The organism is Enterovibrio norvegicus (assembly GCF_002876705.1).
Taxonomy (GTDB): domain Bacteria; phylum Pseudomonadota; class Gammaproteobacteria; order Enterobacterales; family Vibrionaceae; genus Enterovibrio; species Enterovibrio norvegicus_B.
This window is the reverse complement of record NZ_MDAG01000027.1, coordinates 57672-114454: the sequence shown is the minus strand read 5'-3', so window position 1 is coordinate 114454 and position 56783 is coordinate 57672. Positions and strand designations below refer to the sequence as shown.

61 protein-coding genes and 1 other RNA gene (2 of these 62 cut by a window edge) are annotated in these 56783 nt (G+C 48.9%); 37 read left to right on the top strand and 25 right to left on the bottom strand.

Annotated elements, in window-relative coordinates; all coding sequences use genetic code 11:
- Together BCT27_RS15435 and tldD are read left to right on the top strand one after the other, a co-directional pair.
- A protein-coding gene (locus BCT27_RS15435; protein WP_102318065.1) for a carbon-nitrogen hydrolase family protein crosses the window boundary here: on the top strand, nt 1-51 show its 3' end. The gene continues 768 nt to the left of window position 1, outside the view; 51 of the gene's 819 nt are visible here — the last part of the coding sequence; its start codon lies off the left edge, out of view; its stop codon occupies nt 49-51.
- Nucleotides 52-140: 89 nt separating this feature from the next.
- On the top strand, nt 141-1586 hold the full coding sequence (gene tldD, locus BCT27_RS15430; protein ID WP_102318066.1) for a metalloprotease TldD: 1446 nt from the start codon (nt 141-143) through the stop codon (nt 1584-1586).
- A gap of 198 nt (nt 1587-1784) precedes the next feature.
- On the opposite strand, the gene yjgA is transcribed toward tldD, so the two are convergent.
- Nucleotides 1785-2312 (bottom strand): ribosome biogenesis factor YjgA, encoded by a 528-nt coding sequence (gene yjgA / locus BCT27_RS15425; protein WP_017008136.1) that lies wholly within the window; start codon nt 2310-2312, stop codon nt 1785-1787.
- Between the two features lie 133 nt (nt 2313-2445).
- On the opposite strand from yjgA, the gene pmbA reads away from it, so the two are divergent.
- Nucleotides 2446-3786 carry a metalloprotease PmbA gene (gene pmbA, locus BCT27_RS15420; RefSeq protein ID WP_017008137.1) on the top strand — a complete coding sequence of 447 codons (1341 nt, stop codon included), beginning with the start codon at nt 2446-2448 and terminating at the stop codon, nt 3784-3786.
- Nucleotides 3787-3953: 167 nt separating this feature from the next.
- Here pmbA and mgtE read toward each other — a convergent pair whose 3' ends face one another.
- From mgtE to BCT27_RS15360, 12 genes are all read right to left on the bottom strand, one after another.
- The gene (gene mgtE / locus BCT27_RS15415) at nt 3954-5321 is read right to left on the bottom strand and encodes a magnesium transporter (RefSeq protein ID WP_102318551.1); all 1368 of its coding nucleotides are present in this window, start codon (nt 5319-5321) and stop codon (nt 3954-3956) included.
- 126 nt (nt 5322-5447) lie between these two features.
- On the bottom strand, nt 5448-5723 hold the full coding sequence (locus BCT27_RS15410; protein ID WP_017008139.1) for an HPr family phosphocarrier protein: 276 nt from the start codon (nt 5721-5723) through the stop codon (nt 5448-5450).
- Nucleotides 5720-6571 (bottom strand): RNase adapter RapZ, encoded by an 852-nt coding sequence (gene rapZ, locus BCT27_RS15405; RefSeq protein WP_102396164.1) that lies wholly within the window; start codon nt 6569-6571, stop codon nt 5720-5722. Before rapZ ends, BCT27_RS15410 begins: the two co-directional genes overlap by 4 nt.
- Nucleotides 6572-6592: 21 nt before the next feature.
- On the bottom strand, nt 6593-7039 hold the full coding sequence (gene ptsN / locus BCT27_RS15400) for a PTS IIA-like nitrogen regulatory protein PtsN (protein WP_017008141.1): 447 nt from the start codon (nt 7037-7039) through the stop codon (nt 6593-6595).
- 2 nt (nt 7040-7041) lie between these two features.
- Complete coding sequence (gene hpf, locus BCT27_RS15395) at nt 7042-7329, bottom strand: ribosome hibernation promoting factor (RefSeq protein WP_017008142.1); 288 nt, start codon at nt 7327-7329, stop codon at nt 7042-7044.
- Nucleotides 7330-7356: 27 nt separating this feature from the next.
- A complete protein-coding gene (locus BCT27_RS15390) occupies nt 7357-8850 on the bottom strand; it encodes an RNA polymerase factor sigma-54 (protein WP_102396163.1) in 1494 nt (497 codons plus the stop codon).
- 75 nt (nt 8851-8925) lie between these two features.
- Nucleotides 8926-9651 (bottom strand): LPS export ABC transporter ATP-binding protein, encoded by a 726-nt coding sequence (gene lptB / locus BCT27_RS15385; RefSeq protein ID WP_017008144.1) that lies wholly within the window; start codon nt 9649-9651, stop codon nt 8926-8928.
- Nucleotides 9652-9657: 6 nt separating this feature from the next.
- Nucleotides 9658-10164 carry a lipopolysaccharide transport periplasmic protein LptA gene (gene lptA / locus BCT27_RS15380; RefSeq protein WP_017008145.1) on the bottom strand — a complete coding sequence of 169 codons (507 nt, stop codon included), beginning with the start codon at nt 10162-10164 and terminating at the stop codon, nt 9658-9660.
- Nucleotides 10145-10711 (bottom strand): LPS export ABC transporter periplasmic protein LptC, encoded by a 567-nt coding sequence (gene lptC / locus BCT27_RS15375; protein WP_102318549.1) that lies wholly within the window; start codon nt 10709-10711, stop codon nt 10145-10147. Before lptC ends, lptA begins: the two co-directional genes overlap by 20 nt.
- The gene (gene kdsC, locus BCT27_RS15370; RefSeq protein ID WP_102396162.1) at nt 10708-11295 is read right to left on the bottom strand and encodes a 3-deoxy-manno-octulosonate-8-phosphatase KdsC; all 588 of its coding nucleotides are present in this window, start codon (nt 11293-11295) and stop codon (nt 10708-10710) included. The genes lptC and kdsC overlap by 4 nt, the downstream gene beginning before the upstream one ends.
- Entirely contained in the window at nt 11295-12263 is a 969-nt protein-coding gene (locus tag BCT27_RS15365; protein WP_102396161.1) for a KpsF/GutQ family sugar-phosphate isomerase, read from the bottom strand. The genes kdsC and BCT27_RS15365 overlap by 1 nt, the downstream gene beginning before the upstream one ends.
- 12 nt (nt 12264-12275) lie before the next feature.
- Nucleotides 12276-13238 (bottom strand): calcium/sodium antiporter, encoded by a 963-nt coding sequence (locus tag BCT27_RS15360; protein WP_102318546.1) that lies wholly within the window; start codon nt 13236-13238, stop codon nt 12276-12278.
- Nucleotides 13239-13624: 386 nt separating this feature from the next.
- Here BCT27_RS15360 and mlaF point away from each other — a divergent pair, with 386 nt between their 5' ends.
- The 7 genes from mlaF to murA are packed head-to-tail and all read left to right on the top strand — an operon-like array spanning nt 13625 to nt 18186.
- Nucleotides 13625-14422, top strand: a complete 798-nt coding sequence (gene mlaF, locus BCT27_RS15355) for a phospholipid ABC transporter ATP-binding protein MlaF (protein WP_102318545.1) — start codon at nt 13625-13627, stop codon at nt 14420-14422.
- An 8-nt stretch (nt 14423-14430) separates the two neighbouring features.
- Nucleotides 14431-15201, top strand: coding sequence for a lipid asymmetry maintenance ABC transporter permease subunit MlaE (gene mlaE / locus BCT27_RS15350; protein WP_102259412.1), 771 nt, complete (start codon nt 14431-14433; stop codon nt 15199-15201).
- Nucleotides 15202-15205: 4 nt separating this feature from the next.
- On the top strand, nt 15206-15682 hold the full coding sequence (gene mlaD / locus BCT27_RS15345) for an outer membrane lipid asymmetry maintenance protein MlaD (RefSeq protein WP_017008152.1): 477 nt from the start codon (nt 15206-15208) through the stop codon (nt 15680-15682).
- A gap of 6 nt (nt 15683-15688) precedes the next feature.
- Nucleotides 15689-16333: a phospholipid-binding protein MlaC gene (gene mlaC, locus BCT27_RS15340; RefSeq protein WP_074927029.1), complete on the top strand. Its 645-nt coding sequence runs from the start codon at nt 15689-15691 to the stop codon at nt 16331-16333.
- Nucleotides 16330-16653, top strand: a complete 324-nt coding sequence (locus BCT27_RS15335) for an STAS domain-containing protein (protein WP_102318543.1) — start codon at nt 16330-16332, stop codon at nt 16651-16653. The genes mlaC and BCT27_RS15335 overlap by 4 nt, the downstream gene beginning before the upstream one ends.
- The gene (ibaG, locus tag BCT27_RS15330; protein ID WP_017008155.1) at nt 16650-16913 is read left to right on the top strand and encodes a BolA family iron metabolism protein IbaG; all 264 of its coding nucleotides are present in this window, start codon (nt 16650-16652) and stop codon (nt 16911-16913) included. Before BCT27_RS15335 ends, ibaG begins: the two co-directional genes overlap by 4 nt.
- 16 nt (nt 16914-16929) lie before the next feature.
- The gene (gene murA / locus BCT27_RS15325; RefSeq protein WP_102318542.1) at nt 16930-18186 is read left to right on the top strand and encodes a UDP-N-acetylglucosamine 1-carboxyvinyltransferase; all 1257 of its coding nucleotides are present in this window, start codon (nt 16930-16932) and stop codon (nt 18184-18186) included.
- Nucleotides 18187-18322: 136 nt separating this feature from the next.
- Here murA and degS read toward each other — a convergent pair whose 3' ends face one another.
- From degS to zapG, 3 genes are all read right to left on the bottom strand, one after another.
- The gene (gene degS, locus BCT27_RS15320) at nt 18323-19387 is read right to left on the bottom strand and encodes an outer membrane-stress sensor serine endopeptidase DegS (protein WP_074927027.1); all 1065 of its coding nucleotides are present in this window, start codon (nt 19385-19387) and stop codon (nt 18323-18325) included.
- Between the two features lie 119 nt (nt 19388-19506).
- A complete protein-coding gene (locus BCT27_RS15315; protein WP_102318541.1) occupies nt 19507-20874 on the bottom strand; it encodes a Do family serine endopeptidase in 1368 nt (455 codons plus the stop codon).
- An 85-nt stretch (nt 20875-20959) separates the two neighbouring features.
- Nucleotides 20960-21379 carry a Z-ring associated protein ZapG gene (gene zapG, locus BCT27_RS15310; RefSeq protein WP_102318540.1) on the bottom strand — a complete coding sequence of 140 codons (420 nt, stop codon included), beginning with the start codon at nt 21377-21379 and terminating at the stop codon, nt 20960-20962.
- A gap of 195 nt (nt 21380-21574) precedes the next feature.
- Here zapG and zapE point away from each other — a divergent pair, with 195 nt between their 5' ends.
- The 8 genes from zapE to sspB all read left to right on the top strand — a co-directional run bounded on the left by zapE (nt 21575) and on the right by sspB (nt 27950).
- Nucleotides 21575-22678: a cell division protein ZapE gene (zapE, locus tag BCT27_RS15305; protein ID WP_017008160.1), complete on the top strand. Its 1104-nt coding sequence runs from the start codon at nt 21575-21577 to the stop codon at nt 22676-22678.
- A gap of 234 nt (nt 22679-22912) precedes the next feature.
- Nucleotides 22913-23341: a 50S ribosomal protein L13 gene (gene rplM / locus BCT27_RS15300; RefSeq protein WP_017008161.1), complete on the top strand. Its 429-nt coding sequence runs from the start codon at nt 22913-22915 to the stop codon at nt 23339-23341.
- 12 nt (nt 23342-23353) lie between these two features.
- Nucleotides 23354-23743: a 30S ribosomal protein S9 gene (rpsI, locus tag BCT27_RS15295; protein ID WP_017008162.1), complete on the top strand. Its 390-nt coding sequence runs from the start codon at nt 23354-23356 to the stop codon at nt 23741-23743.
- A gap of 413 nt (nt 23744-24156) precedes the next feature.
- Complete coding sequence (petA, locus tag BCT27_RS15290) at nt 24157-24747, top strand: ubiquinol-cytochrome c reductase iron-sulfur subunit (protein WP_017008163.1); 591 nt, start codon at nt 24157-24159, stop codon at nt 24745-24747.
- The gene (locus tag BCT27_RS15285; RefSeq protein WP_102318539.1) at nt 24747-26009 is read left to right on the top strand and encodes a cytochrome b; all 1263 of its coding nucleotides are present in this window, start codon (nt 24747-24749) and stop codon (nt 26007-26009) included. The genes petA and BCT27_RS15285 overlap by 1 nt, the downstream gene beginning before the upstream one ends.
- Nucleotides 26009-26746 (top strand): cytochrome c1, encoded by a 738-nt coding sequence (locus tag BCT27_RS15280; protein ID WP_017008165.1) that lies wholly within the window; start codon nt 26009-26011, stop codon nt 26744-26746. The genes BCT27_RS15285 and BCT27_RS15280 overlap by 1 nt, the downstream gene beginning before the upstream one ends.
- Before the next feature lie 86 nt (nt 26747-26832).
- Complete coding sequence (gene sspA, locus BCT27_RS15275; RefSeq protein ID WP_017008166.1) at nt 26833-27471, top strand: stringent starvation protein SspA; 639 nt, start codon at nt 26833-26835, stop codon at nt 27469-27471.
- The gene (gene sspB / locus BCT27_RS15270; RefSeq protein WP_017014343.1) at nt 27471-27950 is read left to right on the top strand and encodes a ClpXP protease specificity-enhancing factor; all 480 of its coding nucleotides are present in this window, start codon (nt 27471-27473) and stop codon (nt 27948-27950) included. The genes sspA and sspB overlap by 1 nt, the downstream gene beginning before the upstream one ends.
- Before the next feature lie 66 nt (nt 27951-28016).
- Here the strand turns inward: sspB and BCT27_RS15265 are convergent, their stop codons facing one another.
- Genes BCT27_RS15265 through BCT27_RS15250 form a run of 4 tightly spaced genes read right to left on the bottom strand, consistent with a single transcriptional unit; the run spans nt 28017 to nt 31385 of the window.
- On the bottom strand, nt 28017-28580 hold the full coding sequence (locus BCT27_RS15265; protein WP_017008168.1) for a BON domain-containing protein: 564 nt from the start codon (nt 28578-28580) through the stop codon (nt 28017-28019).
- Nucleotides 28581-28594: 14 nt separating this feature from the next.
- Nucleotides 28595-29188 (bottom strand): phosphoheptose isomerase, encoded by a 594-nt coding sequence (locus tag BCT27_RS15260; RefSeq protein ID WP_017008169.1) that lies wholly within the window; start codon nt 29186-29188, stop codon nt 28595-28597.
- Between the two features lie 3 nt (nt 29189-29191).
- Nucleotides 29192-29560 carry a YraN family protein gene (locus tag BCT27_RS15255; RefSeq protein ID WP_017008170.1) on the bottom strand — a complete coding sequence of 123 codons (369 nt, stop codon included), beginning with the start codon at nt 29558-29560 and terminating at the stop codon, nt 29192-29194.
- Entirely contained in the window at nt 29544-31385 is a 1842-nt protein-coding gene (locus BCT27_RS15250; protein ID WP_102396160.1) for a penicillin-binding protein activator, read from the bottom strand. Before BCT27_RS15250 ends, BCT27_RS15255 begins: the two co-directional genes overlap by 17 nt.
- Before the next feature lie 55 nt (nt 31386-31440).
- Between BCT27_RS15250 and rsmI the strand changes: the two genes are divergently transcribed.
- The 17 genes from rsmI to lpxC all read left to right on the top strand — a co-directional run bounded on the left by rsmI (nt 31441) and on the right by lpxC (nt 50005).
- Nucleotides 31441-32301: a 16S rRNA (cytidine(1402)-2'-O)-methyltransferase gene (gene rsmI, locus BCT27_RS15245; protein WP_102318535.1), complete on the top strand. Its 861-nt coding sequence runs from the start codon at nt 31441-31443 to the stop codon at nt 32299-32301.
- A gap of 55 nt (nt 32302-32356) precedes the next feature.
- Nucleotides 32357-32742, top strand: an RNA gene (gene rnpB, locus BCT27_RS15240) — RNase P RNA component class A.
- Between the two features lie 264 nt (nt 32743-33006).
- Nucleotides 33007-33465, top strand: a complete 459-nt coding sequence (gene mraZ, locus BCT27_RS15235) for a division/cell wall cluster transcriptional repressor MraZ (protein WP_102318534.1) — start codon at nt 33007-33009, stop codon at nt 33463-33465.
- A gap of 12 nt (nt 33466-33477) precedes the next feature.
- Nucleotides 33478-34431 carry a 16S rRNA (cytosine(1402)-N(4))-methyltransferase RsmH gene (rsmH, locus tag BCT27_RS15230; RefSeq protein WP_074927019.1) on the top strand — a complete coding sequence of 318 codons (954 nt, stop codon included), beginning with the start codon at nt 33478-33480 and terminating at the stop codon, nt 34429-34431.
- Nucleotides 34431-34742, top strand: coding sequence for a cell division protein FtsL (gene ftsL / locus BCT27_RS15225; protein WP_102318533.1), 312 nt, complete (start codon nt 34431-34433; stop codon nt 34740-34742). The genes rsmH and ftsL overlap by 1 nt, the downstream gene beginning before the upstream one ends.
- Nucleotides 34743-36494, top strand: coding sequence for a peptidoglycan glycosyltransferase FtsI (locus BCT27_RS15220; protein WP_017008176.1), 1752 nt, complete (start codon nt 34743-34745; stop codon nt 36492-36494).
- On the top strand, nt 36494-37981 hold the full coding sequence (murE, locus tag BCT27_RS15215) for a UDP-N-acetylmuramoyl-L-alanyl-D-glutamate--2,6-diaminopimelate ligase (protein ID WP_102318532.1): 1488 nt from the start codon (nt 36494-36496) through the stop codon (nt 37979-37981). The genes BCT27_RS15220 and murE overlap by 1 nt, the downstream gene beginning before the upstream one ends.
- A complete protein-coding gene (locus BCT27_RS15210) occupies nt 37978-39348 on the top strand; it encodes a UDP-N-acetylmuramoyl-tripeptide--D-alanyl-D-alanine ligase (protein WP_102396159.1) in 1371 nt (456 codons plus the stop codon). The genes murE and BCT27_RS15210 overlap by 4 nt, the downstream gene beginning before the upstream one ends.
- Nucleotides 39342-40424 (top strand): phospho-N-acetylmuramoyl-pentapeptide-transferase, encoded by a 1083-nt coding sequence (gene mraY, locus BCT27_RS15205; protein WP_102318530.1) that lies wholly within the window; start codon nt 39342-39344, stop codon nt 40422-40424. Before BCT27_RS15210 ends, mraY begins: the two co-directional genes overlap by 7 nt.
- Nucleotides 40425-40427: 3 nt before the next feature.
- Nucleotides 40428-41768, top strand: a complete 1341-nt coding sequence (gene murD, locus BCT27_RS15200) for a UDP-N-acetylmuramoyl-L-alanine--D-glutamate ligase (protein ID WP_102396158.1) — start codon at nt 40428-40430, stop codon at nt 41766-41768.
- Nucleotides 41765-42976, top strand: coding sequence for a cell division protein FtsW (ftsW, locus tag BCT27_RS15195; RefSeq protein ID WP_102390641.1), 1212 nt, complete (start codon nt 41765-41767; stop codon nt 42974-42976). Before murD ends, ftsW begins: the two co-directional genes overlap by 4 nt.
- Nucleotides 42948-44024 carry an undecaprenyldiphospho-muramoylpentapeptide beta-N-acetylglucosaminyltransferase gene (gene murG, locus BCT27_RS15190; protein WP_102318527.1) on the top strand — a complete coding sequence of 359 codons (1077 nt, stop codon included), beginning with the start codon at nt 42948-42950 and terminating at the stop codon, nt 44022-44024. Before ftsW ends, murG begins: the two co-directional genes overlap by 29 nt.
- A gap of 12 nt (nt 44025-44036) precedes the next feature.
- Nucleotides 44037-45500, top strand: coding sequence for a UDP-N-acetylmuramate--L-alanine ligase (gene murC, locus BCT27_RS15185; RefSeq protein WP_102396157.1), 1464 nt, complete (start codon nt 44037-44039; stop codon nt 45498-45500).
- 219 nt (nt 45501-45719) lie between these two features.
- Nucleotides 45720-46487 carry a cell division protein FtsQ/DivIB gene (locus BCT27_RS15180; protein WP_102390639.1) on the top strand — a complete coding sequence of 256 codons (768 nt, stop codon included), beginning with the start codon at nt 45720-45722 and terminating at the stop codon, nt 46485-46487.
- Between the two features lie 17 nt (nt 46488-46504).
- Nucleotides 46505-47761, top strand: a complete 1257-nt coding sequence (gene ftsA, locus BCT27_RS15175) for a cell division protein FtsA (RefSeq protein ID WP_017008185.1) — start codon at nt 46505-46507, stop codon at nt 47759-47761.
- Between the two features lie 33 nt (nt 47762-47794).
- Nucleotides 47795-48970 (top strand): cell division protein FtsZ, encoded by a 1176-nt coding sequence (ftsZ, locus tag BCT27_RS15170; protein WP_017008186.1) that lies wholly within the window; start codon nt 47795-47797, stop codon nt 48968-48970.
- Nucleotides 48971-49087: 117 nt separating this feature from the next.
- Nucleotides 49088-50005, top strand: a complete 918-nt coding sequence (gene lpxC, locus BCT27_RS15165) for a UDP-3-O-acyl-N-acetylglucosamine deacetylase (protein WP_017008187.1) — start codon at nt 49088-49090, stop codon at nt 50003-50005.
- Nucleotides 50006-50100: 95 nt separating this feature from the next.
- Here lpxC and BCT27_RS15160 read toward each other — a convergent pair whose 3' ends face one another.
- Nucleotides 50101-50565, bottom strand: a complete 465-nt coding sequence (locus tag BCT27_RS15160) for a DUF721 domain-containing protein (RefSeq protein ID WP_026024937.1) — start codon at nt 50563-50565, stop codon at nt 50101-50103.
- 474 nt (nt 50566-51039) lie between these two features.
- Here BCT27_RS15160 and secA point away from each other — a divergent pair, with 474 nt between their 5' ends.
- Entirely contained in the window at nt 51040-53760 is a 2721-nt protein-coding gene (gene secA / locus BCT27_RS15155) for a preprotein translocase subunit SecA (RefSeq protein ID WP_102396156.1), read from the top strand.
- Between the two features lie 84 nt (nt 53761-53844).
- A complete protein-coding gene (gene mutT / locus BCT27_RS15150; protein ID WP_102318523.1) occupies nt 53845-54249 on the top strand; it encodes an 8-oxo-dGTP diphosphatase MutT in 405 nt (134 codons plus the stop codon).
- A gap of 110 nt (nt 54250-54359) precedes the next feature.
- Here mutT and yacG read toward each other — a convergent pair whose 3' ends face one another.
- The 4 genes in view from yacG to BCT27_RS15130 are tightly spaced (at most 29 nt apart) and all read right to left on the bottom strand, a layout consistent with a single transcriptional unit that may run on beyond the window.
- A complete protein-coding gene (yacG, locus tag BCT27_RS15145; protein ID WP_017014330.1) occupies nt 54360-54557 on the bottom strand; it encodes a DNA gyrase inhibitor YacG in 198 nt (65 codons plus the stop codon).
- A 29-nt stretch (nt 54558-54586) separates the two neighbouring features.
- Nucleotides 54587-55327, bottom strand: coding sequence for a cell division protein ZapD (zapD, locus tag BCT27_RS15140; protein WP_102396155.1), 741 nt, complete (start codon nt 55325-55327; stop codon nt 54587-54589).
- A complete protein-coding gene (gene coaE, locus BCT27_RS15135; RefSeq protein ID WP_102390636.1) occupies nt 55324-55938 on the bottom strand; it encodes a dephospho-CoA kinase in 615 nt (204 codons plus the stop codon). The genes zapD and coaE overlap by 4 nt, the downstream gene beginning before the upstream one ends.
- On the bottom strand, nt 55939-56783 hold the 3' portion of the coding sequence (locus tag BCT27_RS15130; protein WP_102396154.1) for a prepilin peptidase. 25 nt of this gene lie beyond the right edge of the window; only the last 845 of its 870 coding nucleotides appear in the window; the start codon falls outside the window, past its right edge; its stop codon occupies nt 55939-55941.

Genomic DNA, 56783 nt, shown 5'->3' with positions numbered 1-56783 from the left:
ACCAAAATGCCGGTATTACAGCACGCTCGGTTGCAATGCGCGTTGAAATAGCGCAGTCTCATTTTATTATAAGTCCCGCGGTGACAGGCCTGTTGCCGCGGGACGTTTGTCATTTTCAGCGCTAAAAGAGCAATTACACAATGAGCCTCGAACACGTCGAAGAAACGATGCTTCACCTCTCGGGTATGAGCAAGAGTCAACTCAGCCAAACACTTGATCACTTGGCAGCAAGAAACATCGACTACGGTGATGTTTACTTCCAATCATGCTGGCATGAATCACTGGTGCTTGAAGACAGCATCATTAAAGACGGTTCCTTCAACATCGACCGTGGTGTGGGTGTTCGTGCTATTTGTGGTGAGAAAACCGGTTTCGCTTATTCTGACCAGATCAATGCGGATGCGTTGATGCAAAGTGCCACAGCGGCACGCGGTATTGCAGACAAAGGCGGTAAGCTTCAAGTGTCTGCTTTTGCTACTCGTCAATATCCAACCATCTACCAAGCGATGGATCCACTGCAAAGCATGAGCAAAGAAGACAAAATTGCTTTGCTGAAAGAAGTGGATGTGTACATTCGCGCGAAAGAGCCACTTATTCAGGAAGTGTCTGTCAGTATCAGTGGCGTGTACGAGCAAGTGCTTATTGCTGCAACAGACGGTACATATGCAGCCGATACGCGTCCTTTGGTGCGTTTGTCTGTGAGCGTGTTGGTTGAAAAAGATGGCCGTCGTGAACGTGGTTCGGCAGGTGGTGGTGGCCGATTCGGTTACCAATATTTTCTGACCGAAGAAGATGGAAAAACCGTTGCCTTAAACTATGCCGATGAAGCAGTGCGTCAAGCACTTGTGAACCTTCACGCCAAAGGTGCGCCTGCAGGCACCATGCCTGTGGTGTTGGGTGCCGGTTGGCCGGGCGTATTGTTGCACGAAGCGGTCGGCCACGGGTTGGAAGGTGATTTTAACCGTAAAGAATCGTCTGTGTTCTCTGGTCAAATCGGCCAGCAAGTCACGTCACCGCTTTGTACCATTGTGGACGACGGAACACTTCAAGATCGCCGTGGCTCGCTGAACATCGACGATGAAGGCGTACCTGGTCAATACAATACCTTGATTGAGAATGGCATCTTGAAAGGCTACATGCAGGACAAGCACAACGCGCACCTGATGGGCGTTGCACCTACGGGCAATGGTCGTCGTGAATCTTACGCGCACCTGCCAATGCCACGTATGACCAATACCTACATGCTGGCAGGTGAAAGCACGCCGGAAGATATCATTAGCAGCGTGGAATATGGCCTGTATGCCCCTAACTTTGGTGGCGGTCAGGTTGATATTACGTCTGGTAAGTTTGTGTTCTCAACCAGTGAAGCGTACTTGATTGAAAACGGCAAAGTAACCACGCCAGTGAAAGGCGCAACCTTGATCGGTAGTGGCATTGAAGCCATGCAACAAGTGTCGATGGTAGGTAATGACCTTGCTTTAGACCGTGGTGTGGGTGTGTGTGGTAAAGCCGGACAAAGTGTTGCCGTCGGTGTTGGTCAGCCAACGTTGAAGCTGGATGCGATGACGGTGGGTGGAACGGAATAAGAAGATAGAGCAGAGAGCCTAGGAAGAGAAGGTCCTAGGTGCTGGGAAGGGCCAAAGCAAAAGATTGACAGTGCTTCCAGTCTTCAAAGAATCGTTGCAGTACCTAGTACCTAGTACCTAGTACCTAGTACCTAGTACTAAACACAAAAAAGCCAGACCGAGGTCTGGCTTTTTACGTTTCTGACAGCAAGCGTCGAATTACTCGTCTTCTGCTTTTAGCGCTTTTAGAATCTGGAACAGTTCTTTAGCGGCTTTAGACGGCTTATTGCTTTCTTGATCTTTCTTCGCTTGGCGAACAAGTTGGCGTAGCTTTTGGCGATCAGCTGCAGGGTGCTTGTCGACGATCTCGTTGATCATCTTGTCACCTTCCACGATCAGGCGATCGCGTTGCTTTTCCAATTTCAGTAGTTCGATGGATTGCTGACCGTGTTTATTGTTCAGCTTGTCCAACGCTGCTTGGATGGCTTCTGCATCAACATGACGCATGAGCTTACCAATCAACTGAAGTTGACGGCGACGCGCTTCTTTTTCAAAACGCTGCGCATCTGAGATCGCAATGCGAAGATCTTCTGTCAGAGGGAATTTTTCCAATACAGAAGGTTTAAGTTCAATCAGCTTAGTGCCGAGTGCTTGTAGCGCTTCCATATCGCGTTTCATCTCGGAACGACTTACCCAGATGATTTCTTCTTCCTCTTCCCAAGGCTCACGTTTATTTTTACGGCCCATAATCTTTCCCGAGGTTGTCACTTACTTGATCAGCGTATCTTATCAAGAATGTCGAATTTTGCTGGTGTTTTTTAAGCATTGTCTTCGCTACGAGTGGTATGCTTACAAACAACATACATTTATCTAAGACTTTATGGACGTGAAACAACAGGTTGCTCAGCAACGCACAGAACTTGAAGCTGCAGTGAGTCGCGCATTGGAGCTAGCAGGTAAGAAAGCAGATGCTGCTGAAGTGGCGATCACGAAAACCACGGGTATCAGTGTGGCAACACGCATGTGCGAAGTGGAAAGCGTTGAGTTCAATAGCGATGGTGCGTTGGGTATTACTGTGTATCGCGGTCAACGTAAAGGCAGCGCTTCAACCTCTGATCTGTCAGAAGAAGCGATCGCGCAAACTGTTGCGGCTGCATTGGATATTGCTAACTACACGTCCGAAGATCCTTTTTCTGGCCCAGCGCCTGCTGAGTTGATGGCGTATGACTATCCTGATCTTGATTTGTTCTACCCTGATGAGCCAGAGCCTGATCATGCGGCAGAGAAAGCGATCGCCGCCGAGCGTGCAGCTTTGGATCACGACAAACGCATCAAATTCAGTGATGGTGCAAGCTACGACAGCCACTATGGTGTGCGTGTATACGGTAACAGCCATGGCATGCTAGGCAGCTATGCGTCGAGCCGTCATAGCATCAGCTGCAGTGTGATTGCCGAAGACAGCAAAGGGATGGAGCGCGATTATAGCTATACCTCTGCGCGCGACAAACTTGACCTTTGGACCCCTGAAAGAGTGGGTATTGAAGCGGCAGAGCGCACCATTTCTCGTATGGAACCGCGTCGCGTTGCGACTTGCCACGCACCTGTGATGTTCGCGGCAGATGTTGCCACGGGCTTGCTTGGCCACCTTGTTATGGGGATTAGCGGCTCGAGCTTGTACCGTAAATCGTCTTTCCTATTGGATAAGCTGGGTCATCAAATCTTGCCTGAATGGTTTGAAGTGTATGAACGCCCACATATCCTAAAAGGCATGGCGAGTGCGCCGTTTGATAGCGAAGGCATGTTTACCCGTGATCTCGACATCATCAAAAATGGTGAACTACAAACTTACCTTGCGACCAGCTATGCAGCCCGTAAATTGGGTATGCAGCCAACGGGTCATGCGGGGGGGATCCACAATTGGTTTGTGGGCAACACCGGTCAAAACTTCGAGCAAATGCTGAAAGAGCTTGGCACAGGCCTGTTGGTGACAGAGCTCATGGGTCAAGGCGTGAACATCGTGACGGGAGATTACTCTCGTGGCGCAGCAGGTTTCTGGGTTGAAAACGGTGAAATCCAATACCCAGTGACGGAGATTACCATCGCCGGTAACCTGGCTGACATGTACAAGCAGATCGTTGCGGTAGGGTCAGATACTGAGCTGCGAAGTCAGATTCAGACGGGGTCGATATTAATCGAATCGATGAAAATCGGCGGCGAATAGCGTCGTCCTTCGCCCTCTGACCGCGTTCGCTTCGCCTCCTCACTCCAGTCACTTAGTGAACTAAGCTCCCGGAGATTCGAAGGCTTGCAGCCTTGTCAGAGAACGAATGACTTAGCTATTTAGAATCGTAGTGTAAAAAAGGCTTTCATTTGAAAGCCTTTTTTCGTTTATACGAGGAAGAGAGTGGCGAGGCCGAGGAAGACCGAGAGGCCGACCATGTCGGTGATGGTGGTCAATGCCATACCGCCTGCGAGTGCGGGGTCGATTTTCATCTTTTTGAGCATGATGGGCACGGTAACACCCGCGACACCTGCAATGATAAGGTTTGCCATCATGGCGGCGGCGATGATGCCTCCGAGTATCCAGTTGCCTTTCCAAAGCACGACAACACCACCAATGATACATGCCCAAATAACGCCATTGAGCAGACCCACTAACGCTTCTTTGGTTAATAGCCAGCGGGTATTGGAATCACCGATGTGACCAACCGCCAAACCACGAATAACCAGCGCGACGGTTTGGTTACCCGCAACGCCACCCATAGAAGGGACGATGGTCATCAGAACCGCAATGGCGGCCATTTGTTCAAGGGTGTTTTCAAACAGGTTGGAGACAGATGCAGCAGCCAATGCGGCAAGGACGTTGGCTCCCAGCCAAATACTGCGGCTACGCGCTGATTTTAAAACCGGCGCAAAAGTGTCTTCTTCATCGTCCAAACCCGCCATGCTCATCATGGAGTGTTCAGCATCTTCACGGATGATATCAACGACGTCATCGATGGTGATACGACCGACGAGCTGGTGTTGCTCATCAACAACCGGTGCGGATACCCAGTTACGGCGTTCGAACAAGCTCGCGATTTCGCCATCGTCCATGTCGACAGGGATGGCTTCATCCGAGTCTTCCATGATATCGAGTACTTCGGTGTCGGGTTGTGTCGTTAGCAGCGTCGTGATTGGCAGAGAGCCTATTAGGCGGCTATTCTCGTCAACCACATACAAGGCATCGGTTGCTTCAGGCAGTTCGCCTCTCATACGCAGGTAACGCAGTACCACGTCGACGGTAACGTCTGAACGGATGGTTACCACGTCGGTATTCATCATACCGCCGGCGGTGTCTTCAGGGTACGCGAGCGCTTGTTCTACACGATCACGATCTTGCGTATCCATCTGCGCAAGAACGTCTTGAGACACGTGGTTTGGAAGGCTTCGAAGCAGGTAAGCGACGTCATCGGTGTCCATGCCTTCGGTTGCGGCGGCCAATTGCTCTGGCTGCATGCGCACCATGATGCCATCTTTGACATCTTCCGAAAGCTCTTCGAGGATTTCACCTTGTTCTTCGGGATCGGTTAATTGCCAGAGAACCAGACGGCTCTTTGGAGGAGACGCTTCGAGCAGGTGTGCAATGTCTTCCGGCTCCATGTCTTCGAGCATACGTCGGACATGGACAAACATACCGTTGTCTAGTGCACGGCTAACTTCCTGCAACGTTTGATGCGTTTGATTAGACTGTTCTACTTCGTAATTCTCTGCCATGGAATTGTCCGGTTTACGGCGGTTGGCGCAATGACATGAATATTAACGTAATCTCGTAAGACTGTCTTTGCCAAATCTGTGTTGAAATGAGAGCGAGTGGGTTGGTGTTGAGGGAATAGGACGAGGTTAGTTTTCCTCGTCAAAACCTGCTTCAATCAAGGCCGTCACTGCGCCAAGTGCTTTTTGTGCCTCAGGGCCGAGTGCCGATACCGTGATTTGTTCACCTTGGCTGGAATCAAGCAACAAAATCGCCATCACGCTGTCTGCGGTAACTGCCTGTTCTGCTTTGGATATGGTGACTTCTGCATCGAAACTTTGCGCCAGTTCCACGAGTTTCACCGCTGCACGTGCATGTAGGCCAAGGCGATTTCGGATCAACACTTCCTTACTGCACTGCGTCATACTTTCCCCTCAAGTGTTCTGTGTCTGATTTGCACTTGCTGTCCATTTGCCTTGAAGTAGTCCGCCAAGAACTGTGCGATATACACAGAGCGGTGTTGTCCACCTGTACAGCCAATGGCCACGGTCAGGTAACTGCGGTTGTTTTTTTCTAAGGCTGGCAGCCAAGATTCGAGGAAACTTTTGATTTGGGCAATGAGCATCGCGACGTCTTGCTCGGCAGCGAGGAACATTTTTACGGGTTCATCAAGACCGGTTAGTGGCCTTAACGATGGCTCCCAGTGAGGGTTGGGTAGAAAACGCACATCGAAAACGTAGTCAGCATCAGATGGGAGTCCATGTTTAAACCCGAAGGATTCAAACACCATCACCAAATCGCGACTGGTTCTCCCTAATACCAAGGAACGTACAGCTTCGCTCAAGTCATGCACAGAATGCTTTGACGTGTTGATCACTTTATCTGCGCGTTCTTTAAGTGGTGTTAGTAGAAGCTTTTCTTTTTCGATGGCTTGTTCGAGCGATAAGTTATCTCTGCTCAGCGGGTGTAGGCGACGTGTTTCGCTAAAGCGCTTAACAAGTTCCTTGTCGTCTGCATCTAAGAAAAAGATATCAACATCAAGGTCAGCAGGAAGCTTTGCCAGTGTTTGGGCGATTTCATCAGGGTCAGTAGGCATGTTGCGAATATCAATACTCACGGCGATGTTGGAGCTATCATCCGTTTGTGCATTCACGAACTGTGGGAGTAGATTCACGGGAAGGTTGTCTACACAGTAATAGCCTAAGTCTTCAAGTACGCGAAGTGCGACAGACTTTCCCGAGCCTGAACGGCCACTTACGATTTTCAACTGCATGGTGCTGGGATCCCTGTCTCGCTATTCACCAGTAATGATGTCGTAAAGTTCTTGGTCAGAGCTGGCATTACGCATGCGTTTACACAGTTGCTTGTCGCCAAGCTTCTGCGCAATCAAAGACAGCGTTTTGAGGTGCTCTTTGCATTGTTCATCCGGAACGAGCAGTGCGAACAAGAGGTCAACAGGTTGGTTATCAATGGCGTCGAACTCGATAGGCTCTGCACACTGAATAAACACGCCGACAGCTTGGTCACTATTGAATATACGGCCATGGGGAATGGCGATTCCATTCCCTATGCCCGTACTCCCTAGCTTTTCCCTGCTTAGGATGCACTCGAACAGTTTTTGCGGGTTTTGGTCTAATTGGTTGCCGGCCAACTCGCTGATCAATTCAAGTGCACGTTTCTTACTTGAACAAAGGACTGCACTTTTGGTGCAGTCCAACTTAAGTACGTCTTTAAGTTCCATGGTTAATGGTGATTCATCTTTTCTTTATGTTTGTTTAGCTGTTTAACCAGCTTATCCGTAAGCGAATCAATGGCCGCATACATGTTTTCTGAGTCTGCTTTCGCATGAATTTCGCCGTTGTTGACGTGAAGCGTCGCTTCGGCAATTTGTTGGAGTTTTTCTACGTTAAGCACGACATGGACGTTGTTAATATGCTCAAAAAAGCGCTCAAGCTTATCAAACTTTTGCATCACATACTCTCGGAGGGATTCGGTGATCTCGACGTGGTGACCGGTGAGATTTATTTGCATAAACATCTTCCTTCTTTGTAGAGACGCCTAGATAAGGCGCTTGCGCTGATTTGACGGTGCGATACCAAGAGACTCGCGATATTTTGCAATCGTTCGACGTGCTACTTGGATACCTTGCTCCGCCAGCAGTGTGGCAATTTTGCTGTCGCTGAGTGGTTTGGCCTGATTTTCGGCGGCAACCAACTTTTTGACCAGCGCACGAATTGCCGTAGAGCTACATTCGCCGCCATTGTCAGTACTGACATGACTAGAAAAGAAGTATTTCAACTCAAAGATACCCCTTGGGGTATGCATGTATTTTTGGGTGGTGACCCGAGAGATGGTGGATTCATGCATTTCCACTGCGAGTGCGATGTCGTTAAGCACCATTGGCTTCATCGCCTCTTCGCCGTACTCAAAGAAATCTTGCTGATGTTCAACGATACAACGTGCAACCTTCAACAGGGTTTCATTGCGGCTTTCTAAGCTTTTGATCAGCCATTTTGCATCTTGTAGATGACTGCGAATAAATTGGCTGTCCGCAGCGCTGCACCCATTTTTGGTCAGCGCGGCATATTGTTGGTTTACCTTCAGTCTTGGCACGCTATCTGGGTTGATTTGTACGACCCACTTTCCGCGATCTTTGAACACGGACACGTCGGGAATAACATACTCAGCCTCGTTGGTGACGATCAGATTACCAGGGCGTGGTTCAAGGCTGTGGATCAACTGCATCACTTCTTTGAGTTCAGGCTCGCGAAGTTTGCTTTCTTTCATGATCTGACGGTAATCGCGGTTCGCAAGAAGATCCATGTGTGCTTTTAGCACGGCTTTTGCTTCGGTCAGCCATGGCGTGTCTTCAGCAAAAGAGGCCAATTGGATCAACAAACACTCTTGAAGTGATCGAGATGCAACGCCTAGCGGATCGAACTGTTGAACCCGTTTGAGTACGGCTTCAACTTCGTCAAGCTCGACTTCTTCGTCTTCAGCACCAAGGCTTTCAAGGATGTCTTCAGCGGTAACGGTAAGGTAGCCTTTGTCATCGACGGCATCGATGATGGCGGTAGCAATCGCAAGATCCACCTCCGTAAACGGGGTCAATTGCACTTGCCAATTTAGGTAGTCTTGGAGTGTTTCGGTCGTCTCACCTTGATAAACCGGAATGTCGTCACCGAGCGAAATGCCTGTGCTGCCTGTGTTGGCGCTGTACATATCATCCCACGTGGTATCGACCGGAAGATCGTCGGGCATTTCTTTTTGGCCGAGGGCGTCTGAACTATCAAGGCTGTCTTCGCGATTTAAGTTGTCATCGCGATCAGCGGAAGCACTGATCTGCTCGTTATTGTCATAATCATCAGACGTGTCGCTGTCTGATGCATTATCACCCGATTCGTCTTGTTCAAGGAGAGGGTTTGCTTCAAGCGCTTCCTGAATCTCTTGTTGCAGATCTAACGTCGAAAGCTGCAGCAGACGAATTGCCTGTTGCAGTTGCGGCGTCATTGCAAGTTGTTGGCCAAGCTTGAGCTGAAGCGAGGGTTTCATAGTTATTCTGGCACCTTTCCTATTTTAAATTATCAGTGCTTGTTGTTGTAACGATTCGCCAACCGTTACTTTTAACTATAGCCTGAACTGGTCGCCAAGATAGACACGTTTTACATGTTCATCGTTAAGGACTTCATCAGGCGTGCCATGAGCAATCAAATGCCCCTGACTCACAATATAGGCGTGTTCACACACACTCAGTGTCTCACGTACGTTGTGATCGGTAATTAACACGCCCAAACCACGATCGCGAAGATGCTCAATGATCTTTTTAATGTCGATAACGGAAATCGGGTCAACACCGGCAAACGGTTCATCAAGCAAGATGAACTTAGGGTTCGCGGCAAGTGCTCGAGCAATCTCGACACGGCGACGTTCACCACCAGAGAGTGCCATACCCATGCTGTTTCTAATGTGCTGAATGTTAAACTCTTCGAGCAAATCTTCCGCTTTATCCTGACGCTCTTCTTTGGTCATTTCTGAACGTGTCTGCAAAACCGCCATCAAATTGTCGTAAACACTCAGCTTACGAAAGATAGACGCTTCTTGCGGTAAATAGCCAATACCCATACGAGAACGATTGTGCATGGGCTGAATACTGATGTCAGTATCATCGATATGAATTGAGCCTTCGTCGCGTGCGACCAAGCCCACAATCATATAGAAAGAAGTGGTTTTACCCGCACCGTTTGGGCCGAGCAATCCAACGATTTCGCCGGATTTAACTTCAAGGCTAACGTCGGTAACGACTTTGCGTCCGTTATAGCTTTTCGCGAGGTTCTTAGCGGTAAGTATGGCCATGAAGTGTTAGTTCTTTTGTTTTGTTTGCGGCTGCAAAATGGTGGTAACACGACCGTTAGAGTCGCTTTCAGCAACCAACTGCTGTTTGTCGATTTGGTAGGTAATCAATTGACCTTCTACCTTGTTGCCACCTTCTTGGGTGAGCACAGCTTGATTACGCATTTTTAGGAAGCTTTTTGCGACTTCATATTGAAGGTCAAATGCTTCGCCATTGATTTTTTTGCCGTCGTCCATGGTTTGTTCGAACGTAGCCGGTTTGCCATAAGCATCAATGATTTCGGTTCCTTCACTGCCACTAGGGCGAGTGACAACTACCTTATTTGCGTGTAAGCGGATTGAACCTTGGCGCAAATACACATTACCTGTGAAGATGACGGTATTGGTTTTTAGATCCAAATTCTGCGTGTCTGAATCAATATAAATAGGTTGTTCAGAATCACTGGTTAGCGCAAATGCACTACCCGAAATGAGGAGCAGTAGAAAGGCGAAAATATTATTGAGTTTTTTGTTCATATCTACTTTTCACTTGTTCGATCAGTTCCATCTGATGGGAGCCAAAATTGCCTTTCACCCGCTGTCCGTGGGTTTGAAAGCCTACACCGGTAATTTCAGTTTCTTTGTCCGACCAAAAATCCCGGCTAGTAAGGTCGAGTGTCAATTCGTCTGTCGTCACGACTTTAATTTGCGCATTAGGCAATAGGTTAAAGATCCGGACGCGTCCTGTCATCACTAGATAGCGACCGCTTTCTAAGACGGCAAAATTAGAGCTAACCCGCCATTCTTCTGCGATACCGTCGCTAAACGTCCACAACACAGGTTCATTAAAATGCGTTTCGTCTAGCTTTTGATAATGTTCAATATGGCTAGAGTCGAGCGTGTAACTACGAATGCCTTGCTCGTTGTAGCTGGTGGACTTAATGTCATCACCAGTGAACAGCGGCTTTTCTGCATCGGGTGTTACTTGTGTTTCTGTGTCGAGGTAGTGCTGGCCAAGCAGGTAATAACCTGCATAACTGCAGATGCCGAGCAATGCCACAATGCAAAGGCGTTGCAGCATCATATGCTTAATCCCTTGTGCGCATCGAGCTCGCCACGGGCTTCAAGAATAAGGTCACACACTTCACGTACTGCGCCATAACCGCCAGGGATACGTGTAACCAAGTCGGCACGTTTTGCCAGTAAGAGGTGGCCATCCTTCACACAGACAGATAAGCCTACACATGACATGACAGGCCAATCAATAAGGTCGTCACCAATATATGCGGTCGCTTCTGCTGGGATCCCCAGTTGTGCGACCAAATCTTGGTATGCAGTGGCTTTGTCGTCTTGGCCTTGGTAGATGTGTTCAATGCCTAACGCTGACATTCGACGCTCTACAATGGCGGACTTTCTCCCTGTGATCACGGCGATTTCAATGCCTGCATTCATGAGCGATTTAATGCCATACCCGTCGCGAGTGTGGAATGTTTTTAGCTCTTCGCCATCGTTGCCCATGTAAATACGGCCATCTGAAAAGACGCCATCAACATCGCAAATCAACAGCTTAATGCCAGCGGCCACATCAAAAACACGTTTCGAGACAGGTCCGTAAAGGGTATCTACGGTGTTTTCGGTTGTCATGGTGTTGTTTGAGTTCTCTTGCATTACATGACTCCTGCTTTTAGAAGATCATGCATGTTAAGTGCTCCCACCAAGATACCTTGGCGAGTCACTAGCAAACCATTGATTTTCTTTTCTTCCATTAGCTTTAAGCCTTCGGCGGCAAGTAGGTCTTCATCGACACAGGTTGGGTTTTCACCCATCACATCGCCAATACAGGTTTCATGAAGGTCAAGGCGTTGATCAAGAAGGCGACGTAAATCACCATCGGTAAAGATGCCGCAAAGTGCACCTTTATCATCAATCACGGCGGTCATGCCTAGGCCTTTTGCTGACACTTCAAGCAAGGCATCGCGAATCGTTGCTGTCACCAGTACGGTCGGCAAGTTGTCGCCCGCATGCATCACATCAGAGATGCGAAGCAAAAGCTTACGACCAAGAGCACCGCCGGGGTGAGAGAGGGCGAAATCGTCTGCGGTGAAACCTTTTGCTTGCATCAGTGCAACAGCAAGCGCATCACCCATCACTAAGGTGGCAGTGGTGCTTGATGTTGGCGCAAGGCCGATGGGACAGGCTTCTTTTGGCACCTTAATGCACAAATTCACTTGCGCCAACCGTGCCATGGTCGATGCTGGGTTGCCTGTCATTGAAATCAGTGTAATGCCGCGGCGTTTCACGACGGGAAGCAAGGTTAAGATTTCTGAGGCTTCGCCAGAATTTGAAATCGCCAAAACCACATCGCCTTTTTCAATCATACCCAAGTCGCCATGGCTGGCTTCTCCTGGGTGAACGAAAAACGAAGGGGTGCCAGTGCTTGCAAAGGTTGCGGCAATTTTATTGCCGATGTGACCGGATTTCCCCATGCCCATTACCACCACTTTTCCTGAGGCTGACAGGATAAGTTGGCACGCCTTTACGAAGTCATCATTGATGTATTGCTCGAGCTGTGTAATCGCATCGAGTTCGGTTTTCAATACTGTGGCGCCAGCTTGGCGAAAATCAAAATCAGTCATAGCGTATCCGAGTTATGCTGCCATATCGGTAAGCAAATAGCCTTGGTAGCCGACGAAGCAAATCAGCAGCGCGATCCCTTCCCAGCGATTAATAATACGGGACTTACCAACGGCAAACAAAAACAACAAGACAGACACGGCGAGCATGACATAAAAGTCACGATCCATCGCCAGTGGGTTTAGCATTGAAGGGTTCAAAATACCCGGAATGCCCATTACTGCCAGAATGTTGAAGATGTTTGAACCGATGATGTTTCCTACCGCGAGGTCATCTTCGCCTTTCAATACACCAGCGATAGAGGCTGCAAGTTCAGGCAGGCTCGTACCGACAGCGACGATAGTTAGACCGATCACCAAATCACTCATGCCAAACGATTTTGCGATTATTACGGCAGATTCAACCACCATGTCGGCACTGAAAATAAGGAGAACAAGGCCGACAACGACCCAAATGCCTGCAGATACATTGCTCACGCCATTTGGGATTTCAGCTTCTTGCTCAGCAAGCATAGGATCGGATTCGCCACTTTCTTTGCCAATCTTCATCATCGCAAGCAAAAAGCCGGCAAACAGAACAGCAAGAAGTACGCCTTCGTAGAAGCCCAAGTGGTTGTCCCACAAAATCGCACCAGCAACGATAGTGACACCCAGCATCAGCGGGAGTTCACGTCGAATAATGCCAGAGCTGATAGAAAGGGGCTTGATAAGCGCGGTAACACCGAGAATAAGGGCAATATTTGCAATGTTTGAACCGAGCACATTTCCGACAGCTGTATCAGTTTTGCCACTCAGAGCTGCTGTGGCGGAAACAACCATCTCAGGCGCGGAACTGCCCATAGCAAGAATGGTCATACCGATGACAAGCGGGGAGATGCCAACGTTGCGGGCAATAGCGGCAGCACCGTAGACCAATCTGTCAGCGCTCCACACTAACAAACACAGGCCAACGACGAGGATGGCGGTCGCTTCAAACATTTAATTACCTTCTGAATGGATCTGTCGAATTGTATAGAACCGCAATTCTGACCGCTTATTGAAGAAATGTGAAGGAAAACGGCGTACTAATGACGGATATGGACATGTAATTTCGGCGATATTGTGTTTTGTTCAATCACACGGGTTTTCTGTTTCGAATCCTTGCGTTTCATTGCCTTTCATCCAACTTTTGCGTCAAGGTGCTTCGTCGGAGACCTTTTAAATTAAAAAAGTGCATATATATAAAGACAAAGCGTCAGTAAACGCTGTTGAATACTTGACCAAAAAATTGCAAATGAATACTGTGCAATTACTTGTTTTGCACGCACACTCACTCTATGATCAGTCACTTAACTCGTGAATGAATCACCACCGAAGGCCCTGCTATGAGCCCTAAAAATCTGGTTGAGATCAGCAACCTAACCTTTTCTCGGGATGAGAGGGTTATTTTCGACAATGTAAGTTTAACGGTACCAGTGGGTAAGGTCACAGCGATCATGGGGCCATCAGGTATCGGTAAAACGACGCTATTGAGATTGATCGGGGGTCAACTTCAGCCAGACAGCGGGCGCATTGAATTCGCCGGTCATGATATTCCTACCTTGTCACGCAGTAAGCTTTTCGAAGCGCGTAAACGCATGAGTATGCTTTTTCAGTCAGGTGCGTTGTTCACGGATATGACAGTGTTCGACAACGTGGCGTACCCACTTCGTGAACACACTGAACTGCCTGAATCCCTTATCAAAACTATTGTATTGCTGAAGTTGGAAGCCGTTGGGCTACGTGGTGCATCGCAATTGATGCCGAGCAGCTTGTCTGGTGGTATGGCACGCCGAGCTGCGCTTGCCCGTGCCATCGCGCTTGATCCGGAACTCATCATGTTTGATGAGCCGTTCGTTGGGCAAGACCCTATCACCATGGGCGTGTTGGTCTCATTGATCCGTAACCTCAACCAAGCATTGGGGTTAACCTCTATTGTCGTTTCGCATGATGTACCAGAAGTGATGAGCATTGCTGATCATGTTTACCTTTTGGCAAACGGTAAAATCATTGCATCAGGTTCACCACAATCTTTGCGTGACAATCCCGATCCTCGCGTGAGTCAATTTCTCAAAGGCGATGCCGATGGGCCCGTGCCTTTCCGTTATCCTGCCAGTGATATTACACAGGAGCTGTTCTCGTGATCGTGAATATGGTTCAAGCGCTGGGTGCTCGCACCATGGCGGTGTCGCGAACAATGGGTCGCGCAACTTTTGTGTTGCTTGGCGCCTTAGTGGGTAAACCGCAGCCCAAGAAAATGTTCCCGCTGCTGATTACTCAACTGTATTCCGTGGGTGTTCGCTCACTCGCCATCATTATGGTATCCGGCCTTTTTATTGGCATGGTATTGAGCCTACAAGGTTACCTTGTGTTGGCAGATTTCGGCGCAGAAAGCTCGCTAGGTCAAATGGTCGCGTTGTCGTTGCTTCGTGAACTGGGGCCTGTTGTGACTGCGCTGCTGTTCGCGGGTCGAGCCGGCTCAGCGCTCACCGCCGAAATCGGTTTGATGAAAACCACCGAACAACTTTCAAGCTTAGAAATGATGGCTGTCGATCCACTTCGTCGCGTTATCGCGCCACGCTTTTGGGCGGGTGTGATTTCAATGCCGCTCCTTGCGATGATTTTCATGATGATCGGGATCTGGGGCGGACAGCTTGTGGGTGTCGATTGGAAAGGCATCGATTACGGCAGCTATTGGTCCGTCATGCAGTCCTCCGTTGAGTTGGGTTATGACATTGGCCAGTCATTCATCAAGTGTGTGGTGTTTGCTATCACCGTCACTTGGATAGCACTTTTTAATGGTTACGATGCAATCCCCACATCAGAAGGGATCAGCCGTGCCACCACACGTACCGTCGTGCATTCGTCTTTAGCAGTGTTGGGTTTGGATTTTATTCTTACCGCGCTGATGTTTGGGAGCTAATTAAATGCAACAGAATCGTAAAACAGAATTTTGGGTAGGCACTTTTGTCTTGGCAGGAATTGCAGCCGTGCTGATGCTTATCTTTCAAGTTGCAGATGTGAAGAGCTTCTCTCGCTCAGACTATTACACGCTGGAAGCGCACTTTGATGATATCGGTGGATTGAAAGTTCGCTCACCGGTGAAAGTGGGCGGCGTTGTTGTGGGTCGTGTTAGTGATATCTCATTAACTGCACCCGATTATGTGCCATCGGTAACATTGGAAATTGAACGTAAGTACGGTTTCTTTCCTGAAAGCAGTTCTGCCGCCATTTTGACCTCAGGGTTACTTGGTGAGCAATTCATTGGCATTCGACCAGGCTTTTTGGATGAAGACATCGATGTTCTACAAGACGGTGATTTGCTGGAAGATACACGTTCCGCGCTCGTGCTAGAGGATTTGATTGGTCAGTTCCTTTACAGCGTTGGCGGCGACAAGGAGTAAATAGCGATGAAAAAATGGATAACGCTAGCGATGGCTGCCATCACGATGATGGTGTCGTCGGTAAGTATGGCAGCGGTAGATGCAAGTAATCCTTACCTTTTGATCAATGGTGTAGCAGAGAATGCATTCAGCCGATTGAAGAAAGATAAAGACGCGTATCAGGAAAACCCTGAGCTACTGCGTGCTGTTGTGAAAGAAGAACTCATGCCGTACATCAATGTTCGCTATGCGGCATTGAAGGTGCTCGGTTCTCAAGCCAGAAAAGCATCGAAAGAAGAGCGCGACCTGTTTACTGACGCGTTTTATGAATATCTGGTGGCGTCGTATGCGCAAATCTTAACGGAATATACCGATCAGCTTGTGACTGTTGAGCCGGTGAAGACGATTGATCCTAAACGCAAAGTTGTGTCTGTTCGGGTTGATATTACGGACAACGCCCGCCCGCCAATTCGCCTAGACTTTAAACTGCGCAAAAATCGCAAAACCGATGAGTGGCAGGGGTTTGACGTTCAGGTTGAAGGCGTAAGTATGCTGAATACAAAAGCGAGCGAGTGGAGTGGTCAATTACGCAAAAATGGCGTTGAGGCAGTCGCTGCTGAGCTAGAGACGCGTGCTAAAAAACCGATCAGCAAAAGTGAAGGTGCATCGTGAGTGAGCCATTAGCGTGGCGTAAAGACACAAATGGCCATTACTGCTTGTCAGGAGAGCTTGATCGTGACACAGTTCCACCATTTTGGAGCCGCCTTGCCGATTGGTTTCCAAAGGAAAGTGCTGTCACTCTCAATCTTTCAGAGGTGAAGCGCGTGGATTCGGCAGGGATGGCGATGTTGCTCCATTTGCATCAGCAGTTTAAAGACAATGGGCAAACACTGACGCTTTGTCATGTGCCTGCTCAGCTTACTGTGCTGCTGCAACTGAGTAATGTAGATAGTCTATTTACCGGTGATAACACACTGGTTGATGAGGAATGATCGTGGAACCATCAGAAATTAAAGCAATTCTTGAATCGACGTTTGAATTTGAAGAACTCCTTGTAAAAGGCGACGGCAGCCACTTTGAAGTGATCGCTGTTGGCGACATGTTTGATGGCATGTCTCGTGTCAAAAAACAACAGACTATCTATGGACCGCTGATGGAGCACATCAGAACTAATGCTATTCACGCGCTAAGTATTAAGGCGCTGACGCCCGCAGAATGGGCGCGTGATAAAAAACTGATGCAACCGCTATAAGTCCAAGAGGAACAGCATGCAAAAATTCCGTGTCCACGGTGGTGGCCCACTGCGTGGTGACGTCACAATCTCTGGTGCTAAAAATGCAGCACTCCCTATTCTGTTTGCTGCACTGTTGGCTGAAGAGCCAGTGGAAGTTGGAAACGTTCCTAAATTGCGTGACATTGACACGACAATGGAACTGCTTTCCCGCTTGGGCGCAAAAGTATCGCGTAATGGCTCAGTGCATGTTGACGCAAGCAACATCGACGAGTTCTGTGCACCGTACGATCTTGTCAAAACCATGCGAGCGTCTATCTGGGCGTTAGGTCCTTTGGTCGCGCGTTTCGGTAAAGGCCAAGTATCACTGCCTGGTGGCTGTGCCATTGGCGCGCGTCCCGTTGATCTTCATATTCATGGTTTGGAGCAACTTGGCGCCACCATTACCCTTGATGAAGGTTATGTAAAAGCACACGTTGATGGCCGCTTGAAAGGCGCGCACATCGTCATGGATAAAGTCAGCGTGGGTGCAACGGTCACCATCATGTGTGCAGCCACCTTGGCTGAAGGCACGACGGTCATTGAAAATGCAGCACGTGAACCTGAAATCGTTGATTGTGCGAAGTTCTTGAACGTTCTTGGTGCGAAAGTCACCGGAGCGGGCACGGACACCATCACCATCGAAGGTGTTGAGCGTCTTGGTGGCGGCTACCACGACGTAGTGGCTGACCGCATTGAAACAGGTACCTTCTTGGTAGGTGCTGCAGTTTCAGGCGGTAAAGTGACGTGTCATAAGACATCACCAAAACTGCTCGAAGCGGTATTGGCGAAGCTTGAAGAAGCGGGCGCAGCTGTCGAAACAGGCGAAGATTGGATTTCGCTTGATATGACGGATCGCGAGCTTAAAGCGGTGAACATCCGTACAGCGCCGCACCCAGGTTTCCCTACTGACATGCAAGCGCAATTCACCTTGTTGAACTTGATGGCAAAAGGCACTGGTATTATTACCGAAACCATTTTTGAAAACCGTTTCATGCACGTGCCTGAACTTCAACGTATGGGCGCACATGCTGAAATTGAAGGTAACACAGTGGTTTGTGGTGATTGCGATGGCCTGAGCGGCGCGCAAGTGATGGCGACCGATCTTCGTGCATCGGCGAGCTTGGTGATTGCAGGTGCAATTGCAACGGGCGAAACCATTGTTGACCGTATCTACCACATTGATCGCGGTTACGAGCACATCGAAGACAAACTGCAAAAGCTGGGTGTTCATATTGAACGCTTCAGTGACTAACGGTTTCTGCTAACCGAAAGGTTATGTGCCACAAAAATAAAAAGGTCGCCGAGGCGACCTTTTTTTGTCTGTTTAGTTTGGTGAGTGTGGCTTTACGCCAACGCCTGCGTGCAGACAGTCACCATGAAACATGCGGCTATCGAACGGGCTCTTCTCCAATCGTCACCATCAACTCCATGGTGTTACCTTCTCGAATCACTTTAAACGGTACAACCGTGCCTGGGCGAATATCAGCCACAATATCGAGTGCGTTTCTAAAACCATGAATGGGTTGATTGTTGATCTCTATGATCAAGTCATTAGTGCGCAGCCCTGAACGATCGGCTGGGCCATTTGGCTCAACAGCCGCCACCATCACGCCGCTTAGCTGTTCCGCATCAAGTAAACGTGCCATCACAGGGTTCACTTCTCTGCCATCAACGCCAATGTAGCCACGGATAACGCGTCCATCAGCAATCAGTTTTTGCATGATTTTAACGGTGAGCGAGTAGGGGATAGCGAAAGAAATACCGTAGGTTTCGATGTCAGTTGCTTGTTGGAAAGAGGCGGTATTGATACCGACAAGTTCGCCGCGACTATTCACCAATGCACCGCCAGAGTTACCACGGTTAATGGCTGCATCGGTTTGCAAAAAATCTTGCTGACGATTGAAGCTCATGCCAGGACGACCAGTGGCGGAGATAATACCAAAGGTCGTCGTTTGCCCAAGGTTGTAGGGGTTACCAATGGCGAGTACAACATCACCGACAGCAGGATCGTAGCTGTCGTTGAAGGGGATCACTGGAAGGCTTTCAAGATCCACTTTGAGCACGGCAAGATCAGTACGTTGATCTTTACCCACTAACTGCGCCGTGCTGATCCGTCCATCTTGCAACGCGACGATGATTTGATCCGCGCGAGCGACAACGTGATAGTTCGTCACTATGTACCCTTTGTCGCTCATGATCACGCCAGAGCCTAGCCCTTCAGCATTGAGCTGCAGACGATTTTCACTGCTGTAACGACGGGTATAAATGTTGACGACGGCAGGGGAGGCGCGTCTAACGGCATAGTTGTAAGACACCAAGGAGGCATCGGGTTCAAATTGCGAAAGGGTCGCGTCCGAGACCAATTGACCCGTGCGAAGGGACGGAATAGCCAGCAGTAAAAGTGCGGCGATAAGGCCGCCATAAACGACGGAACGCGTCATAAAAGCTAGCATGCTACTCCTCAATCATCTCGTTGATATTAAGTCGATGAGCATAACACTGAAATGTGGACATGAGTAGAGAGGGAAAAGGAGCCTGATGAACTCAGGCTCCTGAATTTCCATAAAGAGTTTTAGCGAATGACCAAATACATCGTTGACTCGCCGCGTACAATGTTCAAGGCAAGCACGTTCGGCTTGCTTTCAAGTTGCTTGCGGAAATCGCCAAGATTTTTCACATCGTTGCGGTTTAAACCTACGATGATGTCACCGTGTTTTAAGCCATAGCGAGCAGCAATCGAGTCTTTTTCGACTCGAGCAACGCGTATGCCCTTCACTTTGCCTTCGCTGTAGTTCTCGAGCTCCGCGCCAGTTAGTGCTTCATGCAAGGTTTCGGCTTTTGCCTTCACCATGCCTGCTTCTTTCAACGTAGCAGTGACGGTTTTATCTTTACCATCGCGAATCAAACCCAGTTTGACCTTCTTACCCGCGCCAAGCGTAGCGACTTTCGCGCGCAGTTCGCCAAATGTTCTGATCTCTTTGCCATTGACGGAGATGATGATATCGCCTGCTTCAATGCCTGCTTTAGCCGCTGCAGAATCAGGAACAACTTGGCTAACAAATGCGCCGTGGTTGGTTTCATAGCCGAAGGCTTCCGCAAGCTCAGACGTGAGCTCTCCGCCTTGAACGCCCAACACACCGCGGCGAACTTCACCGAATTCTAGGATTTGTTCGACGAGGTTTTTCGTCATGTTGACGGGAATGGCAAAGCCGATACCCACGTTACCGCCGTTAGGCCCCAAAATGGCAGTGTTTATCCCGACGAGTTCACCGTTGAGGTTCACCAAAGCACCACCAGAGTTACCGCTGTTAATGGCGGCATCGGTCTGAATGAAGTTCTCGAAATTTTCGAGATTCAGACCGCTTCGGCCTAGCGCCGAAATGATACCGGATGTGACGGTCTGCCCGAGGCCAAATGGGTTACCAATGGCAATGGCAAAATCCCCAACGCGAAGGGCATCGGAATCTGCAAATTTAATCTCTGTTAGATTTTCTGCTTTTTCGAGCTTGAGCAAGGCGACGTCTGACATGCTGTCGCTACCGATCAGTTCTGCGTCATACTCTCGACCATCATGAAGCTGTACACGGATTTTATTCGCGCCATCGATGACATGATGGTTGGTGACGATAAAGCCTTTTCCTGCATCAACAATGACGCCAGATCCTAACCCACGAAAAGGACGTTCACGGACTTGTTCTGACGGAAAATCAGGGCCAAAGAAGAAGCGGAAAGACTCAGGAACACGTTGCTTAGAGGTGTGGCTACCTTCCACAGAAATGCTGACAACCGCGGGGCTGACAGTTTCTAGCATAGGTGCCAGACTTGGAAGGTTCTCACCTGCAACGGCCATCGGTAATGCGGCAGTTGCAGGCAAGGCAGTAATACTTGTACTAATGGCGAGTGCAATTGCACTCAAAGTAAGCAAAGACGTCTTTTTCATAAACACTCCCCTGTATCGGTACGATGTAAGAGTGGGGATTATTTAAAAAAGTTCAATGCTACCTTAGTTAAGAAGTGTGACCGACTTAACTCGCTTTGCTGGTTTTTTCAGCATCTTTAAACAAACCCGTTGCTTGGCCAGAGTAGTCACGCGGTTGCTCTTGTGACGTATCACTATCAGCCTCTGGCGTAACGTCAGACAGTTTGCTGATGCGTTTGGCAAATGGATTGTCTTGTTCAGGCAAGTTTGGCATCAGCTCTGCAGATGTTGCTGCCATGTGTTGATACAACTTGCTGTAGTCACGTGAAATGTTGTCGAGCAACTCTGCGCTTTGTGCAAAGTGATCTACCAACTCTTGGCGGTACTGTTCTACCTCGTAACGTGACTTTTCAAGTTCTTTTTTCAAGTCCTTTTGCTGCGTATTGTCACGATTCATGAAACGGCCGATTAAGAAGCCAATGACAATGCCGAGGGCTCCAAAAGCAATGATGTTGATTTCAGCCATGAATGCTCCTTGATATTCTTTAGTAAGTTTTTAGATGCAAGATGATTAATAGGACCACGCTGCTACTCTGATTTTGAGAGCTCAAGTAGTTACGAATCCCTTAAATGCGTCGGTTCACTATACATGGCAAAAGTTGAGCGTGGTACTATTGATTTTGAGAACAAAGATGTCTTCAGTCACAGTTAGGTTCAAGGAATGACACCGCTAGATTTATACAATAAAGACCTCCAACGCCCCGATTTTTTTGAGGATGCTTCTCAACGAAATGCGGTAATGCTGCTTGATGATTTGTACCACCGTCTTGTGAAGCGCGTGAATACGCCGCAAGAGAAACCGTCGTTTCTAAAAAGCTTGTTTGGCCAGAAATCGACAAACACAACACCGGAGAAAGGGTTGTACTTCTGGGGTGGTGTTGGGCGAGGAAAGACGTATCTGGTTGATACTTTTTTTGACAGCCTACCTTTCGACAAAAAGATGCGAATGCACTTCCATCGCTTTATGCACCGGGTTCACCATGAACTTAGCATGCTCGATGGTCAGGTCGACCCTTTGCAGAAAATCGCCGATAAACTGGCTGATGAAACGCACATTCTTTGCTTTGATGAGTTCTTTGTCTCCGACATTACCGATGCCATGATCCTCGGCACCTTAATGGAAGCCTTGTTTGAACGCGGCATTTGTTTGGTCGCGACGTCCAACATCGTGCCTGATGAGCTGTATCGAAACGGGCTGCAGCGCGCGCGCTTCCTTCCTGCTATTGCGTTAATAAATGCACATTGCGATGTGGTAAATGTAGATGCTGGAACGGACTACCGTTTACGCACATTGGAACAAGCGGAAATTTACCATTTCCCTCTAGATGAAAAAGCCAATACCAACCTCGAAAGCTACTTTTGTCAGCTAGCCACAGAGCCGATGCACTCGCATCACACCATTGAGATAAACAACCGACCATTACTGACAGTAAGAGAAGCGGAAGGTGTGGTGCATTTTGACTTCGCCACCTTGTGTGATAGCCCACGCAGCCAATCTGACTATATAGAGGTTGCACGCCTATACCATACGGTTTTGCTGTCTGATGTCCCTCAGATGGGGGCATCAAGAGATGATGCAGCAAGACGCTTTATTGCCATGGTTGATGAGTTCTACGAGCGACATGTGAAACTCATTATTTCCGCAGAAGTGGCACTCACAACATTATATGTTGATGGCAGGCTGAATTTTGAGTTTAAAAGGTGTTGTTCTCGCCTAAAAGAGATGCAAAGCCATGATTATTTGGCGTTGGAACACCTTCCGTAGCAAGGCTTGGCACTGCTATAACATTGTTATTAGCGACCCGATGAAAAAGTCAGGACTTTTTTAGAAAAAAAGGTGATTTTTTCTACACCCTTCTCTATAATCCCGCAACCCACCGTTACTGTTGAAAGGCTTAGGCCGAGGGTACACCGCTCGAAGGGGCGCTGAATGGGCTCTTAACAGTGGGAGCATTCGCTCCTTAAGTGAAATTTTTAAATAATCGGGTAATTTATTAGCATGAAAACTTTCGTTGCTAAACCAGAAACTGTAAAACGCGACTGGTATATTGTAGACGCAGAAGGTAAAACTCTGGGTCGTATCGCAACTGAGATCGCATCTCGTCTACGTGGTAAGCATAAGCCGGAGTACACTCCGCACGTTGACACTGGTGACTACATCGTAGTTATCAACGCGGACAAAGTAACCGTAACTGGTGCGAAATTCACTGACAAGATGTACCACAGCCACACTGGCTACATTGGTGGCATCAAGTCAATCAGCTTCGACAAGCTGATCGCGAAGAAACCAGAAATGATCATTGAACTTGCCGTTAAAGGTATGTTGCCACGTGGTCCTCTAGGTCGTGCAATGTTCCGTAAGCTTAAAGTTTACGCGGGTACTGAGCACAAGCACGCGGCACAACAGCCGCAAGCACTGGACATCTAAGGGGATTTAACAATGGCAGAACAATACTACGGCACTGGTCGCCGCAAAAGCTCCGCAGCTCGCGTATTTATTAAACCGGGTAGCGGTAACATCGTAATCAACCAGCGTTCACTGGAGACCTACTTCGGTCGTCCAACAGCTCGCATGGTTGTTCTTCAGGCTCTTGAGTTGGTTGAAATGACCGACAAGCTAGACCTATACATCACTGTTTCTGGTGGTGGTATTTCTGGTCAAGCTGGCGCGATCCGTCACGGTATCACTCGTGCACTGATGCAATACGATGAATCTCTACGTCCTGCGCTACGCGCTGCTGGCTTTGTTACACGTGATGCTCGTAAAGTTGAACGTAAGAAAGTTGGTCTACGTAAAGCACGTCGTCGTCCACAGTTCTCTAAGCGTTAATTCGCTTCCGGATTTCATCCGGAGAACATTGGACCAAAAAGCCTGGCTCATGCCAGGCTTTTTTATATCTGTTGTTTCCGTAATTTCCTCACCTTTCTTAACGTCTTCGCTAAAATCCCGCTTTCTCAACATTTCTCGCGACATCTCAATATTGACATCCACCTTGAAAAAATTGGTTTTTAGGGCTTAGGTTAAAAAACGGTGTGCCCCTCACATTTGTTACAAAAAGGTAGCTTTATCTTGTCAAAAAGTGGGGTTTTCCTTATCATTTAGGCGACGTATTAGTGGGTTATATTGAGTCGATTTACTCAGTTGTACGCCGTAGAAATTCTTATTTTGAGTTAGCCGTAAGCTCCAGGGACGCATAAGGACAGTTATAAAAATCCATGCGGGAGCACATGGGAGTATGTTGGATGAGCAATGCGCCAGTGAATTCGGGCCGACGCCGTTTCTTGACTTTATCGACCGCTGTGGTCGGTGGTGTAGGTGCAGCAGCAGTCGCTGTGCCTTTTTTAAAGTCTTGGAACCCTAGCGCCAAAGCAAAGGCGGCAGGAGCCCCGGTCGAAGTCGATATTAGTAAAGTAGAAGAAGGCCAGTTAATCAGGGTTATTTGGCAAGGGAAACCTGTGTGGGTTGTTCGTCGAGGCGAGCAGACTCTGGAAGAGTTAAATGGTATTGGTGACAAGCTTCGTGACCCTGAATCACAAGAGCCTCAGCAGCCTGAATATATCACTGGTGCGTATCGTTCGATAAAACCAGAGATCTTTATCGCTGTTGGTCTTTGTACGCACCTTGGTTGTTCACCAACGTATCTCCCTGACAGTTTCGGAGAACAGGTTCAAGGCGTTACATCTGGTTTCTTCTGCCCATGTCATGGTTCTAAGTTTGATATGGCCGGACGTGTATTCCAGAGTGTTCCAGCACCACTAAACCTAGTTGTACCGCCATACGTATATCTTGATGATAACCGTATTTTGGTGGGTGCTGATGAGGGGAATGCGTAATGGAAAATCTACTCAACTGGTTTGAAAAACGCCTTCCTGCGATAAATGCATACAAAAAGCATTTGTCCGAATACCCAATGCCGAAGAACTTCAACTTCTGGTACTTGTTTGGCTCGTTAGCCATGCTGGTTCTAGTGAATCAGTTGCTGACGGGTATCTGGCTAACCATGAGCTATAACCCTTCTGCGGAAGGTGCGTTTGCCTCAATTGAATACATCATGCGTGATGTTGAATACGGTTGGCTACTTCGTTACATGCACTCAACGGGCGCATCTGCGTTCTTTGTCGTGATTTATCTGCACATGTTCCGTGGCTTGATTTACGGCTCTTACCAAAAACCACGCGAATTGCTGTGGCTGTTTGGTATGCTGATCTTCCTCGCGCTAATGGCAGAAGCTTTTATGGGTTACTTGCTACCTTGGGGACAAATGTCTTACTGGGGCGCGCAGGTGATTATCTCGCTATTCGGTGCAATTCCTGTCATCGGTGACGACTTAACACTTTGGATTCGTGGTGATTTCGTCCTCTCGGGCGCGACACTGAATCGCTTCTTTGCGTTACACGTTGTTGCATTGCCGATTGTTATTTTGCTGTTGGTTGTCTTGCACATTCTTGCGTTGCATGAAGTCGGCTCGAATAACCCTGATGGGATAGACACTAAATTGCCAAAAGGCACGAAAGGTGAAGGGTACGAAACGCAGTTCCCATTCCATAAGGACTACACCAAGAAATACGACATCATCGACTCTGTGCCGTTCCACCCTTATGGAACCGTGAAAGATCTCATCGGTGTCGCTGGCTTTGGTATCTTGTTTGCGTATGTGATTTTCTTTAATCCAGAGATGGGCGGCTACTTCCTTGAGCCACCTAACTTTGAAGCAGCTAACCCGATTAAAACGCCTGACCACATTGCGCCAGTTTGGTATTTCACACCGTTCTACGCCATTTTGCGTGCGGTTCCAGATAAGCTGACCGGCGTTGTGCTCATGGGCTTGTCCATCGCGGTATTGTTTGTTCTGCCTTGGTTGGACCGCTGTAAAGTGCGTTCTTACCGTTATCGCAGCAAATTGCACCTTGCTAACATTGTTCAGTTCGTTATCTCCTTCATTGCTCTGGGTGTGTTGGGTACATTGCCTGCCACTAGCCTGTATACGCTGTTGGCTCAGATCTTTAGCTTTGGTTACTTCATGTTCTTTGTGCTGCTGTTTGTTTACAGCAAGAACGAAGCAACAAAACCATTACCGGAGAGGGTGAACTACTAATGAAGAAGTGGATTGTAATCTTGTTCGCGTTGTTGCCTTCTCTTGCGCTAGCCGCAGGTGCGAAAGTGCCACTGGACGCAGCTAACAATGATTTGTCGGACAAAGCCTCTTTGCAAAACGGTGCAAAGTTGTTCATGAACTATTGTTTCGGCTGTCACGCAACGCAATACCAACGTTACGAGCGTATTGCGAATGACTTAGATATTCCGAACAACTTGATGATGGAAAACCTGGTGTTTGATGAAAACGCCAAAATAGGTGACCTCGTTAAGAATGCCATCGCGACGGATGATGCAGCGACGTTCTTTGGTGCGCCAGCACCAGACCTTACGCTAGTTGCTCGCGTGCGTGGCACAGATTGGGTTTACACCTATCTGCGTTCGTTCTATGCAGACCCTTCTCGCCCATTTGGGGTGAACAACGTTGTTTTCCCAAGCGTTGGTATGCCGCACGTACTTGAAGAGCTTCAGGGGACGCCTGTTAAGCAATACAAGTCAGTGATGGTTGATGGTGAGATGGTAGACGAGTTTGTTGGCATTGAATCAATGGGTAATGGTGAACTGAGCCCTGATGAGTTTGATGAAGCCGTTCGTGATTTGGTTAACTTCCTAGAGTACTCAGGTGAGCCAAACAAGCTTGAACGTCAGCAAATGGGATATTGGGTAATTGGCTTCTTGTTGATTTTCCTAGTATTGACCATTTTCCTGAAGAAAGAATATTGGCGTGACGTACACTGATCGGTTAATCTAGTGAGTTGCTGATCCACAATGGGGGCATGAGCTCCCATTGTTTTTTCTAATGATGAAATATTCTGGAGGGGTTAATGGCTGTTGCTGCCAATAAACGCTCGGTGATGACGTTGTATTCTGACGCATCAGACATGTATAGCCATCAGGTGCGCATCGTTCTTGCTGAGAAAGGTGTTACCTACGAGATTGAGCTTGTTGATCCTAATAACCTACCAGAGGATTTACTAGACCTGAATCCATACAATTCGGTTCCTACTCTGGTTGACCGTGAATTGGCGTTGTATAACGCGAATATCATCATGGAATACTTGGATGAGCGTTTTCCGCATCCACCATTGATGCCTGTTTACCCGGTTGCCCGTGGTAACAGCCGTCTAATGATGTACCGCATTGAACGTAACTGGTACACCTTGGTTGAGAAAATCGAAAAAGGGAACGCAGAAGAAGCAGATAAAGCACGTCGTCAACTTCGTGAAGAACTGCTGGCACTGGCTCCTGTATTCGCGGAATACCCATTCTTCATGAGTGAAGAATTTAGCTTGGTAGATTGCTACCTTGCACCTCTACTATGGCGTTTACCTGTTATGGGTATTGAGCTAAGCGGTCCTGGTGCAAAAGAAGTGAAAACGTACATGGCACGTGTTTTCGAACGAGATTCGTTTTTAGCTTCATTGACCGAAGCAGAGCGCGAGATGCGTTTAGCTGGTCAGTAATGAGCGAAGAAAACCTAAAGCCTAGACGTCCGTATTTATTGCGGGCGTTTTACGACTGGCTTCTTGATAACGATTTGACGCCACACTTGGTGGTGGATGCAACCTTGCCGTTTGTGAATGTCCCTATGGAGTATGTTCAGGACGGTCAAATTGTATTGAATATTGCGCCACGTGCAGTGGGCAACATTGAGCTCGGCAACAATGACGTGACCTTTAATGCACGTTTTGGTGGCCGACCAATGCAAGTCAACGTACCTATGTACGCTGTACTCGCAATTTATGCCCGTGAAAACGGTGCTGGCACCATGTTTGACCCAGAGCCTGCTTATCAAGCAGAACTGGAGAATGTGGATGCGATGACTGAGTCTCGTGAATCTTCTGAGCCTGAAAGCTACACATCAACACGTAGCGAAAGCCAAGATAAGACCCCAGACGAAGAACCGCCAAGGCCAAGACCGACGCTGACAATCGTTAAATAAAAAAAGCAGCCAATTGGCTGCTTTTTTTATGCTCTTACATTGGCAATCACGCGCGTTGAGTTAAGGTTATTCCTCTGTGGCGGCAGGTGTCTCGCTAGGCTCGTAATACTGAAAGCCTTTGATGACCTGTTTTACACCGCTTAGGTTGCGTGTAATCTCTGTGGCTTCGTTGCCTTGCTCGCGGGTGACGTACCCCAGCAAAAACACTTCCCCGTCTTCCGTGATGACTTTGACGCTCACGTCTCGTAGCTTCTTACTGCCAATCAGTGCTGATTTCACTTTTGTGGTTAGCCATGTGTCTTTACTCACATCAGCCAGCGACAGTGGCGCTTTAATGCGGATTTGATCGTAAACCGTTTCCACACCTTTAAGCTCGCGTATTTTACTCACAAGGGATTGCTTGAGCTCATCGCTTGATACCTGCCCTACGAGCAGTATCTTACCGTCGTAGCTTGCCGCATTGATGCGTGAGTTTCCTTGGTAAGGCGCTTTGTTGGCAATGCCTGCTACTTCCATTGAAAGCTGTGTATCTGTCCATTCCGTTTTAGCACTGCGTGTATCTTGTTCATACACGAGTGAACAGGCATTGAGCGCCAAAATACCTGTCAATAAAAGCGCCTTCTTGAGCATTACAACTCTCCTAATCAATATTCACCGTGTGTAGGGAAAAGGTTTTGATCGATAAGGTCACACAGTGTGTGAAGTGTCACGAGGTGCACTTCTTGGATGCGAGCTGTGCGTTGGGATGGGATGCGGATTTCAACGTCTTGTTCGCCGAGAAGTCCTGCCATTTCACCGCCATCTTTACCGGTAAAAGCCACAATTGCCATGTCGCGGGTTACTGCGGCTTCCATGGCTTTGATAATGTCTTTGCTGTTACCACTGGTTGAAATAGCAAGTAATACGTCACCGCCTTGTCCGAAGGCGCGTACTTGCTTTGAGAACACTTCGTCATGGTGATAATCATTGGCAACCGCGGTCAGTGTTACCGTATCAGCGGTCAGTGCGAGTGCTGGAAGGCTAGGGCGTTCCGTTTCGAAGCGGTTCAATAAGCACGAGGCAAAATGTTGAGCATTGGCTGCAGAGCCGCCGTTACCACAGCATAGGATTTTATTGCCGTTCAGTAAGCACTGAACCAGCACCATCGCTGCTTTGGATATTTGCTCTGGCAGCGCCTCTGCTGCTGCGATTTGTGTTTGAATGCTTTCGGTGAAGCTTTCTTTAATGCTCTCTAGCATTGATTACCCTTCGATTAAAATGTTTCTCACCCAGTTTACAGCGTTTACACCGCCGTCAAAAGTCACGGCATCAAATCTAAATTCTGTGCTGGTCGCAGATAACCCCTTATTCGCGAGCCAAAGGTAGGCTGCACGCAATAAGCGTTGTTGCTTTTGGGAAGAAATGGCGGCGGCAGCACCGCCAAATGACGATTTTTTTCGAAACTTCACTTCAACGAAAACGATACAAGCACCGTCGCGCATGATGAGGTCAAGCTCGCCTTGTTTGAAGCGCGCATTGCTGCCTAAGTGGGTTAGACCGTGCCGCTGTAGGTAGCGGCACGCTTCATTTTCATAGTGATCGCCAGTTTGTTTCTTATTTAACAGAAACAATACCTTGGTCCCCAAACATTGCCCAAGACACGGTGCGATTCACTGTGCACTGCTCTCCTAACGATAGCTCACCAGACTGACCTTCGAAGCGGTATTCTGGTAGTGCCTGCATTTGAGGCAGCGCTTCAATCAGGGAGTACGCATCCATGCCCAACGCGTAAAGGCGGGTCATGCCGTTGTCGAGGCCAGGCCAAAGCTGATGGAAACGTGCAGCGGCAGGGTGATTGTTTTCGACCAGCAGAGGCACATCACTGAATTCGATGCCACGTAGTTCACCGACTTCACCGACACCGTTGATGCGGTTGTTACTGCGAGAGCTCGCGTAAAGTTTAGGTGGTTGCACGTCAGGGTTGATGGCAACTTCAATGAACGGCTTCAACAGAGTTAGCTCACCGGCATTCGCAACAAGGTAAACCGCATCAATATCACGGCGACTGCGTTGCTCAGCTTCCATGTCCAAACCTAGGATTTGGTTCATTTGCTGAATACGGCCTTGGCTTTCAGTTAAACCAAAGACACGTTGAACCGTTTTTTGCATCGCGGCGCGGTTTTTGAAGAATTCGGTTTCTGCTTTTTCGCCCGTTGCTTCTTCCCATTCTTTTGAGAAGGCATCGCTAACACGTTTACCGAAACCATTGTTTGGTGCAATCACGAGAGGGAATTTGTGATTGTTTTGTGCAATGTGCAGCGCTGCTTGTTGGGCTTCTTGCTCGGGAGAGAGCGTGAAGAAACACGTGCCACCTATTGACGATTCGTCTTTGGGGATGTTTAGCGCGAGTGTCGGTAGCGTGTTTTGGCTGGCGCTCAAAAACGCGTCCACTTTGTCTTTTTGCAATGGGCCAATAACGAACTGAATGCCATCTGCTTGCATCTGAGCAACGATGTCAGTCATAGACTGGCCATTGGTGTCATAAAACATCACAGAAGGCTGAGACACGCCAGATTCATCATCTAACAAACCTTGCACGAATCCATTTCGAATGGCTTCGCCTTGGGCTGCAAATTTCGCGCTCAATGGCAACAGAACACCAATGCGGTCAGGACGAATGATTTCCATCGCTTGCAGCGTTTCAAGGTTTGCGGGCAAATAGGTGTTTGCTGGATGGCTTGGGTTTGCAGCTAACCAATTATTCAACGCTTCTTGTTGAAGGGCTGGATGGCCAGCGTGTTGACGCAACAAGGTGACGAGCTCTACCCAACCATTCAAGATTTGGTTGCCACTGGCCGAGAGTGCATTCAATTGGCTTGATGGCATTTGAACGAGCAAATCCCATACATGATCCCAATTTTGCTGCTTGTCGAAGCTGTCCGTTAGGTAAGGTGATGCTTCGGTGTACGAGAGTACCGCACCCGAAAAATTACCGACTTGTTCGTACAATTCGCCCTTTAATTGGTAATAACGCTGATATTGAAGCGCAGGTAATTGCCAGTTAGGTAAAAAGTTCAAACTGTCGACTGCCGCTTGTGGCTGCTCTTTTTGTTGAAGCAACACGGCACGGCCTAGCTGCCATTCAGACAATTGCAACGGTGTGAGAGGAAGTTTCGCCAAACGACCAATCAAAACATCCGCTTGCGCGAACTGTTTTTCTGCAATTAATGCTTTCAATGCCAATAAATACCAGTCTGCTTTCTCTTCACCAGCAGTGGTTTCGGCTTTCAATAAGTAGAACGTTGACGACTCAAGCGCAGGAGCCGTGATGTCATACTGAGGCTCCGGAGGAGCGGGGGGAGTGGTCACACACGCCGAAAGCACCAATGCTAGGGCGATTGGAGAGATAACTCGTGATACACTTTTGCACTTATGGGTTATTTTACGCATGAACATCTTCTGTCCGTAACTTGTTGCCCTCTATATTAATCGCCGAAGGGTTGTGAAACAAATGACTGATGAAACTTCAACCATGGTTGACGTCTCAACTTTATATATCGTGCCGACACCGATCGGAAACCTGGGAGATATCACCCAGCGTGCATTATCAATTTTGCAGCAAGTTGACATCATCGCTGCCGAGGATACCCGTCATACAGGAAGACTACTGTCGCATTTTGGTATCACGACCCGAACTTTTGCGCTGCATGACCATAACGAGCAGCAAAAAGCAGACATCTTGATCGAAAAGTTAGTCTCTGGACAAACTATTGCGCTGGTTTCTGATGCGGGCACGCCGTTGATCTCTGATCCAGGTTACCACTTAGTCACCCGTTGTCGTCAGGCAGGTGTAAAAGTTGTGCCCTTACCAGGACCTTGTGCTGTGATCACTGCATTGAGCGCGTCAGGGTTACCTTCTGACCGTTTTAGCTTTGAAGGCTTTTTGCCGCCAAAAAGTAAAGGGCGTCGTGATCGCTTTACTGAAGTGGCGCAAGACCCACGCACCATGATTTTCTATGAATCGCCGCACCGTATTACTGATACTTTGGATGACATGTTAGCGGTGCTGGGTGCCGACCGTATGGTCGTGTTAGCGCGCGAGCTAACGAAAACCTTCGAAACGATTCATGGTGCACCTTTGGGTGAGTTGATGGAATGGTTGAGTGAAGACAGCAACCGTATTCGTGGTGAAATGGTATTACTGATAGCGGGTCACCGTGCAGAGAAAGACGATTTGCCTATCGAAGCGACGAATGCCGTTGCATTGATTGCCAAAGAGTTACCATTGAAAAAAGCCGCTGCGATTGCCGCAGAACTGTATAACGTGAAGAAAAATGCCCTTTATAAATGGGGATTGGACAATCTAGAGTAATAAGTCGCGACGAAACGCTAGATTACTGGTGGTGAGTTCTATATAATCCGCCGCCTGAGTTGGCCGGGTAACCGCTGCTTTGTTGATGTCCCTTGGGAGACTGACAGAGGGGAGGAAAGTCCGGGCTCCAAAGGGCAGGGTGCCAGGTAACGCCTGGGAGGCGCGAGCCTACGACCAGTGCAACAGAGAGCAAACCGCCGATGGTTTACTATTTATAGTATTCACAGGTAAGGGTGAAAGGGTGCGGTAAGAGCGCACCGCGCGGCTGGCAACAGTTCGTGGCACGGTAAACTCCACCCGGAGCAAGACCAAATAGGTCCTCATTGGCGCGGCCCGCGTTGAGGACGGGTAGGTTGCTGGAGCCTGTGAGCGATTGCAGGCCTAGACGAATGGTTACCACCGTTTACGGTACAGAACCCGGCTTATAGGCCAACTCAAATCATACCCAGAAGGCGAGCATTAGCTCGCCTTCTTTCGTTTTATTGACCCTCTCTATTCATGAAACACCTTCTGGAATAACGTGCGGTTAAAAAGTGAGCAGTCTTTTCTGGCGCTCAAGCTATTGAATTCGCGACGTGATCGCTGCGTTTTTCGCAGTATTGCGCTGTTCGCCTGCTTGACTTTCTTTTTGCCTGATACGTACACTTCAAGTGGGAAATTGTGGAATAAAGTGGGATATTCTGGTGTGAAAGGGATTCAAACTGCATGTTAAGGGGCGTATCCGCCATTTCACTTGACGCGAAAGGTCGAGTGGCATTGCCAAAACGTTATCGAGAAGAGCTCGATGCGCTGTGCGATGGCGTGTTTGTTTGCACCATAGACCATCAGCTTCCCTGTTTGTTGCTATACCCTTTGCCTGAGTGGGAGCGCATTGAAGCAAAGCTTGCGCGCTTATCGAGCTTAAACCCTGCAGAGCGACGTCTACAACGTTTGTTGCTTGGCCATGCCTTCGAATGTGAGATGGATGGTCAGGGGCGCATTTTGATCGCGCCAACGTTGCGTGATTACGCAGGATTAGACAGCAAAGCAATGCTCGTGGGACAGCTCAATAAATTTGAGTTGTGGAATAACGAGAAATGGCAGCAGCAAATCGATAACGATATTCAACTTCAAGCCGATTCTGCAGAGGCGTTGAGTGATAGACTCAACGCACTTTCGCTTTAGGTAATCAAAATTATGTCAGAGCAGTTTTCACACATTTCCGTCCTTCTCCATGAATCCATTGATGGTTTGGCTATTAAACCCGATGGCATTTATGTCGATGGTACGTTTGGCCGTGGTGGTCATAGTCGCCAAATTTTGTCTCGCCTAGGCGAAAACGGCCGTCTTTACGGTATCGATCGTGATCCTCAAGCCATTGCAGAAGCTGCAACGATCGACGATCCACGATTTAACATCATTCATGGGCCTTTTTCGGGTATTCAACAATACATTGAAGAGCTTGAGCTAAGCGGTCAGATCGACGGCGTGCTTTTAGATCTGGGTGTCTCTTCTCCGCAGCTTGATGATCCTGAACGTGGTTTCAGTTTCATGCGTGACGGCCCGCTAGATATGCGTATGGACCCAACATCCGGTGTTTCTGCCGCGCAATGGCTTCAAGAAGCCGATGCGGATGACATTTCTTGGGTTTTGAAAGTCTTTGGTGAGGAACGTTTTGCGAAACGCATTGCGCGCGCCATTGTTGCCCATCGTGAAGACGAAGAAAAAGAGCCTATTACGCGCACGTTGCAGTTGGCAAACTTGATTGCAAACGCAGCACCGTCTCGTGACAGAAAGAAACACCCAGCAACGCGTAGCTTCCAAGCCATTCGTATTTACATCAACAGTGAGTTGGATGAGATCGAAACGGCACTGCAAGGCGCACTGAATGTGCTTGCACCGGAAGGACGTTTGTCAGTGATCAGTTTCCACTCGTTGGAAGATCGCTTGGTGAAGCGTTTCATTCGCAAACAAAGTAAAGGACCAGATGTGCCACACGGTGTGCCACTGACTGAAGTACAGATCCGCGCTTTGGGTCGTGCTGCAATGAAGCCAGTAGGTAAAGCCTTGAAGCCCTCTGATACCGAAGTATCTGATAACACGCGTTCACGCAGCTCCGTGCTCCGTGTCGCCGAAAAGCTTGGTGACTAATGTCGTCTACCCCGGGACTAACAAAGCAAATCGCGCATGACCTTATCACTGTCGGTAGGATCCCGTTGGTCTTGTTCGTCCTGGTGTTGCTGTCAGCGTTGGGCGTGGTGTACACCACGCAACAAACGCGTTCAGTCATCGCTGCTAATGATCAATTACTCATGGAGAGAGAACGCCTTGATGTTGAATGGCGAAATCAGCTCCTTGAAGAACATGCTCTATCAGAACACAGTCGCGTCGAAGGTATGGCGCGGCAGGATCAGGACATGATTCGTCCTGACAGCAAGCGCGAAATCATAGTGAGCCAATAAGTGTTTAAGGGAAAAAAGAAAGCCGGTAATCAGCGAGCCAAGAAGCAAGCGCCAACTTTTATTAAGTGGCGTTTTGTGACGGTTTGTTTCTGTATTTCCTTAGCCATGATGGCGCTCATTGCTCGCGCTGCCTACATTCAAGTCATTGAACCAGACCGCCTTCGTTACGAAGGCGATTTGCGTTCTGTGCGCGTAAAAGCCATGCCTTCTGCGCGTGGCATGATCACCGACAGAAACGACGAATCCTTAGCGGTCAGTGTGCCTGTTCAAGCGGTGTACGCAGACCCTGCCACTATCTTCAAGAACGATAAATTACAAGACAAGCCGCGCTGGTATGCGTTGGCGGATGTACTTGGTATCGACCGACAAGAGATGCTTGAACGCATCGAGAAAAACAAAACCAAACGTTTTATCTACCTTCAACGCCAAGTTGGGCCTGCGATGTCGTCTTACATCAAAGGACTGAAACTCGCGGGCATCGGTATGAAAGACGAATCTCGCCGTTTTTATCCAGCGGGTGAAGTCAGTGCTCACCTTGTGGGCGTGACAGGGATCGATGGTCGCGGACTTGAAGGCATTGAGCGTGGTTATGATGGCTGGCTAAGTGGTGAGCCTGGCCGACGTACGGTGCGAAAAGACAGATACGGTCGCGTGGTAGAAAACATTTCTCTCGAAGAAAGAGAGGAAGGTAAGCCGCTGCAACTGAGTATTGATCAACGTTTGCAGGCCATTTCTTATCGCGCCATCAAACAAGCGGTGGCGGATTACCGCGCAACCTCGGGTTCGTTGGTGATGGTCGATGTGCGCACGGGCGAAGTGTTGGCCATGGTGAACGCACCTTCCTATAACCCGAACAATCGTGCCGATCTTAAAAGCTTCAAAATGCGTAACCGCGCCATTACCGATGTGTTCGAGCCGGGTTCAACGATCAAGCCTTTGGTTGTATTGGCGGCATTGGAAAACGGTGTTGCTGACGAAAGCACGGTGATTGATACCGGCAATGGCGTGATGTCGATTGGTGGCGCGAAAGTGCGTGACGTATCGAAAGCGGGTAAAGCAAACCTTCGCAAAATTCTTCAAAAATCCAGCAACATCGGCGTGAGTAAATTATCACTCTCTATGCCTGTTGAAGCCTTGTTGGGCCTCTACAGTAGCGTGGGTATCGGTGATGCGACAGGTGTCAATCTGGTCGGGGAATCCTTAGGCCTGTATCCTTCTCGCCGTCGCTGGTCGGACTTCGAACGCGCGACTTTATCTTTCGGCTACGGATTATCAATCACGCCAGCGCAATTGGCCCGTGCTTATGCTGTGCTGGGTGGCCTTGGGGTGAATCGCCCGTTATCGATTTTGAAAACAGAAGCCGTGGTGCCCGGCAAGCAAGTCGCGTCGCGTGAAAATACACGTAAAGTCATCGACATGCTGGAAGCGGTGACGCAAGAAGGCGGCAGTGCCCGTCGTGCAGCGGTTGATGGTTACCGTGTCGGTGCGAAAACAGGTACCGCGAAAGTGGCCGTTGCCGGTGGCTACGGTGATGAATATATCGGATACACCGCAGGCATAGCGCCAATCAGCGATCCTCGGATTGCGCTGGTGGTGGTGATCAATGAACCGCAGGGTGACAAATACTATGGCGGCCAAGTGGCAGCGCCCGTGTTCTCTGAGGTCATGAAGAGCGCATTACAAATTTTAAATATCGCGCCAGACGCGAAACAACCCTCGTTACAACTTGCACATACGGACAGGCAGAACTGATGCCGAACACGAGTTTCAAAGAATTGTTAGCGCCCTGGTTTGATGGCGCACCGGAGTTACACATCACTGGCCTTGCGCTGGACAATCGTCAGATCCAGCAAGGTGATGTTTTTATCGCGGTTCAAGGTCATAGCCTTGATGCACGACGTTTTATTGCCGACGCAATCCGCGCCGGCGCAGTTGCTGTTATTTCGGATGACGGTGACACTTCAGGCCAGTTTGGCCTGACCCTGCACGACAACGTGCCTGTGGTTGCCTTCCCCCACCTTAAATCCACACTTTCAGACATTGCAGCCCGCTTCTATCAAACACCAAGCAAACACATGACCACCATCGGTGTGACCGGAACCAACGGTAAAACCACCGTCAGTCAGCTTATTGCGCAGTGGATTGACCTTATGCAAGGTCGAGCGGCAGTAATGGGAACCACGGGGAATGGTTTTCTTGATGCGTTAGAGCCAGCACTCAATACCACGGGCAGCGCCGTTGATATTCAACAGCAACTCGCTGCTTTTAACGTGGCGGGCGCAACGCATGTGGCAATGGAAGTGTCTTCACACGGTTTGATTCAAGATCGCGTGAAAGCCGTCGATTTTGATGCGGCCATTTTTACCAACCTGAGCCGTGACCACCTTGATTACCATGGCACCATGGAAGCGTACGCAGAAGCGAAATTGCGTTTGTTTACCCACTACGGTTCTCCGGTTTCGGTGATCAACGCGGATGATGACGTTGGTGCACAATGGTTGGGCTCAATGCCTGAGGCTATTGCGGTATCCATGTCTGAAGAGGGTGTGGCATTGCATCAAGGCCGTAAGTTATGGCTGACCGCCGTGAGCTATGCGACCAGTGGCGTCACCATTGCGTTCTCATCCGATTGGGGGGACGGTGAATTTACCGCGCCGCTGGTGGGTGAATTCAACGTCACGAACTTATTGTTGAGCCTCACAACCTTGTTAGGGCTTGGCTATGACAAATCCGCACTCTTAGGTGTTGCTCCACAACTTCAAGCGGTTATCGGGCGAATGGAAGTTTTTCATCGTGCTGACAAACCTATGCTTGTTGTTGATTATGCTCACACGCCTGATGCGTTAGAGAAAGCGCTTACTGCTTTGCGTCGTCATTGCGAAGGCGCACTGTGGTGCATCTTCGGATGTGGCGGCGACCGCGATACAGGTAAACGCCCGATGATGGCGAGTATCGCTGAGACGTTAGCAGACAAAGCCATTCTCACTGACGACAATCCTCGCTCTGAATCTCCTGAAATCATAGTGTCAGACATGCTTGCGGGCATGACTGCGCCTGATAACGCGATTGTGTTGCACGACCGTGCAGACGCCTGCCGTTATGCCTTTGAGCATGCTGCGCCGAATGACGTGATTTTGGTAGCAGGTAAAGGGCACGAGGATTACCAAGTATTGGCATCGGGCACGATTGATTATTCAGACAGAGACACAGTGCGAATGTTGTTGGAGGGAGAGCAATGATCCCCGTTTCGCTCACGTCATTGAAAGACGTATTGAAGGCAGAACTTATTGGCACCAACGCCGATGATGTGGTGATTGGTGCAGTATCAACGGATACCCGAACGCTCGGTCAAGGTGCGCTGTTTGTCGCGCTTGTCGGAGAGCGCTTTGATGCGCATGATTTTGTGGGTACCGCGAAAGCAAACGGTGCATCTGCGTTATTGGTATCAAAAGCGGTGGAATGCGATTTACCGCAGCTTATCGTTGCTGACACAACACAGGCATTGGGACAACTCGGTGCTTGGGTGAAAACACAATGTGATGTGAAAACCATCGCGTTGACAGGCAGTTGCGGTAAAACCACGGTGAAAGAGATGTTGGCCGCGATTTTGTCGCAAAAGGGCCAAACGCTCTATACCTCAGGCAACTTCAACAACGATATTGGCGTCCCTCTCACCTTGTTACGCCTGCAACCGTCAGATGACTTTGCAGTGATTGAGCTGGGGGCGAATCACATTGGTGAAATCGCGTATACCACTCAATTGGTCAAGCCGGATATCGCGCTGGTGACCAACCTTGCTGCGGCACACTTGGAAGGCTTCGGCTCACTTGATGGCGTAGCGAGAGCTAAAGGTGAGATTTTTGAAGGCCTTGCCGATGACGCGTTAGCGATTGTGAATCTCGACAGCAATGGCGGACCACATTGGGATGCGGTACTGGAAAGTAAGCAGTTACTGACCATGACAGTGTCAGACAAGGTGGCCGATTATCGCGCTGAGAATATTCGACCAGCAGATGGTGGGTGTTTTCAGTTTGATTTAGTGACGCCTGTTGGAAGCTTCCCAATAGTACTTAGCTTGCCGGGCGAACATAACGTCGCCAATGCCGTATTAGCTGCCATGGCTGCACTGAATATTGATGGTGTGACCATGGTTGAAGTAACAAAAGGGTTGGCGTCTGTAGCCCCCGTAAAAGGTCGTGGCGCGATCAGCTTTCCTCGTGAAGGTCTCCGTCTTATCGATGACAGTTACAACGCGAGCTTGGCGGCGATGAAAGCCGCTGTTGATATGCTCGACAGTTTTGATGGCGACAAAGTCATTGTGTTGGCTGACATGGGCGAGATGGGTGAGCACTCTGATGCGGTGCATCTAGAGGTTGCTGAACACCTTAGCCAATCAGGTATCCAAACCGTGATTACATTCGGACCAGCCAGTGCTGTGATCAGCGAACGCTGTGGTGGTCAGCATTTTGAAAACAAAGACGCGCTGATTGCGCACGTAGTAGAACTCATGAATACAAAACACGAAGTTTCTGTGCTGGTAAAAGGCGCCAATGGAATGAAAATGTCTCAAGTAGTGGCAGCAATTGAGGAGGCCGCAACATGCTAGTTTGGCTATCGGACCTTCTTGAAAACTATGTGCCGTTTTTCCGTCTATTCGATTACTTAACGTTCCGCGCGATTGTCAGTGTGCTTACTGCATTGGTGATTTCGTTGTGGATGGGGCCGCGCATGATTGCGCGTTTGCAGATGTTGCAAATTGGTCAGGTGGTGCGTAACGAAGGGCCTGAATCACACTTCAGCAAACGTGGTACGCCAACCATGGGCGGTATCATGATTTTGACAGCCATTGCGGTGACTGTGCTGATGTGGGCGGATCTGAGTAACCCTTACGTGTGGGCGGTACTTGTCGTGACCTTGGGGTATGGCGTTATCGGCTTTATGGATGATTACCGTAAAGTGGTGCGCAAAAACACCGATGGTCTGGCCGCGCGGTGGAAGTTTTTCTGGCAGTCCGCCATTGCGCTCGTGGTTGCTTTTGCACTGTATGTGCACGGCCAAGACACCGCAGCCACGCAGCTTGTCGTGCCTTTCTTTAAAGATGTTATGCCCCAGCTTGGCCTGTTCTATATCGTCTTTACCTATTTCGTGATTGTGGGCACCAGCAATGCGGTTAACTTGACCGATGGTCTCGATGGCTTGGCGATCATGCCAACGGTCATGGTGGCGAGCGGCTTTGCCTTTATTGCGTGGGCGACGGGTAACGTTAATTTCGCTGAATACCTGCATATTCCATATATCAAAGATGCCAGTGAACTGGTGATTGTGTGTGCCGCGATTGTGGGTGCGGGCCTCGGTTTCTTATGGTTCAACACTTACCCTGCACAAGTCTTTATGGGCGATGTGGGTTCATTAGCATTGGGTGGTGCGTTAGGCACTATCGCGGTGTTGGTTCGCCAAGAGTTCTTGCTCGTTATCATGGGCGGCGTGTTCGTGATGGAAACGCTGTCAGTTATCTTGCAAGTCGGCTCATTCAAACTGCGCGGCCAGCGTATTTTCCGCATGGCACCTATCCATCACCACTATGAATTGAAAGGCTGGCCAGAGCCGCGCGTGATCGTGCGTTTCTGGATCATTACATTGATGCTGGTTCTTATTGGACTGGCTACCTTGAAGGTACGTTAATCCATGGCAGACACCGCGAAAAAACAGATTGTGGTGATAGGGCTCGGTATGACCGGGCTTTCTGTCGTGAATCATTTGCTGCGTAAAGGCGGCGATGTCGACATCAAGGTAATGGATACGCGCGCAACCCCGCCTGGTGCTGAACAATTGCCTTCACATATCGCGTTGCACGCGGGTGGTTGGAACATGGATTGGCTATTGAGTGCCGATCAAATTGTTGCAAGCCCAGGTATTGCGCTCGCGACCCCTGAACTTCAAGACGCCGCAGCGAAAGGCATTGAAATTGTGGGTGACATTGAACTGTTTGCCCGTGATGTGTCTGCACCCGTGATTGGTATTACCGGCTCGAATGGCAAAAGCACGGTGACGAGTCTTGTTGGCGAAATGGCAAAAGCTGCGAATGTGAATGTCGGCGTAGGTGGAAATATCGGTTTCGCTGCGCTGGATATGTTGGCGAATGATCACGCGCTTTATGTGCTTGAACTGTCGAGCTTCCAACTTGAAACCACATCGTCCCTCGACTTGGCCTCTGCTGTGTTTTTGAACCTGTCTGAAGATCACATGGACAGGTACACCGGCATGGACGATTATCGTGATGCCAAGCTTCGCATTTATGACCAAGCGCGCTTAGCGGTTTGGAATCAAGACGATGTGCAAACCAAGCCGCTGTCGCATGAGAAGGCAATCAGCTTTGGATTTTCTGACGGTGAGTACACGCTAACGTTGCGTGACGGACAAGAGTGGTTAACGGCGAAAGGTGAACAAGTCATGCCTGTGTCTGACATTGCTCTCGTGGGTCGACACAATGTGGCGAACTGTTTGTCCGCAATGGCGCTTGCTGACTCTGTCGGCATTGATCGTCAAGCCCAATGCCAAGCGATGCGCGAATACCGTGGATTGGCTCACCGTTGCCAACAAGTGTTGGAACAAGATGGCGTTCTTTGGGTCAATGACTCTAAAGCAACAAATCCGGCGAGTACATTGGCAGCACTAGATGGTCTGCAATTGGCGGGTCGTTTGCATTTGTTGGTGGGTGGTGACGGTAAAGGCGCGGATTTTTCTTCGTTAAAGCCTGTGCTCAATACGTTGAACGTGACTTTGTATTGTTATGGCCGCGACGGTCATGCATTTGCAGCACTCGTTGATGCACCGGTGGTAACAGAGACCATGCAAACGGCGATGGATATCGCGGCGCGTGATGCGACATCGGGCGACATGGTGTTGCTATCACCAGCCTGTGCAAGCTTCGATCAGTTTACAAACTTTATGGTGCGAGGTGATACCTTCTCCGCCTATGCAAAAGAGATTGCTACTCAGAGGGCTGGGAGCAAGGTGTCAGGATGATGAGTATGAAGTGGGAAGATAACAATGTCTGGCGGTGGCTGTCTCAGTCTTCGCCTACCGCTTTATATGACAGACAAATTGTCTGGTTGTCATTCGGGTTAATGCTCGTCGGTTTGATCATGGTGACGTCTGCGTCGATCCCTGTATCCAGTCGCTTGGTTGATCAACCGTTTTACTTCGCAATCCGTCAGGGCATTTACTTAATTGGCGCGCTGATCCTGGCTGCGGTAGCGCTACAAATACCGCTGGCAAGATGGCAACAACTCAGTGTACCAATGCTGCTCATCTCCTTGTTCTTACTGGTTGCAGTATTAGGGGTAGGCCGCTCAGTCAACGGGGCAATGCGTTGGTTACCATTGGGGATCATTAACCTTCAACCTGCAGAAGTGGCAAAGCTCTCGTTATTTTTGTTCATTGCAGGCTACTTGGTGCGTCGGCATGGCGAGGTGCGCGAAAGCGTTTATGGATTTTTGAAGCCCCTTGCGGTGCTGATCATTATTGCGGTGCTCTTGCTAGCTCAGCCTGATTTGGGTTCTGTGGTCGTGATGTTTGTTACCACGATTGGCATGTTGTTCATCGCGGGTGCGAAGCTGTGGCAATTTGGTGTGCTTTTGTTCTCAGGGCTTGGCCTTGTAGGGCTGTTGATCATTGCCGAACCGTATCGTGTTCGGCGTGTGACCTCTTTCCTCGACCCGTGGCAAGACCCATTTGGTAGTGGTTACCAACTTACCCAATCTTTGATGGCGTTTGGTCGCGGAGATTGGTGGGGGCAAGGGCTCGGTAACTCTATTCAGAAACTGGAGTACTTGCCTGAGGCACACACCGATTTCGTGGTGGCTGTGCTTGCCGAAGAGCTTGGTTTGGTGGGCGTGACTGTTGTTCTATTGATGGTGTTTGCCCTTGTTTTCCGTGCTTTGTTTATCGGAAAACGCTGCCTTGAGGCAAACCAACTGTTTGGTGGCTTCCTCGCGTTTGGTATTGGCATTTGGTTTGCATTCCAAGCTTTGGTCAACGTCGGTGCTGCCGCCGGGATCATGCCAACCAAAGGTTTGACGTTACCGCTGGTCAGTTACGGCGGTTCCAGTTTATTTATTATGTCTACGGCGGTGGCCTTGCTGTTGCGAATCGACCATGAGTATCGGTTGGAAACGTCTCAGGCACACCAACGAATAGTGACCCATGAAAAAAGAAAACGAACAAAAGCATAAACGATTATTGGTGATGGCTGGTGGTACTGGCGGCCACGTTTTCCCTGGGCTTGCGGTTGCTAATGAGCTTCAGCAAGAAGGCTGGGAAATCCGTTGGTTAGGAACCGCTGACAGAATGGAAGCCGATTTGGTGCCAAAACATGGCATTGAGATCGACTTTATTGAAGTTAAGGGGCTGCGTGGTGCGGGGTTTGCGCGTAAACTTCTCGCCCCCTGGATGGTGCTGAATGCGGTGTTTCAAGCCAAAAAGCACATCAAACACTGGCAACCTAATGCCGTATTAGGCATGGGAGGGTATGTCAGTGGCCCTGGTGGCCTTGCTGCATGGTTGAGTGGCATTCCTGTCGTTCTGCATGAACAAAATGCAGTGGCAGGGTTAACCAACAAATGGTTAGCGAAAATTGCCCGACGTGTATTGCAAGCGTTCCCTGGTGCGTTTCCAAACCAAGAAGTGGTTGGCAACCCAGTGCGAAAGGATGTATGTGCATTACCAGCGCCTTCTGAAAAACACCATGAAGACGGTGCGCCACTGAAGGTGTTAGTGATGGGAGGCAGCCAAGGTGCGCGCATTCTCAATCACACCGTGCCAGAGGCATTAGCGCAAGTGAAACGCGATGTGGTGGTTCGCCACCAAGCGGGTAAAGGCAGCCAAGCCGATACGGCGGAGCGTTACACGAATGCCAGCGTCAGCAATGCTGACGTGACTGAATTTATCGATGATGTGGCAGAAGCCTATGGCTGGGCAGACATCATCATTTGCCGCTCTGGCGCTCTGACGGTGTCAGAAGTTGCCGCGGCAGGCGTGGCCGCGATTTTTGTGCCGTTTTTACACAAAGATCGCCAACAAGCATTAAACGCAGAACATTTGGTGAGTAACGGGGCGGCCATCATGATGGAGCAACCTGATCTTACTGCTGAGAAACTGGCGGAGACGCTGGAGACATTAGAATTTAGTACCTTGATGACGATGGCTGAAGCGGCAAAAAGCGCGGCCATTACGGATGCAGCAACGCGTGTTGCTACCGTCATCAAAGACGTAGCGAATTAAGAGAACAACGTGATGGGCAAGTTTGATAGTCATCAGCTAGAAAAAATTAGAACCATGGTGCCGGAGATGCGCCGTGTAAACCGTATTCACTTTGTTGGTATCGGCGGTGCCGGTATGTGTGGCATCGCAGAAGTTTTGATCAATGAAGGCTACGAAATCACAGGTTCAGACCTTTCTGAAAATGCGGTGACACAGCGCTTGGAAAGCAAAGGCGCGCAAGTTTTTATTGGTCATGCTGAATCAAACGTAGACGGTGCAAGTGTGGTGGTAGTGTCCACCGCCATTAAACAAGACAACCCGGAATTGGTGGCGGCGAAAGCAGCGCGTATTCCTGTGGTTCGCCGAGCAGAGATGCTGGCTGAATTGATGCGCTATCGTCATGGTATTGCGGTTGCGGGTACACATGGCAAAACCACGACAACGGCACTGACCACGTTGATTTATCAAGAAGCGGGTCTGGATCCGACGTTTGTTAACGGCGGTTTGGTGAAAAGTGCGGGCACAAATGCACGATTAGGGTGCAGCCGTTATTTGATCGCTGAAGCGGATGAAAGCGATGCATCATTCCTGCATTTGCAGCCAATGGTATCCATCGTTACCAATATTGAAGCTGACCATATGGATACATACGGCGGCGATTTTGAAGTATTGAAACAAACCTTCGTCGACTTCCTGCACCAACTGCCTTTCTACGGTCAGGCTGTTATGTGTGTAGACGATCCCGTTGTGCGTGAGTTGATCCCGTCGATTGGTCGCCAAGTGATTACGTATGGTTTCTCTGATGATGCAGATGTGCAGCTGAGAGATTACCGTCAAGACGGTCAAAAGGGCATTTTTACTATTCGTCGCGCGGGCAAGCCTGATCTTAATATTGAGCTTAATATCCCTGGTCGTCACAATGCATTGAATGCAACTGCAGCAGTGGCTGTTGCGACAGAAGATGGTGTTGAAGATGACGCGATTCTTCGCGCATTGGCAGGGTTTGAAGGCACAGGTCGTCGCTTCGACCAGTTAGGCTTGTTCCCTGTTGATGATGGCCATGTTTTGCTGGTGGACGACTACGGTCATCACCCAAGTGAAGTGGACGTGACCATTCAAGCTGCACGAGCTGGTTGGGCGGATAACCGCTTGGTGATGGTATTCCAGCCACACCGTTACAGCCGAACGCGCGATCTGTATGACGATTTTGCAAATGTTCTTGAACAAGTTGACGTTCTGCTGATGTTGGATGTGTATTCTGCAGGCGAAGCGCCGATTTCTGGTGCTGATGGACGTAGCCTTTGCCGTACAATTCGTGGACGAGGAAAAATCGATCCAATTTTCGTTCCAGACGTTGAATCGCTACCTGCAGCCTTGGCTGCTGTGATTCAATCTGGCGATATGGTACTGACTCAAGGTGCTGGCGATATCGGTAAAGTGGCTAGAAAACTGGCCGAATTGAAGTTAGATAAAACGGCGCTAAGTGAAGAAAGTTGAAGAGAAAAATCAAGTTTTGTGTAAAACAGCCGATGTTTAAATGAGCAATGTCTAATTTTTAATCGGATATTGGTGGTTTTGCATGTATTTGATCTCAGCTTAATCACTTCTGAGCCAACAAGGGTTGGAGACCTGTCAAACTGACCGTTATAATCGGTCGGTTCTACACATGTAGTGCGACAGGTTGCCTTAGAATGATGCGAGGCAATTAGCCTGACTATGACAAATGTGACCGTAGATGATGTACCGGCTCAACCTTCAATGTTTAAAGAACATTGGGGGGGGCTGGTGTTTTTGGTATTTGTCATTCTAGGGATTGTTTGGTCTTTGCTCCGCGTGTTGTCGTGGATGGGAGACGAAAAACAATTGCCCTTGTCGCAGATTGTTGTACAAGGTCAGTTAACGCACTTGTCGTCGTCAGAGGTGCGTGATGCGGTCCTGCATCTAGGCCCGCTTAGCAGTTTTATGCTGCAAGATGTTGATGCCATTCATGGCGCAATATCGTCGCTACCTTGGGTAGCAAACGTGGCCGTAAGAAAACAATGGCCAGACACATTAAAAGTAAATGTGACTGAATACCGCCCTGAGGCAGTCTGGAATGGATCTCAACTTCTGGATGTCACTGGCACTGCATTTAGTGCAAACCCCGAAGACGTGGCAGGAAAAGGGTTAGTTTCCTTGCATGGCCCCGAAGGGAGTGAGCATGAAGTGTTAGAAGCTTGGCGAGAAATGCGCCGAATTCTAGCACCAACAAAATTAGAGATTGCCGCCCTGGCATTAAATGAACGTCGATCGTGGCGAGTGGTTACCCGAGACGGTACGCGCATTGAATTAGGGCGAGAATCCAGAGAAGAGCGGTTAGAACGCTTCGTGAGCCTGTTTGATGAAATCAATGAAACAGGTCGAGCCATACAATATGTGGATTTGCGCTACGACACTGGTGCAGCGGTGGGTTGGAAAGCTCCCAATGCAGACAGTGAAGAGTAAACCTGAGAGTAGGTGGAATGAAACAAACAACTGACAGACCACTGATTGTTGGATTAGACATCGGGACCTCAAAAGTCTCTGTGTTAGTCAGTGAGATATTGCCGGACGGCGCGGTGAATGTGCTGGGTGTCGGTACCACGCCATCTCAGGGCATGGACAAAGGCGGCGTTAACGATCTCGAATCGGTAGTGAAATCTGTCGAACGTGCGGTTAACGATGCCGAGCTGATGTCGGATTGTAAAATCCGTTCAGTGTTTCTTTCTTTGTCAGGCAAACATATTCACTGCCAGACAGAGCGCGGAATGGGCACGATTTCTGATGAAGAAGTGACCCAAGAAGATGTCGACATGGTGATTCACACGGCAAAATCGGTGAAGATCAGCGACGAACAACGTGTGCTGCACGTGATTCCGCAAGAATACAAAATTGACTATCAAGAGGGCATTAAGAACCCTGTTGGTCTGTCGGGCGTCCGAATGGAAGCCAGTGTTCATTTGATTACGTGTCATAGCGACACGGCAAAGAACATTGAAAAAGCGGTTGAGCGCTGTGGTTTGAAAGTCGATCAATTGATCTTCTCAGGACTTGCAGCAAGCCACGCTGTGATCACTGCCGACGAGCGAGAGCTTGGTGTGTGTGTGGTTGATATCGGTGGCGGTACGATGGATATCTCTGTATGGACGGGCGGTGCGCTTCGCCATGCAGCTGTTATCCCTTATGCCGGAAACGTTGTAACCAGCGATATTGCGTATGCCTTCGGTACACCATTGAGTGATGCTGAGAAGATCAAAGTGAAACACGGCTGTGCGTTAAGCGAGCTGGTGAACAAAGATGCCAAGGTCAATGTTCCAAGTGTAGGTGGTCGCCCTTCGCGTAGCCTACAACGACAAACGTTGGCTGAAGTTATTGAACCTCGTTGTAGCGAATTGTTGGGGTTGGTGCAACAAGAGCTAGAACGAGTTCAGGAACGCCTACGTGCACAAGGCGTAAAACATCAATTAGCGGCGGGTATCGTCCTGACCGGTGGTGCGGCACAAATGCAAGGTTTGGTGGAGTGCGCGGAGCGTGTCTTCCAAAACCAAGTTCGCGTGGGGCTTCCAGCAGGGGTCACTGGTCTTACAGACTATGTTGACGCGCCTTATCACGCGACAGCGGTTGGATTGCTGCATTATGGCAAAGAAAACCTATTGAACGAAACGAACGAGCCAGAGCCTAAACGAACTGTATCAGGAATGTTCAGTAAGCTTAGTGGCTGGTTAAAAAAAGAATTTTGAACCTGATGCGAACAGGAATGACGGAGAGAACACATGTTTGAACCGATGATGGAAATGTCCAACGACGCGGTAATTAAAGTCGTTGGTGTTGGCGGCGGCGGTGGTAACGCAGTCGAACACATGGTGCGTGAGTCAATTGAAGGGGTGGAATTCATCACCGTCAATACCGATGCTCAAGCGCTGCGTAAGACAGCAGTTAGCACAGTCATCCAAATTGGTGGCGATATCACGAAAGGCCTTGGTGCGGGTGCAAACCCACAAGTCGGTCGTGAATCTGCAATGGAAGATCGTGAAGCGATTAAAGCTGAGCTCGAAGGTGCCGATATGGTATTTATCGCAGCTGGCATGGGCGGTGGTACCGGTACCGGTGCAGCGCCAGTTATCGCTGAAGTTGCGAAAGAGTTAGGTATTTTGACCGTAGCGGTTGTCACAAAGCCATTTAGCTTTGAAGGCAAAAAACGCATGGCATTTGCTGAGCAAGGTATCGAAGAGCTGTCTAAGCACGTCGATTCTTTGATCACTATCCCTAATGAAAAGCTTCTGAAGGTACTGGGTCGAGGCATTACATTGCTAGACGCGTTTGCGAAAGCGAACGATGTGCTGCGTAACGCTGTCCAAGGTATTGCAGAGCTGATCACTCGCCCTGGCCTGATCAACGTCGATTTTGCGGATGTCCGTACAGTGATGTCTGAAATGGGTCATGCGATGATGGGTAGCGGCATGGCTACTGGTGAAGATCGTGCTGAAGAAGCGGCTGAGATGGCAATTTCAAGTCCACTTCTGGAAGACATTGATTTAGCAGGCGCACGAGGCGTGTTGGTAAATATTACCGCAGGTTTTGATATGCGACTGGATGAATTCGAAACTGTGGGTAACACTGTAAAAGCGTTTGCCTCAGATAACGCCACTGTGGTTATCGGTTCGTCAATGGATCCAGAAATGAGTGACGAATTGCGCGTGACAGTAGTCGCTACTGGTATTGGTACTGAGCGTAAGCCTGACATCACTTTGGTTCCGGGAACACAAAAACCGGCACCGGTTGAGAACAAGGCACAACCTTTGCAAGAAACACCAAAGGCGGCAACCTCTGTACCAAATCGTCCAACTGAATCTCCGGTTCAGTCTCAGACGACCAATGTGGCACCGAAGCCTAAACAGGAACAAGACTACTTGGATATCCCTGCGTTCTTACGTAAGCAGGCAGACTAAACTTGTAGCGCTTGGTTTGTGTACAGTTGCGTGGTACTATTGCGCCCGTTTTATGCTGTTGTGACAGTGTAATGAGTGACTTAGCACGCAGAAATTAAATTCAGTTGGGAATGGCAGATGATTAGACAACGAACATTAAAGACTATTGTTCAAACGACGGGAGTGGGTTTGCACTCGGGTCGTAAGGTCACATTGATCCTGCGCCCAGCTGCAGCTAACACTGGCGTTATTTACCGCCGTACTGACCTCAATCCGCCGGTAGATTTCCCGGCAGATCCAGCATCAGTGCGCGATACAATGCTGTGTACTGCACTGGTCAATGACGACGACGTTCGTATTTCTACGGTTGAGCACTTGAACGCCGCACTTGCGGGTTTGGGCATCGATAACGTTATTGTTGAAGTTGACGCACCAGAAATTCCAATTATGGACGGCAGTGCCAGTCCATTTATCTATCTGCTGCAATCTGCGGGTATTGAAACCTTGAATGCGCCTAAGCGATTTGTGCGTATCAAGAAACCTGTTCGCATCGAAGACGGCGACAAATGGGCTGAGCTTGTGCCTTATGACGGGTTCCGACTCGATTTCGCCATTGATTTCAATCACCCAGCGATTGAAGCAGAACAGCAGAGTCTGGTGTTAGATTTTTCTTCACAATCATTTATCAAAGATATCAGCCGTGCACGTACCTTCGGGTTCATGCGTGACATTGAATACCTCCAATCACGTAATCTGTGTTTGGGTGGTAGCTTTGATTGTGCCATCGTTTTGGATGACTACCGTATCCTTAACGAAGACGGCCTGCGTTTTGACGATGAGCTTGTTAAGCACAAGGTATTGGATGCCATTGGCGATCTGTACATGTGTGGCCACAATATCATTGGTGAAATGCGTGCTTATAAATCAGGTCATGCTTTGAACAACCAACTTCTTCGTGCAGTGCTTGCTGACCAAGAAGCGTGGGAATGGGCGACTTTCGAAGACGCACAGACATTGCCAGTTAGGTTTGCTGAACCAGGAATGGTATTGGCGTAACAACCTAAGCGAATACAAAAAAACCGAAGCCTTGGCTTCGGTTTTTTTATGCGTGTCTCTTTTCGGCAACCCCTGACAATGGCCGCGCTTCTCGCTTACTGCTCACCCTTATTAGATAACGCTGCAATCGCTTCTAAACGCTTTTTCAGCTTATCGGGCACCATTTCCGCGACGGCTTTTAAATATTCGGCGGCGATAGGGCTCAGCGTTCGTGGTTCCGCTTTCTTTTTCTCGGCTGCTATTCGAATGTCTGATTTGGCGAGATCGGGGTTTACCTTTATCTCTATGGTCGACAGGGTGGGTAATGCTTCTCTGCGCAGCGCAGAAAGCAGCATTTGTCTGTCGTAATTCAAACGTGTTGCCCAAGATGACGATCCGCACTCAAGGATCAAGGTGCCGTCGCGATAGTTTGCAACGCGGCAATGTTTTGCCGACTGTGCGGGTAACAGATCTTTGATCTGCTCATTGAGCTTTGCCAGCGCGAGGGCGCGCTGACGCACTTGCCCAGAGGCGTTATTTTCCAGCAAATCTAATGTGGATTTCGGTCTGTGATCTCGCATAACCATCTTGATATCCGCTTTCTCTTCTTTAAGGGTATCAGGGGAACGAAATAGACACCATGTTTGTGAAGTTTTATGCCCGTTTCACGGGTCTTTACTTGAAGTAAGCACCTCTTTCTTTGCTTGAATTGCATAGAAACTGCACGATGAATGATGCAGGGAATGAACAGGTTCTAATTTTTAGTATCAAAAAGGGTACGACCCGCATTACAGGTGGGATGACGTGTCGATATGGCTTATGATTATTCCCCGAGATCGATCATCACGATCTCGTTGCGTGATTAAATTATTAATAGGCCTTGAAATACTTTCCTGAAGGCACAAGATCATCGCTACAAATACGGTTTCTTTTTCGACAAAGATATCCGACAAAGAGTTCTGGCAGAGGACGTTGCTGACCTTTCTCTGCCGCGCAGCATCCCGGCTTTGGCTCTGACGCTAAAGCGTAAAAAATATGAGAGAAACGGCAAAGCCATGTTATCGAAATTAATTACTAAAGTAATCGGAAGCCGCAATGACCGCACACTGCGCCGTCTTCGCAAAGTTGTCAATGAAATCAATAAGCTTGAGCCACAGTTTGAAGCGTATGGCGACGATGAGCTAAAAGCGAAGACCGCTGAATTCCGTCAACGTATCGCGCAAGGCGAAGACCTTGATGTCATCCTGCCAGAAGCGTTTGCAACGGTTCGCGAAGCGTCTAAACGTGTCTATGGTATGCGCCACTTCGACATGCAAATGGTCGGTGGTATGGTCTTGAACAATGGCCAGATTGCAGAGATGCGTACAGGTGAAGGTAAAACACTGACCGCAACGCTACCTGCTTATTTGCATGCACTGACAGGTAAAGGTGTTCACGTTGTTACCGTGAATGACTACTTGGCTAAGCGTGATGCAGAAACAAACCGTCCGCTATTTGAATTCCTCGACATGACCGTTGGTACTAACGTACCCAACATGGCACCGCCAGAGAAAAAAGCAGCATATCAAGCAGATATCCTTTACGGAACAAACAACGAATTTGGTTTTGACTACCTGCGTGACAACATGGCGTTCCGTGCGGAAGACCGTGTTCAACGTGAACGTTATTTTGCCGTGGTGGATGAAGTTGACTCCATCTTGATCGATGAAGCGCGCACGCCGTTGATCATTTCAGGTCCTGCAGAAGACAGTTCTGAAATGTATGCGCGCATTAACGCATTGATTCCTCAATTGGTTCGTCAAGACAAAGAAGACAGCGAAGAATACCGTGGTGACGGCCACTTCACCGTTGATGAGAAATCAAAACAAGCTCACCTAACCGAAACGGGCCAAGAGTTTGTTGAAGATCTTCTGAAGAAAAATGGCCTTATGGAAGAGAACGATACCCTGTATTCTCCAGCCAACATTTCTTTGCTGCACCATATTAATGCAGCACTTCGTGCGCACGTACTGTTCGAAAAAGACGTTGATTACATCGTGAAAGACGACGAAGTCATCATCGTTGATGAACACACTGGCCGTACGATGCCGGGGCGTCGTTGGTCTGAAGGCCTACACCAAGCGGTTGAAGCCAAAGAAGGCACGAAGATTCAGAACGAAAACCAAACGCTGGCTTCTATCACCTTCCAGAACTACTTCCGTCTCTACGACAAACTGTCAGGCATGACAGGTACTGCTGATACAGAAGCATTCGAATTCCAGTCAATCTATGGTCTAGATACCGTTGTTATCCCAACCAACAAACCAATGGTTCGTGATGACATGGCAGATCAGGTTTACATGACTGAGCGCGAGAAGTTCAACGCCATTATTGAAGACATCAAAACACGCAGCGAGAAAGGTCAGCCTTCGCTTGTTGGTACTGTGTCGATTGAAAAATCAGAATTGCTGTCAAATGCACTGACCGAAGCGGGCGTAAAACACGCCGTATTGAACGCCAAGTTCCACGCACATGAAGCAGACATCATCGCTGAAGCGGGTTCTGCTGGTGCGGTCACCATTGCAACGAACATGGCTGGCCGTGGTACGGATATCGTGTTGGGCGGTAGCTGGCAGACGGATGTTGCTAAGTTGGACAACCCGACAGAGCAACAAATCGAAGAGATCAAAACCAAGTGGCGTGAATCTCACGATGCTGTTAAAGCGGCGGGTGGTCTTCACATCATTGGTACAGAGCGTCATGAATCTCGTCGTATCGATAACCAGCTTCGTGGTCGTTCAGGCCGTCAGGGTGACCCAGGCTCAAGCCGTTTCTACCTATCAATGGAAGATTCACTGATGCGTATCTTCGCGTCTGAACGTGTGTCTAACATGATGAAGAAACTGGGTATGGAAGAAGGCGAAGCCATTGAGCACCCATGGGTGAACAAGGCAATTGAAAACGCCCAACGTAAAGTTGAAGGCCGTAACTTCGATATCCGTAAACAGCTTCTGGAATTCGATGACGTTGCCAATGACCAACGTAAAGTGGTGTATGAGCTACGTGATGAGTTGATGAATACCAATGACATCAGCGACATGATCGAGCAAAACCGCGAAGACGTGATTAACGATGTGATTGACCAATACATCCCACCTCAATCGCTCGACGAAATGTGGGACGTTGCGGGTCTTGAAGCGCGTTTGAAAGCAGACTTCGATGTGGAAATGGCACTTCAAGACTGGCTAGATAACGACGACAAGCTCTACGAAGAGCAGCTTCGTGAGCGTATTCTTAGCACCATCGTTGATGTGTACAAATCCAAAGAAGCGGCAGTGGGTGAAGAAACCCTGCGTAACTTTGAAAAAGCGGTCATGTTGCAAACGCTGGATACGCTTTGGAAAGAACATTTGGCAGCCATGGATCACCTTCGCCAAGGTATCCACTTGCGCGGCTATGCGCAGAAGAACCCGAAACAAGAGTACAAGCGTGAGTCGTTTGAACTGTTTGAAGGCATGCTAGACGCGTTGAAATCAGACGTTGTGACCACACTTAGCCGTGTGCGTGTTCAACAGCCTGAAGAAGTGGATCGCATGGAAGAGCAACGTCGTGCGCAAGCTGAAGCAGCTGCTCGTCACCAGCAAGTCAGCCATGCTGATGCGGAAAACCAATTGGATGACAGCCATGAGCCAGAGTCTGATACAGTGGTTCGTGGTGATCGCAAAGTGGGTCGTAACGAGCCGTGTCCTTGTGGTTCAGGCAAGAAATTCAAACAGTGCCACGGTAAGATCAGCTAATCACTGATTGAGGTATTGTTGGGGTTACCCAAATAAGAAAGGCCGCTGCTGCGGCCTTTTTCATGGAATAAGATTAGGCATAACATGGATAAAAAACGCATTCACATCGCGGCTGGCATCATTCTGAATCAAGACCGCAGCAAGATATTCATCACTCAGCGTCCTGCAAAAGCGCACAAAGGCGGCTTTTGGGAATTTGCGGGTGGCCAGGTTGAGCAAGGTGAAACGGCAGAGCAAGCGGTTGTACGTGAGCTTGAAGAAGAAGTCGGGATCACAACAACAGAGCTTGCGTTGCTTTGCTCATTAGCGCATGACTACCCAGACAAAGCGCTGACGTTTGATTTCTTTTTGATTAAGGGATTCAACGGTGAACCTTTTGGAAAAGAAGGCCAACCCGGGCAATGGGTTGCGATCAGCGAGCTGTCGAACTTTACCTTTCCTGAAGCGAACGAACCTGTGTTAGCGAAGATCTTAGAAGTGTTGGGATAAGAGCAGGTTTAAAAGACAAGAGCCTAGGAAAAGAAGGTCCTAGGCCCTAGAAACAGCAAGAAAAATGCATGAACTCAGGCATAAACACCGAGTTATATTTTTTCTACTTCTTACTGATTTTCTGACCATCCATCACTGTCTGACATGTCAGGTGCACCTGCAATACGCTTCTCTTCTTCGGCCCACTCGCCTAAATCAATCAGCTGACAGCGCTTGCTGCAAAATGGGCGGTAAGGGCTCACGTCACCCCAGACAACAGGAAGTTTGCACTGAGGGCACTTTACGATGGTTGGATTTTCTTGCTTCACAAATTACCTCAAAGCATGGTTGGTTGTGTTTAACAGACTGCCAGAGACAGCGACATGTTATCTGCTACGTTCTGGCTCTCATCAAACGGCATAAAGCGGATTGCGAATCGCGATTTATGGCCTGAGATTAATGGGAACGCATTATAGTCTGGTGAAATCTTAATACGCAAAAGACTCGCGCCTTCCACGTCTTGTTGAAGGAACCCGTTTTTCACGGTCAGTGATTGCATGGCAGAACTGCCACGGGTCAATCGTAGCCAAAATGACAATGCATTGCTCAAGGGCTTTAACGATGATTGCCACTCAATGGCATCAGCTTGGCAGTGTGCCAAGGGCAAATTCAGCCAATGGTGAAGTGCGGGTAAGTCAAAACTGCATGTGCCGCCCGGAATAGAAAAGCGCTGGCGAATCGATGAGAGAAATTTATCCTCTCGTAGCTTTTGTCCCAAACGCGGTGCTTGCAACAGGGTTTGCTGGAATTGACGGCTTTCGTTCAGCAACGCCATCAGTTGCTCTTTATCAACTGCCGGCACATCTAGCCACGTTTGGAGTTTGGTGCGCTGCTTCTCAAGATCTTTGGCAAGATCGGCTTTGACCTGAACTTGTTCGAGGATCTCAATCAAATCGAATATGCTTTTGAAGAACAGCGTCGAGTGGCCGCTTTCAGTAAAGGATTCAGATTGAGATATTTGAAGTAAGAGCTGTTCTAGGCGCAAATAGACGCGAACCTGTTCATTTAAGGGATGCTCGTAAAGGGTATCGCTGGTCATGATGATTCTCGTTGTTTCCCTGCTAACGCAACGTATTGACTGTGTAAGGCAGCAACCTGTGCGTTGAGTTCCTCATTGCTGCATTCATTTTCAACGACGTCGTCAGCAAAAGAAAGGCGTTCTTTTCGGGATGCTTGTGCTTTTAGGATATTTTTCACTTGAGTCTCATCGACGCTATCTCTTTGTGTCGTGCGTTCGATCTGTGTTTGCTCTGATACATCGACGACCAAAACACGGTCACAAAGGCTCTGTAGACCATTTTCGATAAGCAACGGCACCACAAGCATGCAATACGGAGAAGTGGCTTGCTGAGTTTGTCGCAGCATCTCTAGACGGATGGTGGGATGCAGCAATGCATTTAGCCATTCTTTCGCGTCTGGCGTTGAGAATATGTGGGCTCTGAGCTTGCCGCGATCCAGCATACCTTGCGCATCGAGAATGTCGGTGCCGAACTTATCAACAATAGCCGCTAAGCCTTCAGTGCCTGGTTCGACGACTTGTCGCGCAATGATATCAGCATCGATCACATCAATGCCTCTGTCAGCAAACAAGTTTGCTACTGTGGTTTTTCCACTCCCAATGCCGCCTGTAAGCCCGATGACAAAAGCCATTTACATCCCTAGATATGAAGTCAGATACCAATCCACAATACTATTGCCCCAAAGCAGACTAATCCAGCCCGCAATTGCAAGGTAAGGGCCAAATGAGAAAGGTGTTTCTTTTCCTGTGCCTTTCACGCGCATCAGAATCAGGCCTGCAATTGCACCGGTAAAAGACGCAACGAGAATAACGAAAGGCAGTTGTTGCCAGCCCAACCACGCGCCCAATGCGGCGAGTAATTTAAAATCGCCGTATCCCATCCCTTCTTTGCCGGTAAGAAGCTTAAAGAGCTGAAATACGCTCCACAGCGACAAATAGCCCGCCATGGCCCCGATCAAAGCCTCTTCTATTGAAAGAGGGGAAATGCCAACAAGTGCCGCCAGCAAACCTGCCCACATTAAAGGCAGTGTCATTTGGTCAGGCAGCAACATGGTATCTATGTCGATAAAACACAGCGCGATAAGCACAAAGGTGAAACCTATCGCGGCGAGAGACCAATACGACCCCGGAATGAAATAGGCGGTTAAACCCACAGTGACTGCGGTAAGCAATTCAACGAACGGGTAACGTGCGCTGATCTTCGTTTTACAGTGTCGACATTTTCCGCCGAGCAATAACCAGCTCAGCAAAGGCACGTTGTCGATCGCTTTAACGGGTTGTTTGCAAGAAGGGCAGTGTGAACGTGGAATGCTTAGATTAAACGGCTCTGCAAGTTCAGGCGCTGGCAAGTCAGGAAAGCACTCGTGGCATTCAGCTTTCCACTGACGCTCAAGCATGATCGGGAAACGGTAAATCACCACGTTGAGAAAGCTGCCAACGATAAGTCCAAATACAGACGCGAGAAATACATACAGAC

Coding starts and splice junctions, on each gene's coding strand:
- tldD (WP_102318066.1), top strand. CDS start 141: ATGAGCCTCGAACACGTCGAAGAAACGATGCTTCACCTCTCGGGTATG.
- yjgA (WP_017008136.1), bottom strand. CDS start 2,312: ATGGGCCGTAAAAATAAACGTGAGCCTTGGGAAGAGGAAGAAGAAATC.
- pmbA (WP_017008137.1), top strand. CDS start 2,446: ATGGACGTGAAACAACAGGTTGCTCAGCAACGCACAGAACTTGAAGCT.
- mgtE (WP_102318551.1), bottom strand. CDS start 5,321: ATGGCAGAGAATTACGAAGTAGAACAGTCTAATCAAACGCATCAAACG.
- BCT27_RS15410 (WP_017008139.1), bottom strand. CDS start 5,723: ATGACGCAGTGCAGTAAGGAAGTGTTGATCCGAAATCGCCTTGGCCTA.
- rapZ (WP_102396164.1), bottom strand. CDS start 6,571: ATGCAGTTGAAAATCGTAAGTGGCCGTTCAGGCTCGGGAAAGTCTGTC.
- ptsN (WP_017008141.1), bottom strand. CDS start 7,039: ATGGAACTTAAAGACGTACTTAAGTTGGACTGCACCAAAAGTGCAGTC.
- hpf (WP_017008142.1), bottom strand. CDS start 7,329: ATGCAAATAAATCTCACCGGTCACCACGTCGAGATCACCGAATCCCTC.
- BCT27_RS15390 (WP_102396163.1), bottom strand. CDS start 8,850: ATGAAACCCTCGCTTCAGCTCAAGCTTGGCCAACAACTTGCAATGACG.
- lptB (WP_017008144.1), bottom strand. CDS start 9,651: ATGGCCATACTTACCGCTAAGAACCTCGCGAAAAGCTATAACGGACGC.
- lptA (WP_017008145.1), bottom strand. CDS start 10,164: ATGAACAAAAAACTCAATAATATTTTCGCCTTTCTACTGCTCCTCATT.
- lptC (WP_102318549.1), bottom strand. CDS start 10,711: ATGATGCTGCAACGCCTTTGCATTGTGGCATTGCTCGGCATCTGCAGT.
- kdsC (WP_102396162.1), bottom strand. CDS start 11,295: ATGCAAGAGAACTCAAACAACACCATGACAACCGAAAACACCGTAGAT.
- BCT27_RS15365 (WP_102396161.1), bottom strand. CDS start 12,263: ATGACTGATTTTGATTTTCGCCAAGCTGGCGCCACAGTATTGAAAACC.
- BCT27_RS15360 (WP_102318546.1), bottom strand. CDS start 13,238: ATGTTTGAAGCGACCGCCATCCTCGTCGTTGGCCTGTGTTTGTTAGTG.
- mlaF (WP_102318545.1), top strand. CDS start 13,625: ATGAGCCCTAAAAATCTGGTTGAGATCAGCAACCTAACCTTTTCTCGG.
- mlaE (WP_102259412.1), top strand. CDS start 14,431: ATGGTTCAAGCGCTGGGTGCTCGCACCATGGCGGTGTCGCGAACAATG.
- mlaD (WP_017008152.1), top strand. CDS start 15,206: ATGCAACAGAATCGTAAAACAGAATTTTGGGTAGGCACTTTTGTCTTG.
- mlaC (WP_074927029.1), top strand. CDS start 15,689: ATGAAAAAATGGATAACGCTAGCGATGGCTGCCATCACGATGATGGTG.
- ibaG (WP_017008155.1), top strand. CDS start 16,650: ATGATCGTGGAACCATCAGAAATTAAAGCAATTCTTGAATCGACGTTT.
- murA (WP_102318542.1), top strand. CDS start 16,930: ATGCAAAAATTCCGTGTCCACGGTGGTGGCCCACTGCGTGGTGACGTC.
- degS (WP_074927027.1), bottom strand. CDS start 19,387: ATGCTAGCTTTTATGACGCGTTCCGTCGTTTATGGCGGCCTTATCGCC.
- BCT27_RS15315 (WP_102318541.1), bottom strand. CDS start 20,874: ATGAAAAAGACGTCTTTGCTTACTTTGAGTGCAATTGCACTCGCCATT.
- zapG (WP_102318540.1), bottom strand. CDS start 21,379: ATGGCTGAAATCAACATCATTGCTTTTGGAGCCCTCGGCATTGTCATT.
- zapE (WP_017008160.1), top strand. CDS start 21,575: ATGACACCGCTAGATTTATACAATAAAGACCTCCAACGCCCCGATTTT.
- rplM (WP_017008161.1), top strand. CDS start 22,913: ATGAAAACTTTCGTTGCTAAACCAGAAACTGTAAAACGCGACTGGTAT.
- rpsI (WP_017008162.1), top strand. CDS start 23,354: ATGGCAGAACAATACTACGGCACTGGTCGCCGCAAAAGCTCCGCAGCT.
- petA (WP_017008163.1), top strand. CDS start 24,157: ATGAGCAATGCGCCAGTGAATTCGGGCCGACGCCGTTTCTTGACTTTA.
- BCT27_RS15285 (WP_102318539.1), top strand. CDS start 24,747: ATGGAAAATCTACTCAACTGGTTTGAAAAACGCCTTCCTGCGATAAAT.
- BCT27_RS15280 (WP_017008165.1), top strand. CDS start 26,009: ATGAAGAAGTGGATTGTAATCTTGTTCGCGTTGTTGCCTTCTCTTGCG.
- sspA (WP_017008166.1), top strand. CDS start 26,833: ATGGCTGTTGCTGCCAATAAACGCTCGGTGATGACGTTGTATTCTGAC.
- sspB (WP_017014343.1), top strand. CDS start 27,471: ATGAGCGAAGAAAACCTAAAGCCTAGACGTCCGTATTTATTGCGGGCG.
- BCT27_RS15265 (WP_017008168.1), bottom strand. CDS start 28,580: ATGCTCAAGAAGGCGCTTTTATTGACAGGTATTTTGGCGCTCAATGCC.
- BCT27_RS15260 (WP_017008169.1), bottom strand. CDS start 29,188: ATGCTAGAGAGCATTAAAGAAAGCTTCACCGAAAGCATTCAAACACAA.
- BCT27_RS15250 (WP_102396160.1), bottom strand. CDS start 31,385: ATGTTCATGCGTAAAATAACCCATAAGTGCAAAAGTGTATCACGAGTT.
- rsmI (WP_102318535.1), top strand. CDS start 31,441: ATGACTGATGAAACTTCAACCATGGTTGACGTCTCAACTTTATATATC.
- mraZ (WP_102318534.1), top strand. CDS start 33,007: ATGTTAAGGGGCGTATCCGCCATTTCACTTGACGCGAAAGGTCGAGTG.
- rsmH (WP_074927019.1), top strand. CDS start 33,478: ATGTCAGAGCAGTTTTCACACATTTCCGTCCTTCTCCATGAATCCATT.
- ftsL (WP_102318533.1), top strand. CDS start 34,431: ATGTCGTCTACCCCGGGACTAACAAAGCAAATCGCGCATGACCTTATC.
- murE (WP_102318532.1), top strand. CDS start 36,494: ATGCCGAACACGAGTTTCAAAGAATTGTTAGCGCCCTGGTTTGATGGC.
- BCT27_RS15210 (WP_102396159.1), top strand. CDS start 37,978: ATGATCCCCGTTTCGCTCACGTCATTGAAAGACGTATTGAAGGCAGAA.
- mraY (WP_102318530.1), top strand. CDS start 39,342: ATGCTAGTTTGGCTATCGGACCTTCTTGAAAACTATGTGCCGTTTTTC.
- murD (WP_102396158.1), top strand. CDS start 40,428: ATGGCAGACACCGCGAAAAAACAGATTGTGGTGATAGGGCTCGGTATG.
- ftsW (WP_102390641.1), top strand. CDS start 41,765: ATGATGAGTATGAAGTGGGAAGATAACAATGTCTGGCGGTGGCTGTCT.
- murG (WP_102318527.1), top strand. CDS start 42,948: ATGAAAAAAGAAAACGAACAAAAGCATAAACGATTATTGGTGATGGCT.
- murC (WP_102396157.1), top strand. CDS start 44,037: ATGGGCAAGTTTGATAGTCATCAGCTAGAAAAAATTAGAACCATGGTG.
- BCT27_RS15180 (WP_102390639.1), top strand. CDS start 45,720: ATGACAAATGTGACCGTAGATGATGTACCGGCTCAACCTTCAATGTTT.
- ftsA (WP_017008185.1), top strand. CDS start 46,505: ATGAAACAAACAACTGACAGACCACTGATTGTTGGATTAGACATCGGG.
- ftsZ (WP_017008186.1), top strand. CDS start 47,795: ATGTTTGAACCGATGATGGAAATGTCCAACGACGCGGTAATTAAAGTC.
- lpxC (WP_017008187.1), top strand. CDS start 49,088: ATGATTAGACAACGAACATTAAAGACTATTGTTCAAACGACGGGAGTG.
- BCT27_RS15160 (WP_026024937.1), bottom strand. CDS start 50,565: ATGCGAGATCACAGACCGAAATCCACATTAGATTTGCTGGAAAATAAC.
- secA (WP_102396156.1), top strand. CDS start 51,040: ATGTTATCGAAATTAATTACTAAAGTAATCGGAAGCCGCAATGACCGC.
- mutT (WP_102318523.1), top strand. CDS start 53,845: ATGGATAAAAAACGCATTCACATCGCGGCTGGCATCATTCTGAATCAA.
- zapD (WP_102396155.1), bottom strand. CDS start 55,327: ATGACCAGCGATACCCTTTACGAGCATCCCTTAAATGAACAGGTTCGC.
- coaE (WP_102390636.1), bottom strand. CDS start 55,938: ATGGCTTTTGTCATCGGGCTTACAGGCGGCATTGGGAGTGGAAAAACC.